Below are 57,671 nucleotides of genomic sequence, written 5' to 3'. Positions count from 1 at the left end.
AGGCGCCATCGATCATTTTGCGACTACAATGAGTAAACATACGTTTACCCAGACGGCGAAAGACCTCGGTAATACGAAACAATTGTGGCAGGTCGCGCTCGACGCCCGCATGAAAAAATCGCATTGCCAGTTCAGGGCAGAGTACACCTAAGCTGCAAAGCAGTGAGCACTCGCCACGCGTGCATCCTAAAGCAAAATTGGATTCCAGTAGAAAGTGCTGAAGATCGGGCGCGTGCTCAAGCAGATCGGCAGTTCGGGCGTAGTCGGACGTGCTGTTTTTGGTAGCCACGAGGTTCGGTACGACGTCAGCAATCCGGCGGTAGTCCTTGCCTGTCAAGATGCGCCTGGCGCGAAGTAGGTTGTAATGCAGAAACTGGCAGTCAGGGAATTCACCGCACACCGTCTGGAAAAAGAGCATGATTTCCTTATCGTCCAGCGCCCCCCAACTGGGCAAAGAGATTTGGAACATGTGGATGCCGCGGCCGTGACACCACGCGATGCGGTCAATCACCGTCTGCATCGAGAGGCTGATCACGCCGACCTGCGGAGCCAGGTCACGCCCCACGGTCTTGTCGGCGAACACCTCCACGACCTCCTGAAACTGGCGATCACCGAGCGCATATCCTTCACCAGCCGTCCCCATCACGTAAAGGCATTGATAACCTGAATCGATCACCGATGAGATGTGGCGATCAAAGTTGTGACTGTCGAGTTGAAAGTCGGTCGTCCACGGGATCATGCAGGCGGCGAGATTACTTTGCGGATAACGAGGCATCCTTGATTATAGTCCTTATCATCCGTTACAAAGTCGAAGACATATTTACAACGGCTCGTATGCTTGACGAGGAGCGTTGCGCAACTACAAATTGGCGTAATAGTGACAACCCCGCCCCTGCATCGCCGTATCTCATCGTGCCGACCTACCTCGGAACAACGAAATACGGCTCGTGCAGCAGACAGCGTGTTTCACTGCGGATAATCGGGTAGCACCACCTCGTAATTGTCACCACGAACAAGCTCTGACTGGTCTCCTCGTAACTGGATGGTCGTGGCGTGCCCATCGACGAAGACGCTGTTCAGTTCATGATCGCTGGCGTGATGCATCTGCGTATACTCGGTATGCGGAGCCATGGTAGGGGCGAGCTGACTATCAATGTAAGACACCGTGAAGTCACCTGCCATCACCAGTCGCGATGGGCGTAAGATATCGCTGAACCGTTTGCGCCAAAGCACCTCGGTCCCGCCGGGGCCGATCAGTTCAGAACTGGTTCCGTGGACCTGGTCCAAAAAACCTACATTGAAGAGATAGCTCGAGCCGTAAACATTATTTGAGTAAAACGGTCTGCCGATCCATCCCGGGGGAACTACTCCTGCTGCACCAGGGCCCCATCCCCTGTCCAACGGACACTGTGCCGCGATGTCGGTGGCGTAATCGTTCAGTAAACGCCTGCCTGGCTCACCACTGGGAGCTGGGGCGCCCCACATAAAGGCGCGGTTGTTCCAGTAGAGGGAGGTGGCCGGACGTGGGGTATCGGCGAGCCTCGCGTAATGCGGAATCATGTCTCTGCTGTCGACACCGTAATTAATCGATGCGATGCCCATCTGCCTTAGCGTCGAGGCACACTGGATTTTCTGCGCAACCAAGCGAGCCTGCGACAGAGCGGGAAGCAACATCGCAATCAAAATCGCAATGATGGAAATCACGACCAATAGCTCGATGAGCGTAAACGCGTATAAAGGACGTTTCATGGCTGTACTCCTTAGTCCATGCTGTCTTGCAGGTTGCTTGAAAAGCCGTCTGCACGCTGTCGCGCGCAGACGGCGTAATTTTATCAGGACGTAGCCCGTGCCGGTTAGGCAAGCCTCTTGCGACGCATGAGAAGCAGGCTGCCCAAGCCGAGCAGCGCGATGGATGCCGGCTCCGGGATAATTTCAAACTGCACCAGGTTGAAGTCGCCCGCCCCCGCCGCCCCGCTGGAGTTCAGCCCGAAGTGAAAACGGTTGAACCCCATAAGGGTAGTAGGCGCCAGGTCGGAAAGGGCCAAGTCGCCGTTGATGTAGAGATTGGCATCCTCCGTAACGGGGTTGTACTTCAACTCGTACAGCGCGAAAACAGCATCACTCAACCCGGTGTCGTAGTTGGTGCCGTTCACACTGACGATGACCTTGTTGTTGTCAGCCGTATTGTTTCCAAAACTGATCGCATACCGCTGTCCGGTTGTGGCGATGAAATCGACCGTCGGCGATCCGGTGAGGTTGTTGTTGTTCCCGTGTACGCGCACATTGGCGCGGATGATGAAGCCCTCGGCGAACGCCTCGGATCGTTGCTCCTCGGTCAAGGGTGCGTTGTATGTCCTGGTGCCGGCAGTCGTCGACGTTTTCCGGATCCGCCAAGCATCCACGCCGTCCACGGTCACTGCCACGGCTTCTCCCGCCGCCACGCCACCGGTGGACGACATCGTGAAACCTTCATTCACCGGATTCTCGTCACCGATGTGTTCGTGGATGACCGCACCAAACGCCGTCGCCTGCCCTGCGGTGAGAACCATCGCCATTGCCATTCCTGTTACTGTCTTGCAATTCATCAGACATCCTCCTGAAATGAGATTGAAAGTCGATACACCGATTTGCCGTTACACAGGTAACAGCTCAATTTTCGATTAGTCGTACACCGGCCCGAGCGTGCCGCCTTCATGAAAGCCGGCCAGTATTGTCGTTCGTGCGGTGCCATGCACCGCCGCTTCGCCAACCGTGATGCAGGAGCGGCGGGTGCTCATGACGATGGGCCGACAAGACGACCCGGGTCGCTTTCGGCGAAACAAGCCCGGATCATTGACCACTCGCGCCACCATGGCGTGCGAAACACCTGCTACCTTGGCAACCTCTCGCACTGCCATCGCTATAGTGTACACTCTATGGCGATTATGGCAAGCATTTCGCCTTCTGCCTGCCAAATAATTCTTGAAACCAGTATGAATCAGGCTAAAGTTTCCTAAATTGTAGATTTTCTCGCAAAAAGAGTGTACTCTATTGCCATGGCAGACTCCCTTCAAGATTCCACCGCCTCGCTCATCCGAAAGCTCGTGCTTGAGCGGCTGGATATGGAGCACCCCTCCCCGCTGCCCATTGCATCGGAGATTGCTGCACGCGCTGGTGTGAGCCTGATGACAGTTCGGCAAGCCATGGCTCGCATGGCCGCGGCCGGTTTAATTGAACGCCGCCAGGGCAGTGGGACATACGTTGCGCCTGCCGTGCTCCGGGGCCGCAAGTCGATCGCGCTGGTCTGGGGCATGTCGATGGCGTCGCATGACCAGGCTTGGTTCCCATTGCTATTCGCCTGGATCCAGCAGGCGGCCAAGGCACGCGGGTGGTCCATCCGGCGGTACAGCGTCCTCGGTTCGGACGACGAGCCCGACCACAACCTGGAGCGACTGCTCGCTGACGCGTGGTCCTTGAAGTATCGGGGCTTGATCTACCTACCCATTCCCAGCGTCTCTGCAGCCCTCGAAGCCAGTGGACTTCGTGCTGTGAGCGACATCAAGATGCTGGCGATCTGTGCCGACCTCGGCCGCGACTCGATCGTGATCGACCAGTTCGGCTTTGGCGAAGCCGCAGCAGAGCGACTCATCCAGCAAGGGGCCCGACGCCTCGCTTTCATCGGAGGCCGCGACGGCCAAGCCTCTCGCGCTGCAGACTACTCGGGCTTCCGTCACGCGCTGCACAATCATCCCGAGGCAAGGACGGAAGACGCGTGGGCTCGCACCGCATTATTGCGCGACCCCGTGCGGGTGGGCTATGAGGCGTTCACCAGTATCTGGGCCCAGCCTGACAAGCCCGACGGGCTTGTCGTTGCGGATGACGTGGTCATGTACGGCGTGATGCTGGCAATGCTCGAGCATGGGGTGAAGGTGCCCAAGGACTTACGTGTCGTCGCGCTCGGAACCCAGGGGGCACGATATGACGGCTACCCGATCGAACCTCCGCGAATCACCTTCAGCCCACGGACATTCGCGTTCCAGGCGGTAGACGCCCTGATTCGGATGATCCAGGACGATCTGGATCACACGCCAGTCATCAAGGTGTCGCCCGACCCGGTCGCGGCGGACGTTGACGCCTCGACGGGTCAGGAGTCGCAACACAAGCGAACGCAGTCTCGATCTAATGCCTTGCCGCAGGATATTCAGCCGCGACATCCCGTCATGTTTCAGGCTCTGGCTCAGCGTGTCCGAACGCCTGACCTTGGGCCTGTGCTCACTCACTAGCCCGCTCTTACTTGAAGGGGCATGGTATGAATCGCACGACTATTGCTGGCCTTGCGGCCATGTTCGGTTTCTGTCGCGATCCAATGCCTCCCGGGGCAGTGGCGTCGCGGTCTATGCACAGGAGACGCCCATTGATGCCTGCCTTTTTTCATCCGCTACTCGCTCTGGCCGTTGTAGCCGTGTCGCTTTCCGCCCTGACGCCGAAGGTCTGCGGGCAGCACGTGCTGTACGACCCGGCGATCGGAGCGAGACCGATCATCGTTGCCGACGATGCGTCGGAGGCAGAGTTGACCGCAGCGAACGAACTGGCCTCGCACTTGGGTGGGATGGTCGGCGTCGAATTCCCGGTCGTTCCCGAAGCAGCCCACCCTGCGGAGGAGCCGGGCATCCACGTTGGTTCGACCCGGCTGGCGACAGAAAAAGGCCTGCTGGAAGGACTCAACGAGGAAGCGTGGCGAATCAGGACCGTCGGGCCCGACCTCGTCCTCACTGGCGGCGGGCCGCGCGGCGTGCTGTACGCGGTGTATCACCTGCTCGAGGATGACTTGGGTGTACGGTGGTGGACGCCATGGGAAAAGCATCTGGTTGCCCGTGAGCGGATCGAAATCGAGGAAATCGACCGCCAAGGAGAGCCGGCTTTCAGCTATCGCGCGATCAACTCGGTGATGTCTGCGACCAGCCCGTTTGCCCTCACCGACGGCGGCGCGTTTGTGACGCGGAACCGACTCAACAGCATGGGCCCGGTTCCCATTGAGTCGCGCTATGGGGTTGATGGCGGATTGATTGCCTATCCCCGTCCCTGGGTGGCGCACACGCTTAACCACCTGCTGTTCAGCCGGGCGACGCCGCAGGATCGGCCAGAGTTCTTCTCGCAGCGAGCCGATGGCACGCCCGACCCAGGCGTCGCCGAACTGATGAACCCGGGGTTGCGCCAGTTCGTGGCGGACCAGCTACGCGATCTGATCGCCACGGATCGGCGGCGCGCCGAGGAGGCGGGAGCCCGGCCGCCGTTGCTGTATCACGTCTCAAAAGCCGACAAATACGTCACGCAGTCGACCTCGCCGGCGGCGGTGAAGCTACGACAGGAACAGGGCGCCGAGTCGGCGGTGCTGCTGGACTTCGTGAACACGATCGGCACGAAGATCGCCGCCGAATATCCCGACGTCCGGATCGAAACGTTGGCGTACATGGACACCGAAACGCCGCCGCGGTCGATGAACGCGGCGCCCAATGTTGTCGTCACATTAGCAGACACCCACACCCGCATTAGTCATTCAATCACGCATCCGATCAATCGTCTATCCTACGAAAAGCTGCGAGCCTGGTCACAACGGACCGATCATCTACGCCTGTGGTTGTATGGGTACACATTTGCGACTGGGTTTGAGCTGCCACTGCCTATCGAATTTACCTACGCGGAGAACTATCGCACTTTTCAAGAGGTGGGCGCTGAAGGGATCATGGTTCAGTTTGAAGCCCCCCAGGCGACACTTACGGGTGACATGGGGGATTTCAAATTCTGGTTGATGGCCAAACTGATGGAGGACCCGTCGCGTGATGCCCAAGCACTTATGGCGGTTTATACGGACGGTTACTACGGCCCTGCCGGCCAGTACATCCTCGAATACCGCCAATCGCTACATAACGCGAGTCAACGTCACACAATGGGATATACCTGGCTAACCAGATTCCATGGCCCGACGTATCATTACCTGAATTCCACATTCATCTTGGATGCGCAAAAGCGTTTCGACCAGGCCGAGGCCGCAGTCAGTGATTCTCCCGAGCTTTTAAAACGTGTACGCCATGCGAGATTATCGCTGGATTGGGCGACCCTGCTTCGTCATCCGTTCATCATCCGCGAATGGCAAGCGAAAGGTCATGAAGCATCCGCTTGGCCGATTGATCGCCATGTTGTGGCCGAGCGCATGAAGCAGACGGTTCGTGATATCTTCGCCGCCAGAGCGCCAGACACCGCACCTGTGCAAACGCAGATTACTCAAAGAGTGAATCAGATTGATCTTGTCGCCGCCTTGCGTACAGATTGGCCATGCCCGGATAGGTTCGACTTGGCCGGTGGTGAAGTTCGTGAGCTTGCCCCTACCTTGTTGCAAAGCTATGGCGGCGGTGCCACGTTGATTGAGGATGATCAAGCCGTCATGGGAGTGACGATGCGTTGGCCACTTCCTGCGAGCATTCAAGATGACACTTCATTGTTGACTGCAGGGCTCTGGGACGTTTCAAAAATGCCGCTCCAAAACGTTACTGAGAGAGGCGAACCTTTTCGTGCTCGCGACGTTGATTCGACAAATTCAGGTTTCTATCGAATCGCAAAAGACTTAACACTTTCAGATAGCTCCGTACTATTCCTCGCACTTCCCATCGATTGGTTCCTTCAGACTTCAGCAGATCTGCCTGGCATGCAGCGTCGCGATCATCAGAAAGTCGATGTGTGGGCAGAAATGCGATTTAAATTCGAGCCAACCGAAGCCACAGGTGGCTTTGGCTATTTGGATCGCATTCTGATTGTGCCTGGGAAAACAGTGGAATAATCCTCCAGCACGTACCCGGCCATAACACTGGTCTCACACGTGGGAGCCGGCCACCTGTTTGCAGCGGTAACGTCATGCCGGCCATCTAGACCTCCACGGGTCAAGGAGTCGTTCGGATATGGTTACAGACCATCAAGTCGATCTCGCGCCAACAGAATGTATCGTCGCCTATGAAGCTCCCGGTGAGTATGCGAGCTTCCCCCAACTGGTGCGGACGGATCAGTCTCTGGTAATCGTATTCCAGATGCAGTTGCTTGAAGGTCTCAAGGAAAAAGACCTGCATCCGCACCATCAGCCCGTATGCCAGCTCCGTTATCTCGAGTCGCGTGACGACGGCAGGACATGGTCCGCGCACAAGACCTGCCCGGCGTTGGGAAAAGTACTCGACATCAGCTATGGAAGCGCTCCACGGACTGACGGTGGTACGGTCTCACTGACGTTTTCCCAAGACCGACCGATGAAGGCGATCATCGAGCACGGTCGAATAGGGACGCGACCCTATCATGTGAAAAACGCCGATCCATCCCAGCAGCATCCGATTGACGATCTTGGGCCTTACGACCACGCTTTACCCTTCGGCATGACGAGGCTGCCGAGCGGTGACATCGTCGCGGCATGTTACATGCTTCGCGACAAGGCGAAACCGCCGGGACAGAGCGGCACCGTGATGTTCCTGACCAGCCAGGACCAGGGGGTGACCTGGCGATACCTGTCGGGTATTCAGAACAACAACCTCTTCACCTTCTCCGAAACCGCGATCCTGCCCGTGGCGAACGGTGAACTCCTGGCGGTGCTCCGGACGGATTGGGGTGATACGCCTGCCGAGCAACGGCCGGAAGATGCCAGCAGGGGCTACGGGTATTTTCTGTACCAGTCCAGATCGTCAGATGGCGGGAGGCAATGGTCAAAGCCGGAGCAACTGCCCATCTGGGGCCACCCTCCGCATTTGCTGCGTCTTCAGAGCGGCAACATTCTGATGGTGTACGGCCATCGTCGTGAACCGTACAGCATTCGGGCTGTATTGAGTCGTGACGATGGCAAGAGTTGGGATATGTCAACTCTGCGTACGCTGCGAACGTTTTGCCCCGGCCATTATGATTTGGGCTATCCCGTTGCAACGCAAGTCTCGGATGGCGCGATCATCTGTGCCTATTATGGCTACAGCAACGATGACATGAGCCTGTACTCACCGCACAGCATCTATGTAAACCGTTTCACCGAATCGTGGTTGCTGCCCTGAAGTGTCCTCCATAAAGGCCAGAAAGGTTATTGGTGTAGAGAAAACTCCAACTCATCCTCGCAAGATGAATCGTTGCCGATAGCGTGCCGGCGTCACACCGACCGCTTTGCCAAAGGCGCGATAGAAGTTGGCCAGATCGCTGTAGTGCAACTTGTGAGCGATCGTTTTGATCGGCCACGCCGTTTCGCGCAAGAGGCGCTGGGCCTCCTGCAGGCGCAAGCGTTGCACATGTCGGCCGGGCGAGACGCCGAACACCGCGCGGAAGCGGTGGCTGAAATGCCCGGGGCTCAGGTCCATCTGGCGGGCCATCGCTTCGACGGTGATCGGCTCGGTGACGTGCTGACGTAGCCAGGCATCCAGCGCGTCCCACGCCTGCGGCTGGGCGGGCAGCGCCTGCGATTCGACCGTTTTCAACTGGCTGAGGATCAGCGTCAACCACGCCACACGCATCTCATGCACCGCCTGCGTCTGTGGCTCAAAGGCGAGCGTCAGGGCACGATGGATGTCGCCTCGCACCTGGGCGTGCGGACGAAGCCGCACCGGCTCGTACCCGCTGCGCCGATGCACCAGTCGTTGCAGCACGCCCGGCAAATCCTCGGCCGAATCCTCGATCGCAAAATGCTGCACCGACACCCGGCATTGCGGGGTGATCGGCTCGCCTGCGAAGCGCGTAAAAGGATAGATCAATACCCCCGCGCCGACAGCAAGGCGAAGCGTGCCCTGGTCCTCGAAGCGCAACTGCAACTGCCCGCCATGGACGCACAGCAGATCGAAGCGATCCCACCGGCAGGAGGGAATCGGCCGACGGGGCGTGAACGTACCCCAACCGTGGTCAAAGAAGCCGATCATGCCCCTATCTGACAATAAACCGCAGGAAATGACAATAGCGATGGTTTTTAAAAGCGGGATAATGAACTTCGTAATTGCATCGCTCCACCACATTTGACAAGGACGCACCATGCCTCAGGATTGCCAGGAACTCGTCGAAACGTATCAAGCGGAAGGTGTCATCCGCGTGCGAAAGCTGTTTGACGCTGATCGCATGGCCGGGATTCGCCAGGCGCTGGATCGCTACAGCAAGCAGATCGCCCCCACGCTGCCAGCGTCGGATGTGACGTTTGAAGCCGACGGCCAGAGCGTGCGCAACCTCTGGCGGATGGAGCAGCACGATGCGTTTTTCAGCGACTTGGCTGATGATGCGCAACTGCTTGAACTCGTCCGCGAGCTGGTGCAGGGCGAGCCGGTGCTGATGGCGGTTGAGACATTCAACAAACCGGCGAAGACCGGTTCGGGCGTACCGGCGCACCAGGACAACGCCTACTTCTGCCGTACGCCGCCAGACGTGTTGACGGTGTGGGTGGCGGTGGACCCGGTGACGTTGGCCAATGGGCCGGTGTCGTACGTGCGTGGCTCGCACAAGCTGGGGATGCTGCCGCACAAACCCTCGGGGGTGGCGGGCAACTCGATGGGGCTCGATGCGCCATACGACGACAGCGATCCGTTTGTCGGGACGCTGGAGCCGGGCGATGCGCTGATGCACCATTGCCAGAGCATTCACTACAGCGCGCCCAACACCACTGACCAGTCGCGTTGCGGGCTGCTGATGGTCTTTCGTGCCGAGCATGCCAAGGTAGATTCACAGCTTAAAGGGCAGTACGCCCTGGGCGGCCCAGCAACGTGAGCGTCGTTTAGCGTGTAGCGGTTGTTATGGAGTGAGAGCGATGCGAAGCAGTCGGGTCATTTACAAGTGGGCGCAAGGGCTGCCGTGCCTGGGCGTAGCGGTGCACTCGACCGACGCCAGCATCTACGAACTGGTGTCGCTGATGGGCTTCGATGTGATCTGGATGGATCTGGAGCATCACGCCCACAGCGTGCAGACCGCCGAGGGCCTGATGCGGGCAGCCCGGCTCGGTGTCAGCGACATCATGGCCCGGCCGGCCAAGGGCGAGTTCATGCGTCTCGGCCGACTGCTGGAAGCCGGGGCCAACGGCATCATGTACCCGCGTTGTGACGATGAGGTGGAGGCGAGAGAGGTGGTGCGCTGGAGCAAGTTTGCCCCCTTGGGCGAGCGGGGCCTGGGCGGCGGCGGGCCGGATGTGCCCTACGGCTCGATGCCGATCGAGCTTTACATCCAGCAGGCCAACGCCCAGACATTCATCGCCATTCAACTTGAAAGCCCGGCGGCGGTGGATCGCGCGGAAGCAATCGCCGCCGTCGACGGCGTGGACCTGCTGTTTTTCGGCCCCGGCGACTATTCCGTTCTCACCGGCGTACCGGGGCAGGTGCGTCACGCGAAAGTCGACCAAGCGGTGGCCCGCGTCGCTGAGGCCGCCGCCGATACCGGTCGACGCTGGGGCACGGTGAGCTTCGGGGTGGAGCACAGCCAGATGCTGCTGGAGTTGGGGGCCGCGATGATCGTGCCCGCCAACGATATGGACATGCTCGGCCAGTGCATGCGCCAATTGCAAAGCACCTATGCGAGCTTGTCCTTTTCGTTTGAGAGTCGATTGTGCGAACACCTTGCCGATCAACCTGCTTCCAAACCACCAAGCCGCCCCGAGCACCAGGAATGCGTGAGTGGAGCGAAGTAGTGCCAACGGTGTTGGGGTCTACCAATTCGCGTCATCGTTTCCCCACTTGGTTCTGCGGCAGGACCACCGCTCGCCGAGGTCTTGAGGGCGGTATCGCTGATGCATCTATCGACCGAATTATGGTGCTGGATCAGCCGCCACGCCCAGGCTGGACTGCGGTGCAGCCAACGGCAGAATCGCCGCAACGTCTTGATCTGGCTCTCGACGGTCTGCAGGGCGATTTTCTGACCCTTGGCTCCGGGCCGGCGGCTTGCAGGCCGACGCGTCCAATACCGGACGATCTGCCGCAGCACGTCCATGTTCACTTGAGCCAGATCCAGATCGTCGACGGCGCATTGCAGCCGTCGGGTCCGAGCCGCTTCCCGTTGAGCATGCTCGGTGCCGACGTCCTGCTGCTCGACCACGTAGGCTTCCATGGCCACGTAGAGCTGCTGCCCCGAAGGCGAGGCCGCCAGTTCGACCTGCCCGATACTCTCGGCTGTGGCTGCCTGCTCGGCCAGAAGGGCCGCCCCGCTTCTATCGTAAAAAATCCGGGGGCTAAGCTGGCAGCGACCGGTGATGTGTTTATGTAAGTCAATAAAAAAAGCCGCACTTGAGTTCAAGTGCGGCCTGCGTGGAACGTGGAGCCGAACGGGGTCAGCTTTTTACGCGTTCGCCGTCGCTCGAGATGCCATGCAGACCTTTGTTTTTAATAGGTTTGAGGCTAAAATCGGTTTTGTTGAAGCAGTGGAAAATCTGCTGGCGTAAGACACTTTTCTAAGACACCAAGACGGATAAGACACCGACTCCGCGCCGGCACAGTACACAGCTACTGCTCCGTCCGATCCGCCTGACCGAAACCGTCAGCAACTGCTCTTCCCACCCGCGCTCTGCCTGCACTCAAAGCACTTGGGGCCACAGGCGTGCGTAACAACTTGCCACAGTTGGCGCAGTTCAATCGGGCCCCTTGTGCCATGAGCCGACGGGGGGTCGACCTCGATGTCGCCTCGGTGCAGGGTGACTTCGCCCGCTTTGAAGACCTGCGGCAACTGGACCGCTATGAGATCGAAGCGGTGGTTCACCTCGGCGCGGTGACCGGCGGTTGCAGTGAGCATGACGCGATGGCCGTCAATGTCGAGGGCACGCGCTGCCTGATGCGATACCTGATCGACTGGGGTTGCCGACGGTTCGTCTTTGCCAGTTCGATCGCGGTGGTCGGCTTGCAGTCGGCGGACTTTCGTCCGCGCAGCTTTCCTATTGCCGACGAGCATCCCTGCGATGACCGCGACGGCTATGGTTTCTCAAAGTATCTCATGGAAGAAGTCTCACGCTATCACCATCGACAGAACCCGCAGATTGACGTCACCAACCTTCGGCTGGCGGCGATCCGCCCAGACGACGTGCCGCCGCCGACCGAGCACGGCGGTCCGCCCGGGCCTTGGGCGCTGACGAAACTGGCGCGGATGAGTCTGCGTGACGCGGTGGACGCATTCAAGGCGGCGCTGACTGCTGCCGAGCAACCCGGCGTTCGCGTGATGAATGCGTCGGCTGAAACCGCATGGGCCGACCGACCCACGGCGGAGGTGCTTCGCGCCTGGTACGGGCCCGATGTTGACCTGTCTTATTACGAACAACCGGGCAATGAACGCCGAGGCGTGTTTGACGTGCGCCGCATCCGCGAAACACTCGGCTTCACGGCACGCGACATACCCCAAACGTCGGCAAGCAGCTAATCCCGCTTCCCGAACGCGTCACGGTCCAATGGCTGATGCTCGCGCTGCCATTCAAAGATCGACGGCGCTTCCGGTTGCGGCCGATCGGGCGTGGTGAAATCGGCGTAAACCGTGTTGCCCTCCGCGTCGACCTGACCGCTGCCGCCGATCAACGGCTCGGTCAGGCCGTAGAACGCGTTGTCTTTCACCTCCCACCCGACACAGTCCGGCGTCGCCAGCCAGATCGGCGCGCCCACCGGCGAGCGAATGGCGAAGACATTGCCCTGGATCACATGATCGAAGCTCCCGTCTTTCCCGCTCACGGCCTGCCCGTGCTCAATCACAAAACGGTTGTGAAGGATCATCCACGCTTCGTTCATACCGCCGAACCACACGCCGGTGCGAGGCGAGCTGACGTCGTTGTTATACACCACGTTCCGCGGGCCTTGCGGGCCGTGCTGCGTCGCCGTGGCCGAGGCGAACAGCCCGAAGCCGTAGCCGCCGGTACCGGTGCGCGACTCGATGATGTTCTGCTCGTACAGGTTTTCACTCGTCCAGCCGGCGTGCCATTGTGCATCGCTGCCGTGAAAGTGACTTTTGCGGATCACGTTGCCCGACGCGGCCCACTGTACGTTGGGGGCGTGGCGCATATCGTGTGTCGTGATATTTTCCATCAGTCCGTCATAGCTGCGCTCGAAGCCGACGTACGCCGCAGCGCCGCCGCCGGTGAACCACGTCCCGTCGAACATTGCGTCGCGTACTTCAATGTGCTTGCTGTCGATCACGTGTACGGGATGTCGCCCCGCCTTGTGAATCTCCAGATTCCGTGCCCACGATTCCCATGCGTAAGCGAAGCTGACGCCGTTGACGAACACTTCATAGGTCTGCTCGATTGAAAGGTCTTCAACGCCGACATTGCGCACCGGCTTGATCTGCTGAACATACGAACCGTCCACGGTAGGGAACGCGATTCGTAGCGGTTGGTTGAGATAAACCGTTCGGCCTTCCACACCGACCACGCGATACTGATTCTGACGATACACTCCGCCGCGTTGCGGAACGGTGTTGTGTACTTTCCTGTTCCACCGATCCGTCGCCGGCGCGGTGATTTGAAGGTAATCGCCTGCCTCGAACGTCGGCTCGACCTTGAGAGTCACCTGCGTCTGACCCCGTTTTGCATCTTCCGCTAGCTCAAGTTGGTCGCCTGTCATGCCTTGGCCGAGCACGACTACCGCCGCGGGCTGAGCGTTGTACGAGGCCATATAGACATGTCCCGCCGGCTCGTCCTCGCTTGTGCGAACGTGATGCGTCTGCTCGACCGTCGGCTGCCCGTCTTCATACCGGGCAACGACCCGCACCTCATATTCGCCGGCCCCGAAGCGCGAATTGATCGCCGCCACCGGCAACTGGACCCAGGAGTCGCCGCGTCTCCGCGCGTAATCACCCATGACGCGCATCTGTTGATCGTCAACAAACAACTCAAGCGATACGAGGCCCGGCTGCGAGACCAACGCTTTGATCAACGCGTTCGCGGGCAACTTGTGATCCGAATCGTGCGGCCGATAGCGCAGGCCCGGCTCGGAGGTGAACAGTCGGCTCTCGCCCGCTGGCGCGTGATAGCGGAACCGTATACGCGTCTGCTCAGGCCCCGCCCCGCGAAGGACAATGTTGTCCGCCCCGATGAACACGGGATGATCCAGCGTGTACTCGCCGGCTTCGAGCAGCAGCACGCCGCCGCCTTCGCCCGCGAGTTGATCGATCGCACGTTGCAGTGAAGCCGTCACGTTGCCCCCCGGTTCACCGCCGAAGTCGCTGAGCCGATGGGTGACGGGCTTGTCGGGAATACCGTCTTCAAGCCCCGCCCATCGCCAGTCCGGATAGACCAGGCCATCCGGGCCCACCACGTCGGCGTCCGTCAGGCGATCGTGCTCGTTCGGCCGAATGCGATACGTCCCCGGCCAGGGCGGACCGGCCTCCTCAGGCTCGGCCAGCGATCGCGGCGTCACGCCGGCATGGCTTAACGGCACCCATGAATCAGGCATCTCAGCAAGCGCGGTGAACTCACGAACCAACCGCCCCGCATCGTCATAAACACGAAGAAAGCTCAGACGCGGATGGTTGTGATCGGAAATCTCAAGCAGCTCGATACGCAGTTGGCCGTCATCGCCCACTTGAACATCGAAGTCCGCCACCGCCGGCCGAGCGAAGCCGAACTGCTCGTTCAGGTTCAGGCCCTCAATGACAAGCTCGCCATTGGCTCGAACGTCGAACGCCCGCACCATTTCTTCGCTGTGAAGCTCGGCGTTGCCGAGCTCGACCTTGTATTCACCGGGCGACAGTGCATTGAATCGAACCGTCATCTCGCCGTAAAGATGGGCCTGGAAAAGCGCCAGTTCATCATCAGGAATATGGATCGACTCGGTCGTGGCCTTGAAAAAACGAGGCTCACCCTGCAAAGCGCCGGCGGCTGTATCTTTCTGCCGAAGCGTTTCCAGTTGCTCGGCGGAAAGCGCGCCGCTGTTGCCGTCGCGATCGCCGAAGACGCGAATATTGTCCATCAAGCCGCGAAACGGCCGATCGCCCGCGTAGCTGTTGCCCACCGTGAACGGCTGCGTCACCACGCCGATGGGCCCTTCCAGCGGCTGACCGGCGACATCGACCGCCTCCACCGCACGATGTCGCGTGCCGTGATAGAACCGCACCGGATCGTCGCCGCGCGTCCCGTCATACGTTACCGCAAAGAAAACCCACTCGTCGGCCTCACGATAAAGCCCCGCCGAATCGAAAGTCACCTCATTCACACGCATCCGCAACGCGCCTTCGTCGCTGGCAATCAGCGAAAAGCCACGGTCGGTCTGTCGCCATTTCAGCAGGCGCGCGTAAGCATTCAACGGCTCGTCGGCCGACGTCCGGAACCACCCCTGCAAGGTGAATGAAAGCAGGTCACGCAACGCATCGGCCTGTTCCACAACACCGCGTCCGCCCTCCTCCGGCCGATTGCTCACGCCGCCCATCCCCGTCGCAGCCATGTTGTCGAACGCGCAATCGCCAGGCAAGCCCGTCACCCCCGCACCATCATCCGACAACAACTCAACCACCTGATCGTCCGCATCAAGAAACTTAAACGGCGCATCCGATTGCCCGCTGCTGCGCACTTCGTCCGCACGCTCGGCGTCAAAACGATACTCCAGCACAGGCTCGGGCAAAGGCGACGCAAAGCCCGCCTGCGCGAGGCCGGCAACGGTGAGTAGGAAAATAGGCCAACGGATTGACGGTTCGTTCATGGGACAACTCTCTACAGGATATCTGGTGACCGGAATCCCGCCTGCTCGTCGTTCATCGGGCGAGAAGCAGGCCGGCGAATCGTATCGCGATCTACTGGTTGGGTGGGCGAGGGATGTAATGGTCGATCAGGTCGCCATCTTCGTTGATGACTTTGTAGTCCTGGGATTGATCCTGAATCGTGACAAGTATCAGATGCCGGACGGATTCCGCGCGGGTGAGATACCAGGTGTCCTCGACGGAATGCACCTCGCGCAGCCCCACGCCCCACGCGCCGTCGCCGATGTAGACGATGCCGTCTTCATGCTCTTCGTTGTTTCGAATTGGAACCGTGCGTTTGTAAGTATGGTCATGGTTTTCGAACGCCACGCGGATGCCGTACTGTTCAAACAAGGGCACCCAGTGTTGTCGAACCCTTCCGCTGACGTACTCGCTGAAGTCGCGGGCCGAGGGATAGGCGGGGATGTGGTAGACGGGGAACAGGTGGGGGACGTCTTGGCGGTCGGTGAGTTCTTCTTCCAGCCACGACGCCTGCTTGCCATGTACCGGGCCCGCATGGTCCGTGTCGAGCAGGATGATGCTCATGTAGTCGCCGAAGTCCAGCGTGCCATAGCCGGGGTGGCCGGGAAAGGCGAAGAGGTTGAAGTAATAGGGCGCGATATCTTCACGAAAAGCATCCGTGTCTTCGTAACCTTCTTCCCCGCGACCTTCGCCGCGGTATCGGCCACCGCGTATTTCGTGGTTGCCGATGCCGACGATGATCGGCACGACCCGGCCGTCTTCGTCAATCAGCGTGTTGTAATTGACCTCGAACCACTCATACCAGCGGTAGAGGTTTTCCTCTCGCCCGTCGGCATACGCAAGGTCGCCGCCCCAGACAATGAAGTCGAGATCGTAGCGCACGGCCTGTCGGTTGGTCTGCTCCATCCACGCCTTCCGCGTTCGCGTATCACCACCGGCGGCGAAGCGAATCGGACGGTCAGCCTCGGCAGGCATCGTGCGGAACGCGTAAAACCGACTGCTCTGCCCCTGCTCGGAACGATAGATGCGAAAGCGGTAATTCGAGCCTGGCTCGAGGTCGATCAACTCCACCGTGTGAATGTGGCGGTCGGAGAAGACCATGGGGTGGCTGACGCCTTCGGTGCGGCTTAGGTCTTCACCACCCCTCGGGCCGTACTCGATCATCACTTCGTCGTCCGGGCCTTCAGTGTGCCACTGAATGGTCATCGTCGTGGTGGGATCGCGCTGCCAGGTCAGGTAAAGCGCCGCGGGTTTCTGAACGTCTTTCGTAATGCTCAGGCGAACGCCGAGGCAGATGTCCGAACTGCCGGCGGTATGGTTGGCAACCATCACGGCCAGCACGTTGCGTCCTTCGCGCAAGTGCGATACGTCAATCTCGAAAACGTCCTGCTCCACGCTCGGGTTGGTGAAGCGGTCGGCTTCCGTGCCGAATCCGATCTCGCCGTCCGGCATCAACTCGCTTCGGCCGATCTCTTCGCCGTTGAGGTAATAGATCGCCCCGTCGTCGATGATCTGATCCAGCCGCAGGCGAACGCCGTCGGTGCGCCCGGCATACTCGAATTCCTTGCGGAAGTAGTAGGTGATCAGGCTTTCCTGCAACCGCGTTTGCAGATGCGGGCTCGGCCATCGCGCGCCGCGGTTGCCGGGCGCATAGCCCAGCAGCGCCGGCCCTTCGGACCAGTCGCTGTCGTCGTAGTCGGGTTGTTTCCATGCCGTGCCGAGGTCTTCGTCGCCATCGTGGTACCGCCACTCGGCGTCAAAATCGATCAGCACGTCGCTCTCGGCCGGCAGGCCTGCGAGCACGGGCAGGCTGAGAAAAAGAACGGCCCCAGACAGTGCCGCGGTCGTCGTGAGATGCATGATGGCCCGGTGAATGTTCATGGAATGCGTTCCGTTCTTTCAACACAGGTGGCACGGCCGCGCACGAGGGAATCGCCGAGGCGGTGATCTCCCTCACAATTCGATTGCGATAAAGTCGACGCCAATGGCTGGCCACCATTCAAGGACAACGAACACCGTTACCGGATGTTCGGTTCCCACATTCGGCGGTCGTTCATTACCACCGTATCCCGCAGCGTAGCGGCGACGTGGCCGTCGAAGTAAAGGATGTTGGCGGCGCCAGCAGCCGGGGTGCCGCCGTGGCGATAGGCGGTCTCGAACCGCGTCGTAAACATCTCGCCCGCGTACTCATCCTTCGCACCATGACTGATCTGAAAGTGCAATGAGTCCGCCTGGTGAATCTTGCGAGACGCGGACATGATCCGATCCTGGTGATGTCCGAGATAGTCGGCGGCCCATCCGTCGTAGGCGCCATCCACATATTCCTCGTTCATGGTCCGGTTGTAGCCATAGGATCGATCGATTCGGGCAATGCCCGTCTCGTCCTCACCTGCAACAGCCTCCCCGCGAGCGTACGTCGCGTCAGGGCATGAATAAGTCTCCGGCCAGCGCCAGTTCCGCACGGTGTGGTCCACGCCGATGGCGCTGCGCAGATGCGGATTGGCATACCAATAGGAGCGGTTGGCCGCGGTGCGTTCGCCGTCGGTGGTGATGATCGGCGCGTACCAGCCGTCGTAGTCGCTGGCATAAATTTCCTGGGCGACGCCGAACTGGCGGAGCATGGACATGCACTGGGCGGCGCGGGCCGTCTGCCGCGCCGAGCTGAGGGCGGGTAGAAGGATGGCGATAAGCAGGGCGATGATCGAAATTACCACGAGAAGTTCGATCAGCGTGAAGGCTGCGGTTGTTTTGCGAAACTGATGGAGCGACATCCGACACCTCATTGGAATGAAAGGCGCGCCTTCGGCGGAGGGGGCGCGCCGGATGGATCACGAAGTCGGCTTGGGCGACGGAAACACCGCGCTTCCGGGTCGGATGTCTTAGTTATCGGCTGACCGACGTCGCCGCCCAAGTAGCAGCAAGCTGCCAAATCCTGCGAGCATGGCCGAGGCCGGCTCGGGGATGACGCCGTTGATTTCGAAGTTCGTGAACCGCATGTCGTAGCCGCCCGTGTTGATGCTCGGCGTCCACACGTAGAAACGGAACGTCACCGGCTCGGTCACCTCCGTCAGGTTCAGGTCGTAGCCGGTGGGCGTAAATTCTGCAGCGGTGCCGTCCGGCGTATCAACGGTCCCCACGTGTACCCAGTCCGTTTCAAAGTCGCCCGTCGGCTCGCCGACGCTGTAGTACAACGCAAAGCTGCGATCCTGGCTGGTGCCCCCTCGACGGTACTCAAAATCAAAGCGGGCAATTGACTGGAGCGCCGCCTCCGGCGTCAACGTGAACTGGCCGTACACGCCGGTGGCGATCGCCTCGGCCTCAGTGGTCGGGGCGCCAGCCACTTGCGAGGCATAACGCACGGAAACCGCATCCATCGACTGGAAGTTGTTCACTTGCGTATTTTCGCCGGCTCCGTCAGCGTTGAAAGAATTTCCGCTCACCCCCTCGGCCTCGAAGCTCGGGGCGAAGCTGTCGTCTTCGAACGTGTAGCCGAGAAGCAGGTCGGCGTCAGCGGTGGCGGCGATTCCAAAAGTGCTGCAAGTGGCGATAGTTAACGACGCTAGAAACGTTTGTGGACGCATCATGGTTCCTCCTCGATGTGATTTAAAAGATCAAAGACCGGTAGAGTATGTCACAAGCGTCCCGTCGGGAATATAGCATTTTGTGTATAATTTCTTTCGATTCGTCCCACTTGGCCGGGAGATGGCATGAAGAAAGTCGGCCTGCTTCTAACCATCTTTTCGACCCACACGCACGAGGCGATGCGCGGCATCGCCACCTACGCCGGCCGATACGGGGCGTGGCAGATTTACACCCGGCCGCAGACCACGTTCGGCTTCCTGCCGGACCTTGAGCATGCCGACCTGGATGGGTTGATCGCTTACCAGCAGCCGCACACCGACGTTGAGCCGCTGCTCCGCCGTGGCGTGCCGGTGGTGAACATGTCGACGCGCGTCGTTCCGCTGCCGCAGGTCAGCGTGGTTTCGGACAGTCAGGCGCTCGGCCGACTGGGGGCGGCGCATCTGCTGGAGCGAGGGTTTCGCAAGCTGGCGTTTTGTGGTTTTGAGAACGAGCCGTTTTCGCGGGATCGTCTGCTGGGGTTTCAAGCCGGCGTGCGGGAAGCGGGTCTGGAGCTGGCGGTCTGGCTTGACCCTGGTGGACCGAGCGCCGCGCCATGGCCGGCGGAGCGGTTGGCCGCGCTCGATCGATGGCTGCGATCGTTGCCCGCGCCCGTGGGGGTGATGGCCTGCAACGACACGTGGGGGCAGCAGGTGCTCGCGGCGTGCAGCCGGGCGGGTCTGACCGTGCCCGAGCAGGTGGCGGTGCTGGGCATCGACAACGACGATGTCATCTGCAACCTCACGAATCCGCCGTTATCGAGCATTGATCGCAACGTGTATCAGCTCGGTTATGAGGCGGCTGCGCTGCTGGACCGGTTGATGGCCGGCGAGGCGCCGCCAACGACGCCGATGCTGTTACCGCCGAGGCGCGTGGTTGCTCGGCGATCGACGGACGTGCTCGCCATTGAAGACGAGCAGGTGCGTGAAGCCGTGGCGTTCATTCGGGCGAACTATGCCAGCCCGATCGCGGTCAAACACGTTTGCGACGCCGTCACCTCCGCACGCAGTTCGCTGCTGCGCCGCTTCCAGCATCAACTCGGTACGAGTCCGGCGAGATTGATCAATCAACATCGGATCAATCAAGCGCGCGAGCTGCTCGTTGAAACCGATGCCGACATGCCGAGCATCGCCACCGCCTGCGGGTTCGCCAACGCCAACCACTTCAGCACGGTTTTCCGCCGCCTCGCGGGCATGCCCCCCACCCAGTACCGCAAAGAAAGTCGCGGCCAGAACGTGCAAAGCTGACGCGACAGATGAAGCGTCAATCACTTGCCGTTTGCAGCGAACGTGACGCGCGGATCGGCTCGAAAGAACGGCGGACCGCCGCTCGCGGGTCGTCGAAACAGGCAACGACCTGCACCGGCAAGGGCAGGTCCGCCAGCCGGGCAAGCCGGGCGATCACCAGGTGCAACTGCCAGAGGTGACTTTCATACGGCGTAAGCACCGCCTCCGGCCGACGACGCGGCGAAGCGGTCGGCTCGGCTTCGGCTTCGTCGGCCTTGTTCAGCATCTGACCAATGCACCGGCCGGGCACGACAAAACTGCCCGGCACCGGCTCGCGCAGCAACCGTTCGATCACCTGCTTCACTGCCTCGGTGTCCACGACGCGGCCCGACTGCACCAGGCGTTCAAAGGTGAGCCCGATGGCGGTGCGCACGTTGAGCATCAGGTCCGGTTGACCGGCCAAGTCGAGCAAGGCGGGCACGCAGGCCGACGTACCGCAGGCACGCAGCATCGAAACCGCAGTCAGCCAGTTGGGGACGAGCCGGTGGTGATGTTCAGGCCTGGCGCTTTGCTCAACGCCCGGCTTGAGGTTTGTGAGGTGACGGTCGGTAAAGTCGTCGTAGCCATACTCGCGGGTCGTGATCGCCCGAATCAGCCGCGGCTCGGCGGTGGCGTCGCCCCACATGGCGGCGATGCCCGCCGACAGCCAACTGACGTGCGGGTTGTCGCTTTGCAAATGCTCCAGCACGGCCGACCGAGCGCGCTCCGGCGAACGGTAGAGATACCACAGCGATGCGTGTGCAACCCCTCGCGCCAAATGGTCGAGCCCCTGCTCGATCTGCTCGTCGTCGATCGGCGAAGCCAACGCTTCCGCCTCAACGACAAGATCGTCGAACACGTTCGTGTTCGCGCGCTTGACATCAATCGCGCCCGTTTCGGCCAGCCTGCTTTGCAACTCGCTTATGGGCAGGTCGCGGGCGGGGAGGCGATGCGCCACCGCCAGTGCCGCGGCATGGCCGGCCGCTTCACCGACGCGCTGCATGTCCCGTTGCATGCGGCAGGTCGAGTGCGCGTCCATTGTGACGCCCAACGCTCGCGAGGCGATCCAGACATTATCCAGGTCGCGCGGTACGATCATGCCGTAAGGCATCTCACAAGCCAACCGTGTCCGCCACTGGCGGCAGAGCCAGACCCAGAACAAACCTTCATCGCTTTCAAACTCAAAGTCGATCGAATGGTTGTCGTAATGGGCGCCGGTGAAGCCGATCACATCCGCGAACTGCCGACGTTCGATCAGGTCCGCCATGGTGAGCATGTACCGCGTTTCGATCTGTCGGCCCTGCCGCAAGCCAATCGCCGGCGCGATGTAGGTCGGCCGAGTCCAGTTGCCATAGCTGTCGCGCAGGTATTGGCAGACGCCGACGACGCGCGCCCGACTGAGGTCATCCGGATCGGTCGGATCGACCCAGCCGGCGTCATAGTTGGTGTAGCGCAACAGAACGCGCTGTTGCTTTTGCTTGTCCTGCGCTTTCAGACAGCCGGCCGACTGGCTGTAAGCGTGCAGCAGGCCATCGCCCTCGCGCCCCAACTTGAAGTGAGCGCCGGCCAGCGCACACAGGTCGCCGTCGCCCGTGCCGTCAATCCATCCGTCGGCCTCGATTCGACAAGGCCCCTCCGGTCGACTGGCCAGGATCGCCTGCACCCGTTGCCCCGAGCGTTCGACGTCGAACGCCATCGTCTGCGGCAGGAAAGTGACGCCCGCTTCGCGCATCATTTGTTCCAGCGCGGTCTTTTTCGCGTCCGGGTGGAAGCCGTGTACCTGCTGCGTTCGGCCGAACACCGCCATGGTCTCGCGCACGCGCTGGTCCAGTTCCGCCTGCATGCCGCCGGGCACGCCGAAGTAGTAGAGGTGAATCGCGCCCCCCGCACCAATGCCGCCGGGGAATGGCAGTGCGTCGAGGCAGATGACACGTGCCCCCGCTCGACCGGCAGCGATCGCGGCCACCGCACCGCCCGTCCCGCCGCCGACGACCACTACATCCGCGGTGAGTTTGTGCATGGAACCGACAGGCAGCGCCCCCTCCACGGGCAAGTCAGAGGAGGCCGAGGCCGTTGACGGGTCGGCCAACGCGGATGCGGCACGCGCGCCAAGTCGAAAGCGTTCCGCCAGCGTGAACACAGGCTCGGCGGTCATGGCCGGCGAGGCCGGGGTGACATTGCCCGGCAAGGCCGGGTTAACAATGGCAGCGTCGGCGGAACGCTCGTACGTCGGCAACGCCACCGCACTGACGTGGCTGACCACCGCTTCTTTCATCACCGCAGCCGGCATCGCCTGATATAGCGCCTGCAACGCAGGGTGAATCGCCGTTCGCGGCGCGTTGGAATCGCCCGGCAGGTCAATGCAGAACAACCGTTCAGTTTCCCAGAACGAACGACGCCACGTAAGCTTCACCCCCGCCAACGCGTTGGACAACGCGAGAGGCGCTTCGATCGACGCGGGTAAGTCGGCTGGCCAGGAATGGTGTTGCAGGAAGACGTGCAGCAACTGTCGGCTCGGCCGACGAAATGCAGGCGGGTCGGGCAGCAGCGCCAGCAACTCACCGTGCTCCGTCGCGTCAATCCACTGCCGCGCGGCGATACGGCGTCGGCCGGCCTTGGTCGCCACCGTGATGCCGACCAGCAGATCGTCGGCCATCTGCACACCAACCACGCCGGCGTAATAGAGCACCGGCAGCGCGTCGTCTGCAAGCTGACTGCTGGCGACGATTTCGGCAATCGCACCATCGAGATAGTCGTCGTCGGCCGACCCACGCCGTCGAACCTCATCGACCAGCGCATGCCAGAGTGGATGCTCCTCACGACCGGCCTCGGACATCAATGCCCGCCCGCTCTCCCACAGCAGGTCACCGCCCCGGTCGATCAGCAGCACACGCCGACCGGCGGCGTGAAGCGCACGCGCCGCGGCAAAGCCAGCATAGCCGGCCCCGAGTATGGCCACATCGTGAACGTGATCAAAACAGGACTGCCATGTTTGTGTCGGCACGAAAGGACTCCATGGTGCGGGGGGAATGGGTTGCTTTCATTCAACTCACACTCTATCCCTTTTACACGTCGCGAAAAAGGCACGTCCGCAACGGCCCGCCGTGCGCCCTCCCGCCGTGCGCCCTGAAGATTGCGCGGGTTTATTGGAAGACCGAAGACATGCGCATAGATCACTAGTCGGATTAAAACCGCCACAGTTTTCACAACGTGGGGCGGTTATTCAGCCTCAAAGATACCACCGACGCGGGGTCGGGCTATGCCGAGGATAAGACGGACCTCAACGACCTGCCCAATTGGCAGCGATCGGGGGGCGAAGCCGCCCGCACGATCGCTGCACACGCGCCGTTTCAACACTTATCGCTCCGGAAGCATGGAACGATAAACCGGCTCTCCTTCACTGTAATGCACGTACTCGATGTGCCCGGCAGCTCCGTTGGCTTTTCGTGCCGTCTCAGAGATCAAACGGAGTTCGTCCCGCCATCCGTCGCCGTGCACGGTCAACCGTGTGGCGCCTTCGTCATTGTGCTTTTGAATCCGGATGGTGGACCCGGGCGGCTGCTCTGATCGGGGGACAACGACTGTGACATACTCGGTGGCCCGACGAGCTGAAGACGTTGTGGCCTGCAGTTTAAAGGAACTCCCCCACTCGCCTTCGTTCGGCCCGCCAGGGGAATAGGAATACCCCGTGTGCATGATGCCATCGCTGACCGTTGGCTCGTCAGTCTCAGTGCCTGCCAGCCAGAGGCGGAGCGACCCGCCGGGGCGGGTGAATCGCCATTGGCCGTCGCCGTACGGTTCGATTTCACCTTGATCGTCATAGTTTGCAAAATGCATCTGCCATTGAACAGATGCTTCCTGACGCAGCTTGATCTCATCCCAGATGAGGATGTAGGTTGCATCGCGCACGAACAGAACATGCCGGCTGACCAGTTCCGGATCGTCGAAGTAGGAGCCGGTCGCGTCGCTGACGAGATACATCAGCATCTCGTCTTCGTGTGTGCGGATGATCTCGGCCTGGCGCTCCCGGACCTGATTGCGTTCGTCGAGGGTGATCGTGTTCTGGCTGGTGGTCCGCCAATCCCATTCGCGTCGCAACGGGCTGCGATAGCTGGCCCGGCCGGGCACAGCGATCATGTACTCCCCATCGACGAATAGTGCGATGGCATTGCGATTGGGGACATCATGCGAATAGCCGGTGCGGGCGGCGCCGCCGCTTCGAATGCCAAGCACGACGTCGTTGGCCATGGTCCAGCCGCTACGGAGCACGGCGACCCCATTGTCGAACGTCTGAACGCGGGGCCAGTTCAGGTCGGCCGGTGCCGTCGGTTCGGGCAGCGCATCGTCATCGGCCATCAAGCGAAACAGGAACGTAAAAAAATCATTTGGTGCCGACCACTACGCGATTCAACTCATCATTGCCGGATCCTATCGCAAGGTGTTTTGGCACAATTACTTGCGTCGCCATAGCGTGTGATACGTCTATCGGCACCGTACTTCATCAGTTCATTTGACGCCAATTTCAGTCTGAATCACCCCCCTTTCCGCAGCCGCTCGACGAACTGCCTGACTTCCTCGTCGCTGAAGTTGCCGGGCATCTTCCCGGCTTCGCCCGGAATCCGCTAATGGTGGGCCAAGGCAAATAGGTGTGGCTGGACTGCAGCGGACATGGAGCCTGTAGCCGTCAGTCTCGCAGTCCAGATGGCACACTTGTCTGCCTTGGCAGCGCGGCAGGGTCGACGGCCAGAAAATCTGGCAGCGGATCCATGAATTCAATAAACACGTCACTGAACGTACCCTCACTGGCTGGCTCGATGCGCAAGGCCCATAGCTCGTCCTGCGACGATGGCTCTCGGCTGACCGAGAAACGATGTGGCTCATTGCCGTGAATGCCATCACGCACCTCGACCGTCCGCCCCTGCGCATCGATCAACGATGCTTTTGAAAACGTCGAGCTCTTACCGCTGACTTCAATTTCAAACGAAGCTAGTTCTGCCGGCACGCGAAAGTAAAGTTTGCCCCCGTACCGGAACAGGTTCAAACGGTTTCGCGTGCTGCGCGGCTCGTTGCTTGCGTCGCCAGCCAGGCTGCGTCCGATCAGTGCCAATGGACGATCCGCTTCAACGATGCTTGCATTGCCATTCCATCGCATGGCGGTGTGAATAGTGATCGTGCCGACCTCCTCGGCAACCACACGCACGTGATCAGTCTCATCGGACTTTACAAGACCGGTTGCGATGACCTCACCCGAAGCGTTGACCACCCCGTAAGGCAGTGCGTCCTGGTAGTTGCCAATCTGATAACAGGTGATCTTGAGATTGACCGCCTGCCCCGCTTCAAGATGCAGGGCATAATTGGCGTTTCCGCGGACAATTATCGCGTGGTCAGGTATACTGTCATGCGGTTCGAACCCGGCCGGCTCGAGGGATGGAATCGCCCTGCGTGTGGCCGCAACAAAATCTACGCTTTGTTCGATGCGCTGAAATCCCCGTTGCCCCTGCCAACTGGCGTTTTCAACGTCCGCCGCCCAATTCAGGTCCGCAATATTCATGCCTTCAACCTGCCGACGGAACGAAATCAACTTATTCAGCACGTCGTGCCGACGTGCGGACGATGTCGATTCATCTTCAAACACCGCCGCCACCGCAACGACTTTGCGAACGTGAGCCAACCCTTGACGCAGGAAATCCACGCGAGCAGCGTAGTCGTCGTTCGCGCTGTCACGCACCGCCGCCTCGGCAGCATCAAGTATCGTCGCCGCTTCGTTAAGTACACGGGCAGGATAAAGATCGGGCATGATCCGCGCGAAGTGGAATCGGCGGTTCAAGTCCATCGCCTCCACCAGATGCAAAAGGCGCACGCGCTGCCGGGTGGTGTGAGCCTCCCAATAGTCGAAATACTCGCGTACATGCGAAGCGGCGGGCCCGAACGCCTGGTAATACTCATCCAGTAGCGTGTCCGCGGGTAAGCTCGGATGGGAGTGCATGCGCATCAATAGGTAGAGGTTGGGCGCCTGGGTCGCCCACTGACCGGTCAACGTATCGAAATCGGTGGCGATCATGTTATTTTCAGAAACGAAGCTGAATATGTCCGCAAACTGCCTGGCGTAAATATACGGAGCGATGTATCCGTCGAGAAACCAGTTCGGCCGATAGAACAAGGTTGCTCCCGTGTCGGCCCAGCCTTTCCATTGCTCCTTGACCCAGGCCTGTGTCTCCGGTGCGCGGGGGAACCAGCCGTCGTGCAACCCCCACGGGCAAAACCCGACAATGATGTTTGAGTTCAACTGCACGTCAGATGAAGGCGCTGTGAAATAGTTCAAGTACGCATACGTCGTCATCACCACGTCGGGATCGACTTCGACAGCACGTTCATAAATCGCTTGTGCAAATCGTGCGTACCGCGTACTGGCGCTGAACGGCTCATACGCTCCGCGTACGCCCTTTGGAATTGATCTGATATTTGGTTGCGGACTGTCCCAGGCTTTGCAGTCACTACAGGTGCAGTAGGCGCGTAGGTCGTTTTCGCAGATATTCAGCGTGTGATCGTCGACTTGCGAAGCACGCTCTGCTTCCCAGCGGCGTATGATTTCTCGATGAAGCTCCGTGTTGGAGACACACATCGAGGTTCGTCCGCCTCGTCGGCCGTCGGGGCCGCGCGAGCCATCTTCCAGCAACATGAACCATTCGGGGTGCTCTTCGCCGTACTCATCCCACCAGTTGCTGAAGGCGTGGCCGTATGGACGACGTCCCTGGAAAAAGCCCTCGGCAGATCGGCCCATCCGGTGTCGACGCATGAACACGCCCAGATCGCGATAGTAGTTCCTCGCCCCATCATGGCTGAATCCGAGCCCGGGCTGCGCGGGGCGTTCGTTCCAACGCACACGACGCCGTTCGAGTTGCGGCCGACCTTTGACATTCATCTCCGGCACATGAACCGACGTTCGCTCAGGCACGAACGTGCCAAGATCGCCCGGCCAAAGCCAACGCACCTCCAGCACCTGCTCCAGTAACTCGTACACGCCCCAGAGCGTGCCACTGTGCGTGGTGCGCTCACTTAGGGGGTCGCCAGGTCCGTCGTGCCCAGCGATGATCAACTGCCCATCGCCACTTTGCAGCACGAATACTTCTGATTCCAGGGCTTCAAGCTCAAGGCCTGCCTCGTCGGCCTTGCGCGTCATGCCGATGTATACGCGCGACATCTGAGGATCAACGTCCGACGCGTCCGATTCGCGATGGACTGCCAGACGAACGCCCGTTGCCTGCTCGACATGATAAATCAGTTCATCAGCGGCATATTCAGGAATCGGCAGCGCATCGTCAGGCAACACCACGACAGCCTTCGCATGGCCCTCCACAACGATCGGCGTGTCTGCGTGTGCAGCGATCGGCCAAAGGGCCCACAGAAACAAGGTTGCTGAAAGCAGCAGCGCGCGATTCATGCGATCGATCTGGATCATTCAATTTTCACTTTCGATATCGTGTTGAATCTGGTTGAATTTTCATGTCCCGGGATGCCGGATATAGCTGCCTCAGGGCGATGCGATATGAAACATGCGCACGGGCCGCCAGATGCCGCCACGCCCGCCTGATGCATGAACCTGCACGACGATCGTGTTCGTTTCACCCGCTTTCAGATTCGATGCGGGGATGGTGAAAGGTTGATCCCAGATGGCCTCTGGCGTACGGCCGGTGGAGGCGCTGGTGTGTTCGCCGACAAGCTCACCGTTGATATACACCCATGCCTGCTCATCTACCCCGTCGAATTCGAGCATGGCAGACCGAACGTCAACATCCTCTGGCAGATCAATGCGCGCACGGTACCAGCCGTAGCCGTGATAGCCTTGCTCCCACCACTCGCCGATATCTTTGGACGACCATCCATCATCATCAATTTCCACAGCGAACCATTGTTCAGCCTCACCCTGAGCATCCGGATCTTTACGGAAGCGCCATGTCTTGGGAATGACATCGAGATACGTGTACATGTCCGCATACGCGTCCGCCGTGGGCCATTCCCAGCCAAGCAACGTCCAGTAGCGTGCATCGTGACGGGTTGTGTTCAGTACGTTCACTGCCAACGGATATGTCAGATAGATTCGACGCAACGTATCGAGACGGTGATTCAAGAGGTCGTTGATCGCCGGATCGCTCGCTGCCCGGAAGTTGCGGAAATGCTCATTGAGCACAATAAATGACTCGGCTTGAACTTCCGCGTAATCAAGCCCGGCTTCCAGAAAGTCGATGCGCTCGCGAATGGTTTCATCGCCTGATGTCGCATCCCTTGCCTGTTCCAGTAGCAAGCGTCCCTCCGGAATGAATCTGAGATATGCCTTCGGTCCGTCAGCGACAAACGCGTCACGCGTATTGCCATAATATCTGCTTATATTGGATGCGGCGAACTCATTCGTCAGCGCTTCGATCTTATCGAGGTACTGTTCAATATAATTTGCGGCAGGGCCAAATCCGGCCTCGCACCAATCGCGAATCACATCATCGACGTTCTGGTCCGGGTCCCACAGCATCTGACTGAGCACATAGTAGTTGATGCCGTGCGTGGCCCAATGAAACACGTTGGCGTCGAAATCGGTGGTCAACATGCCGTTGTCAGCAAACAAGCGGATATCTTCAGCCAACTTGCGAGCATAGTTCAGCGGAAAGCCGTGGCCCGAGTGCAAAAGGTTCGGCCGCCAGCCCAGTCTCGTCGCCCCCATTTCCCGCCATCCCACCCAGATGTCACGAAGTTCCTCGCGATATGCATCGCTGAGGTAGCCGCCTGCTGCCAATTCAATGTAAAGGTTCGGATGAACTTTGCGCTTAACCGGCGGGTGCGTGTACTCCTGATAGGCAAATGTTCCAAGCGTCGCATCAGGATGCTCAGCCGACACCCGTTCGGCAATGCGATTAAAGAAATGGAGATATCGATCGGTCAACGAGTGGTACTCGCCCCAGAAAGGGATTTCGAGTTGCTTGCCCGGCACGTCGAGCGCCTTGCAGTTCTCGCACATGCAATGCGGCTCGCCAACACCATCGTTGGGTGCAATATTGATCGAATCGCGCGTGGTATTACGCCACTCTTCAATCTTTACATGCGAGATTTTGTCAACCAGTTCATCATTACTCAGGCATAAATGAGCCTGGGCCGGCCGAACAGCTTCACGGCTGCCGTCCGGCCCCATGGCGAACCACTCAATGTGATCGTTCGCATACCGATCGTACCAGCGCGTGTAAGCATGGCTGGCGGTATAGTTGGTTCGCCGACCCATTCGCTGCGCTCGGTACCAGTTGCCGGGATTATGAACGCGATCACCCCGATATGCATATTCGCGTAATAGCTCTTCATACAGACCGAATGGCAAACCTAGTCGCGTCGCCTGGTGAGACAAATTGGCCATGTCACTCGGATGCAGCCCGGGATGTGTGCTTCGCACATGACGCTTTTCGATGCGCGGCTGAAAACGATAGTCGATGTCACCCATGTCGATTCGATCCAGGTTCGGAACAACCGTCCCCAACTCGCCAGGCCAAAGCCACCTTACACCGCAATACCGTTCGAGAAATTCGTAAGCCGCGAACACCGTACCTTCATATGCCTGTTTGCCCTGATCGCCCTCATCGCCGCCTTGAATCATAAGTCGATCCCCCACGGAGCGGATGAGGATTTCCTCCGGCTCCAGTTCGAGAGGCTCGCTCAATGATGTGCGCCCAACCAGTATTAGGGGCGCGTCGTCGTCGCCGGTAAACTCAGAATCCAGCCGTACTGGAATTGATACGTTCAGTATTTCAGACAAATACTTTTTTAATATCTCGGCGGCATCGCGAACGGGGGCTTCGGCTTGCTCTGAAACAACAATGCTCGCGCCTCCGCCCGACGTCAGGGTGTATGCTAGACCTGAATACACCGGCATCAGCACCGCAATGCACCACGTAAGCGCGCAGATATACGATCGCATCGATGGAATCCTTCCGCAGTATGAAATTGTCGTATCAGTCAAATAGGTAGGATGACTCGGCGGTTTATGCGTCTCGCAAGCCGAACGAGGTCAATTCGAATATGTTCCGCCAAACCAGAAGCGGCGAGATACCGGAAAGTCCAGCCAGGGCCTGTCGTTTAAATGCTCAATGGCGTAATCAAAGGTGGTGGATTCGGCATGACCATCAAGGTAAACCACATTCAGACTCTGGCTATGCAGGGGATCAGCGCGCCCGATTGTCTGGCTCACGATGGCTGCGTAACTGGTACGTGGGTTGATCCACCACTGATTGCCTAACTGGCTATAATCGCTGGACGGTGCTCCGTCTGTAAAAAATGCCAGGTCGCTCGGCGACTGTACGTCATCCATGCGCGACGGTCCTCGCGAATCATGGTATACATCACTAACGTCCGTGACATACTGATTCACCGAATAGTTCGCATGATAGAAACCAAATCGTGTCGGTAGAATCTGCTGCATCGTCTGGCAAGTGAATATCGTATCTGTGCTGTCATTGGTTGTCGGAGGTTCCGTGAGGCCCGCATACGGTGCGAGCCAATTGTTCCATACCGAGCGAAACCACTTACCATCGTTATCATCCAGGTACATGTAGCCGGCGAGATGAATCTGGCGCAACTGGCTGGCGCACTGGATGCGTCGAGCGCTTTCTCGGGCACTGGAAAGTGCGGGCAACAAAAGTGCGATCAAAACAGCAATAATCGATATCACAACGAGCAACTCAATTAATGTGAATGCGATATTATGACGATTCATGATTTGATAATTGCACATGACAGAATTCTCGGCAAAAGGGGCGAATGGTCACAGTTTCGACCGAAACAGCATACAATTACGTTGTATGATGCTCAGCAATGTAGCTTTCAATCGTGACTTTGATTTCGCGGATGGGCAACTTCTTTTCCATCATCTGCGCGAGCACACACGGCGCGAAGCTTGCCATTTTTTCAATGTCATATCCAACGGAGGTAATCCGGTTTCCTGAAGATACCACGCTGCTGACATTATCAAAGCCGACTACCGCCACATCGCCAGGAACACGCAGACCCGCCGGCTCGAGAATGGCGATCGTGTTGCGGGCGACGGCGTCGGTCACGCAGAAAACAGCGGTGGTTTTCGTTTTGCGCACTGCTTCAACAATCGATTGGCCGTCCACCTCATCTGTGCCGCCAGCGCCGCCGACGCCCGTTTCTTTGATGGTGAGTTCGAGCCCATATTCCGCACAAGCTTCGGCAAACCCTTCGGCTCGCTGTTGCAATGAGATGGAGACGCTGTCTTGGTCATCGACCATGGCGACCTGTTTATGACCGCGGCTGGCGAAAAACTCGGCAACCTGCCGGCCCGCGTCGTAATGATCCACCGAGATACTGCTGCATCCCTTGATTGCAGGCGAACTGCCGAGCACAACCTGCGGTATGTTGTTTTTCGCCGCGTATTCGGTATAGCCGTCGCTCGGGGTGGCCTTCAGAAAGATCAGCCCGGCAATGCTGTCATCATCAATCATTTGCCGAAAAAACGGATCCTGTTCGACGTGATCCATCGCTGCCAGAACGCTGACAGGCGACTTCTGCGCTTTCAATTGCTTTCGGATGCTGAAGAGATACTTGGCTTGGAGATCGCTGAGCGTTCCATCGCGTCGAAGGCTGCTGGCGGGATAGACCACGCCGATGGTTGCCGCGGGGATTGCGTCAGATGAACCGTTCTCACCGTCGAGTTGACGGAACCGATACCCCAGTTCGCTGGCAAGCTGTTTGATGCGTCGCCGGGTCTCCGGCTTCACGCCCTTGCGGTTGTTGATTGCAAGGGAGACGGTGCTTGGGGACACCTTGGCTTGCTGAGCAATGTCGGCCAGAGTCGCCATCTTGCACCTTTCACACGTGAAACGCCCACCATGAACCCAAGCACAGCTGACTATCAGACTCCAGAGTAGCGTGCCGAGAAAACATGTCAATGGTTTAATTCAAGAAATTCGATCAATTTTGAGTCCCATGCAATACCCCAATCGGGGCGAGACTATCCGCGATACCACCCAAATAGCATAAAATCCTTGTATTAAACACGGGATCGGGAAAAGTGAAAATTTCCTTGACGCCCTCCGCCCCCTTTGCCATAATGAGTGATAATTCAAGTTTTTCATTATATAATCGAATTACTTTAGATTTTATTCGATTTCAGGGCGGGACGACTATCGCGGGTGCCTGCACACCAATGGGGGGAGGAGCTTGGCACAGCATCCGGCTGAACCGGCTCGCTTAATGATCGGTCGGGATGCTTGAAACTTCCCTGCCTTTGTTTCCAAATCGTCGTGATATTGGCCTTGTGACGTTTACTTGCACTTGAACCATCATTTTGAAGGAGGAACAGTATGGCTACAACCAACCAGTTCGGAAAATGGGCTCTGTCAGCCGGCGTGTCATGTGCGCTGCTTGCAAGCGTTGTCGCTGACTCGGCCGATGCTTCCACGATCGGATACTGGCGTTTCGGCGACAACCCGAACGAGCCTGGTTCGTTGGTCGCGGACTCGGGGCCGAACGAGCTTGATCTGGCATTGGCCGGGGGTGCGCCGTTGCCCACACAGGTTACCTTGCCCGCCACCGGCCCGGGCAGCGCGTTCCCGCAAGCGGTGCCGTTGACGCAGGACAGCAACACGCAGGCGGCCAGCTTCGACGGCGGGGGGTATTTCAGCCTTTCTGACACGAGTGACTTCGAAATCACGAATCAGATGACCATTGAAGCCTATGTCAATCGCAGTTCAATGGTTGGAACTCGGTTTCTCGCCGCTCATAACACAACCTCAGGAAACAATCGAAGCTGGTTTTTCGGTGTAACCAACGCAGGCCAGTTGCGATTCGGCAGCAGTGCAGACGGTGTTGGGAGCACTAACCAGAACAGCACATTCGCGTCTGAAGATACGCTTGAAGCAGGAAAGGATTACTATGTGGCGGCGGTGTACAACGCCGGCACGGTCACGTTCTGGGTGCAGAACCTGACGGATGATGGCGAACTGGCCAGCAGTGTGGTGACCGGTTATGAAGCCTCCTTATATGATGCAGACAGCACTTTTCTAATCGGCAACTGGAACAACGGGTCAGCGACTTCGTGGGAGGGGCTGATCGACGAGGTGCGACTGTCGAACACAGCGTTGAATGAAAACCAGTTGTTGGCCGTACCCGAGCCGGCCAGTCTGGCACTACTCGGCGCGGGCGGCCTGCTTGTCCTGACGCGGCGTAAACGGCGTGGGCAGACGACCGCTTGAGGGCTGAATCACAACCGTGCACGCGGCAGACTCTTCAGGGAAGAGTTTGCCGCTTGCGTCATATGGAAACGCCTCCATCGAACCGCTAAAGCTATTTACAGAAGAATCAGATCGAAGCCGAGGTTGACAGGGCCTGATGGATGCTCTCGATGCGGGTCGCCCATGCCGGGGTGCAACTCATCACCTCAATCAATGCATCAGCTTACACGGCGACCGCCACCGCGCCTGATAAAGCGCCTAAAAATAAAAAAGAACCCTTTTCAACAGCCTTTAAACGACGATATGAAAAGTGGAGTGGATTTTCGAATCCCGCCCTCCCTGTGCGCAACCGGCCTGTGACGAACATGACGAACCAGAGAACTTTTTTGGCCGCTCAAAGTCGCGGAGGGCTGGCTTCGGCCATGGCTGATGCCGATGCCTCTCCTGTCGCCGTCACGCCCGGTTCCGGCGGTGTTCGGAAACTATGACACCCGCCACAGAGACGCAAGAGAGGCGATTATACCCGATGCCCAGGTTGTTCCATCCGCTCTTGAAGATGATCACCCATGCCACCCACCGCGAGCTGGCTGGCCAAGTGCAGTACCTCAAGGTCGAGAACGAGATCCTGCGCAGCAAGCTGCCCAAGCGGATCACGGTGACCCCGGCGGAAAAGGCCCGGCTGGTCAAGTTCGGCAGGAAGGTGGGCAGCGCCATCCGCGAGTTGATCACCATCGTGACGCCACGCACCTTCGCCCGGTGGGTGAGCGGTGGCGCCAGCAAGCCAGGGGCATCGAAGCGCAAACCCGGCCGGCCGCGCACGTCGGAGGAGATCCGGGACATCATTCTCCGAATCGCCGAGGAAACGGGCTGGGGCTATACGAGAATTTTGGGCGAACTCAAGAAGCTGGGCATCCACAGCGTCGGCCGTACCACCGTGCGCAAGATCCTGATCGAAGCGGGGCACGATCCCGGCCCTACCCGCGGCGAGGGCACATGGGATGAGTTCCTCAAGATTCATGCCAAGACCTTGTGGGCCACGGACTTCCTGAGCAAGAAGGTGTGGACGCTCGGCGGCCTGGTCGACTACTACATGGTGTTCTTCATCAACGTCGAGACGCGCCGCGTGATCATGAGCGCCGCCACGGCACATCCGACCAATGACTGGGTGACGCAGCAGGCGCGGAACTTCGTGATGGAGGCGGAGGAGCAGGGCTTCGAGATTAGGCACGTGATCCACGACTGTGACACGAAGTACACGCAGCGGTTCGATCGGGTGTTCGAGTCAGACGGTGTTGAAGTGCACCAGGTCGGGCCGGCCCAGCCGAACATGAATGCGTTCGCGGAACGGTTTGTGCAATCGATCCAGCAGGAAGCGTTGGACCACTTCGTCGTGCTGGGCGAGAAGCATTTGAATCACATTGCCAACGAATATCTTGTCCATTATCACGAAGAACGGCCACATCAAGCCTTGGGCAACGCGCCGCCGGTGGAACTGAAGGTGGCACAGGATGGCGAGGTGGTGTGTCGCGAGCGGCTGGGTGGGCTGCTGCGCCACTATCACCGGAAGGCGGCGTAAGGCGATCATGTTGTGCACGTATTGTTCAAAAATAAGGTGACCGCGAACGAGAGCGATCGGGATCACCCGGCTACGGCATCACCTGCCCACCGAGCCCCACCGTCGTGGGTGCGGGCAGTTGGTGCATCCCGTTGCGGACGCGAAACAGATCGGGATAGCGGTCGAGCCAGTCGGCGTTGGCGGCCGGGGTGAACTGGGGCGAGTTCAACTCGACGCCGTTCATCGTCGGCACGCGTGCCGCAAACAACGCGGCATGCAACGCGCTCAAGCCCGGATTGGTCAGGTCCTGCAACGACATCGCCATGCCGTGCTGCTGAGCCCACGCCGCGGCGACCAGCGCAAAACTGTGCCCTTTGCATGTCTTCATCGCAAAGCCCGACCAGCCCTGCTCGCGGGCCAACTTCATCGAGTCCAGCGTCATCAGCCCCTCGTCCACCATCACCGGCTTGCGGGCCGCGACGGGCGACCAATCAAACGCATGCTTTTGAATATCCCGCCCGGTCGGTTGCTCGATCATCTCCAATGCGCTGCAGGCGTCGCGGTCGATCGCGGTCAGGCGATCGAGAAATTCGAGCACGCTCGCCGCGTCGGGATTCGCTTCGTTCGAATCAATGGTCAGGCGCGGCTGATTGATGCCCCAGTCTCGGGCGGCGCGGTACACCTCGGCGACGCGATGGGCGTCCTCGTCCGCATCCCGGCCCATGATCTTGAGTTTGAACGCGAAGTAGCCATGCTTTTCGATATGCGGGCGAACATCCTGCTCCAGGTCGTCCGCCTTGCCCACGATCCACCAGGCCGGGCTGTGCGTGCGCGGCGGCGCGCGGAGCATCTTCCGGATGGCGGCGAAGGTGCGGCCGACACCGCCGAATGCCGTGTCGGCCTCCGGCAAAGGTTGATCGGCCGCGTAGAGATCGAACGCGCTGACGCCCAGCGCCTGCCCCACGGCATCGTGCACCGCCGCATCGAAGATGCTTGCGCATACACACCGCGCCAGTGCCGGGGGTGTGGCCGGCTCGATCGTCGGCGTCTGCTCGATCGCGTCGTGGTGCAGCCGAAGGCCGATGGCCAGCGGATGCGCCGGTTGATCGCTGATCCGTGGCAGACGCTCCGCAACGTGATGGCAATACGCCCGCATGGCCGCGTCACGGTCCGCGTGTACCACTGCCGGGTCCGGCCAGGCCCATAAGTCACTGAGATAGATACAGCCGCGTCCCTCGGCCTCAATCTCCCCCACGCGCACACGCACCACCGCGTCGGCCTGTGTGATTGACGCGATCGGCCCGGTGCTCAGCACCAGTGGCCGCACGAACGGCTGATGGGATAACGCTACACGGGCTTCGCGTACCTGAGCGAGGCCGGCCACTTGAAGTGCCTGATCGGGCATGTATCACCTTTCGGGGAATTCACTCGGCCCGACTATGCCGTCGGCGGACCAAGCGTTTCGACGAGCACCGGCTTGCCTTGACGGGCTGATTGGATCGCCGCGATCGCGACCTGCGTCGCACGCACCGCCTCGTCCACGCCGCACACCATCGGTCCCTGGCCAGTCACCTCCGCCACGAAACGGTGCAGGTGATGGGCATGCCCCTTGTCAGGCTCGGCGGTGAACTGCTGCAACGGATCGCCCGCCGCTGCAGCTTCTTCGCAGGCCGTCCGCTTCTTCGCCAGCCAGCCAGACAAGCCGCCTTCCGTGCCGACAGATGAATGGCGATCGTTGAGCATTGCATACGTCTTGTGCGGCGGCGCATCATCAATGCCCACCGTCCGCACCTCCAGCATGTGATCGACCGCCACCGCCGCCCCCTGGCCGAACACCTCGTACAGCTCCTTGGGATAGCCGAACGTGCCGTTGGCGAACATGCCGATCGTCGCTATCGCGCCGTTGCGGTAGCGGATCACCACGCCGCTGTTGAGCATGCCCGAGTCCAAGGCCGTCACCACCTCCGGCTCATCATCCATAAACCAGTTGCACATATCGGTAAAGTGCGTCATCTCAAAGAGCATCGGGCCGTGAGGCGCCTGCTCCTTGTCGAACACCCAGTTTTTCCACGAATGCCAGTCATCATTGACCCGTACGCTCATGCCCGGCACGCCCTCCTCGGCCAGCCCCATGCGCGGGGACTCGCGCTCCCATCGCCAGGGCACGGCGGTCGGGTTTTCCATGTGCTGGCGGAAGATCTGGTGTGCTTCGATCATGGCCGGGGCACTGCGACGGTTGTGTCCGATGCAGAAGGGAATGCCGGCGTCGCGGACGATCTGCTGAATCTGGTAGCTTTCCTCCAGCGAACGGGCCATCGGCTTTTCCACGTAGATCGGCTTGCCCGCCTCCGCCGCAGCGCGGATCACCGGCAGCCGCAACCGCTCCGTGGCGGCGAGCACGATCAACTCGACATCCGGGTCACGCACGACCGGCGCGAAGTCCGTGCTCGTATAGGCCGGGCTGAAACGCGCCTGACACGCCGTCAACGTCTCGTCCGAGACATCACAACACGCCTGCAATGAAAGCTGCGGCGCGGCCACGATATTCGGCAGATGCTGACTCTGCGCCAGCGCCCCGCAACCGATGACGGCGATGCGAATCGGACGGGTCTGAGGCACGATAGTGGGGGCTTGCATGGGAAGGTCCTTGCATTTCGTTCAGGAGGGGTTCAAGGCCAGCGGAAACTGCCGTCATCGATCGGGTCTTCCTGGTAGTGACCGTACGACGTGCTGTTCACCGCTTGATGAAAGGTCTCCCACAGGTCGGCGCCCTCCACGTCCTGGTCGAACAGGCGCTGCGCCGGGTCGCGATTGCTGATGTTCAACCGGTAAGGGCCCGGAATCGTGTAAGGCTTGATCTTCTGAATCTCGCCCAGCGCTGCGGCCACGGCTTCGCCGATGCGCTGCCGGGCTTCCACCGGCGCCAGGGAGCAGGCGTTCTGCGCGGCGATGCCGGTTTTCACTGCAGCGGTATGGATGCCGGGAATCTTTTCACGCACTTCGGCGCAGATCTTGTCGTCGCCGGTCACCAGCACCGTCGCACCCCTTTGGTGCCTGCCAACGCAGCGGCCATGGTGGTCTCGCTGAGCTTGAGCCCGTCGTTGACATGCCACATCGAGTGGGGACACACCGACGCCGGCGTCCCGGCCATGGCATGCTGGCCGACGCAGATCATCGCGTCGAAGGTTTCATCCAGTTGCGACAGCCAGGCATCGAAGTACCCCGGTCGGCCGTGAATGATCCGGCAACCGGCGGGCAGACGCTCGAAGTCGACGCTGTGGCAGGGCCCATGGGCGTCGTTGATGTAGATTTCGCTCGCGCCGGCATCCAGCGCCGCTTCGCAGGCGGCCACCACTTCGCCGGTGAATAGCGCATTCATCCGATGGGTGTGCTCGCGGTTGGCCGAACGGTCCATGTCCCGCTGGCCGTAGAACACCCAGCCGGCCACGCCCTCTACGTCGGTGTGCATGTAAAGCTTCATTGGGTAACCGCTTTCCCTGTTGACACCACGTTATCGTTGCAACGACTATACAACTCCTTGCTTTGACGCAATGGAGAATCGTTGTCGTGTACAAGTGGCCTCGTGTCTGACACGAGCTATCACAGAAGGAGCACTGGCGCATGTACTGCCAGAGTCGCTTCCGTATGGGAGACAACGCTCTGCCTGTATTGAATGGGACAACTGGTTGACAGCGAGCACTATGACCACATCAACCGCCCGAAACAAGCTCGAGTTCACGAGTCGTAGTTTTGCCAGTTGCGGCATCACGAACGATGATTATCCATGTTCCCGCCGGATCGTTGACCGCGAAGGGAATCGTTGACTCGCCCACACCATCCGCATCACAGTCGACGTTATGCGAATACATGCGATATGGCTCGTCACTGTTCGGCGGAATGGCTTGCACGTGAACGACATGCCGATCACCAGTGCCTTCCGAAACGCCAACATTGATCGTCAATCGAGCCGATTGACCTGCCTCGACCGACGCGGGGCCTTCCACATCAAGGGAAACGATGCGGTACGGCAAGAGTGCGAACAAGTGTGGATAGCCACGCTTCAGTGTGATTCGCCACGTATCGGTCGGCTCATCATCCACAAGCTCACCCGTTCGCATGTCATACACATACGTCGGCTCATCCAAGCGAACGGTCGCCTCCTCATCGGGAATCGTTCCCATGAAAGCGTCGCGGAAAATATCCTGCTCAATGCCAAGATAGCGCGACGCTCCATTCCTGAACAACGACATTTTGGTATTGCGAGCTGCTCCTCCATTCGCAACCAGTCTTGCGTGCGGACGGACGTTCGATTCACGCAGAAGACTCCCGAACAGTGCCAGAAGCGGATCGGCCTCATGCCTCAGCCGTAACTCACGGACTTGCTTGAACGAAAAGTTCAACATGACAGCCTGTCCGCGCTCATGCTGCCTTCTCAAGACCATCGGCGTATCGTCGGCGGTCAAGAGCGGCTTGGCGTCCGCCACTTTAAGGCTCGGCTCGATCGCGTCCAGCATGATCGACTGACCGCGGACGACAACCTGACGCTCACTTGAGCCTGCCGACAACGCTTCAAGGCCGGCGACTGCGTCTATACCAAACAGATCATTGAGCGGCCGAGCGTCTCTCAACCCCCCGTCCTCCCGCATGATGCCTGTTCGCCCATCAGCGATAACCGTGCCTCCTAGCTGAACAAATTCTCTGACATGCTCAGCCAACTCATCTGACAAGCAGGTCGCCAAAGGCAAAAACAGCACTTCGTATTGATTCAAGGTGTCCGGCTGTTCGATGAGACGGGAAGCGGCCACATGCCGGTAACTGTACCCAAGATCATCCAGCAGCCGAATCACGCCTTCATGATTACGAACCCAGGCCTTGTCGCCCGCGAAGATGGAGCCAGGCGCTACGGATTCCGCAAGCTTGGAGGCAAAAATGTCAATCGGGTTGTATAGAATCGCAATTTTCGAATGATCCCGCTCGGCCTGAACCAGCAGTCGCCCGAGGCCTTGGCGGATCTGCGCAAGCGACGCCGTGAATGTCTCACCGTGTGGCGCCAGCGTCAGGTCGGGGTAAAACGGTGAGGTGTTGTTCCCCCACATCGTCCACCACCATACCGAGTTGTGGCCTTTGAAAAGGTTATGCCATGGGATCGCAGCAAAACCTTCTTCCATGCCTGCAAGGTGATTCTGCCATTCACCGGTGAATGCGTTCTCGCCTGATAGTGAACTGACAATCTCCCCCTGCGGTGGGCGGTGCGAATACACCTGATTCAGATCCAGGTTCCGCGTGAGCCGATCAAAGTCATAGCCGGCCATCCAATGGTAACGCATAAAACCATCGAAACCGACACGCGCGTTTGGATCACGCTTTCGAACAATATCGGCAAAGGCTTCATGCCTGTGGGCGAATGCATGGTCCATGAACACTTTGTGGTCGAACCACGCCACCGCCCGCCCCGGCTCGCCGGCAGCTTCCTCCAGCCATACCGGCGACCCGATATCATCAAAGCGACGATATTCACGATCCCATGCTTCATTCAATGCATCGATCGTTTCATATCGTTCTTCGAGCCAATCGCGAAACGCATCCATCGTTTCGGGATCGTCCGCCACTTCCGAGGGCACGGAACGGAGAATATAGTTTTCATCGCCGAGGGTGTACGCCGCCGGCTGGTATGGTGCTGCCATCCGACTCACATGGTCGACAGCACGCTCGTGTTCGCTGATCCACTGCGCATCGTAAAGGCTCGGTTTTCGTTTGTGATCATCCGTGCCTTCACCGGCGATCCGGGTGATATAAGGAACGGTGCGCATGCCGGTCTCTGCCACTTGAGCAAAAAGCCTCGCTGGCGTATCACCGGTCACCCGGCCGGTCGGCGCACGCATGTGCGGCAGGAGCATGCCTTCGATTCCCAGTTCATTCGCTTTCTGAGCGGCGTGCCTAAGGCTAGGATAGCTTTCAGGCGCGGCCCCCCAGATGACAGCCGAAAATTCGTCATACGGGTATGGCACAGGCCGAGTGAATGCCTGCTGGTGCGTGTAGAGCGGCGTGTCGCCCCGATAAGCCGTCACCTTCAGATGATGCGGTACAGTGATCGGCCGAGAAAGCGTCAACTCCACCACACCTTCCTCGCCAGGATTTTTCTGCTCCTTTTGAGTGACAAGGCGACCAAATACGTCCCCCACTGTCCATACCATCCGATCCGCCGGGCTTTCCTGCCCCGGGTCGAACTTGTACTCGACCTGTAATACGCCTTCGCCAGGAAGGTCGACCAGGGGAACCGCCCCATCGAAACGTTCATCTTTGGGGGCAAAAGATAAACTCCCGAGTTTCGTGTCGCCTTCAACGCGAAGCGCCGTGCTTGCGTAGCCGAGCGACCGCCCCTCGGCGTCTTCAAGGGCAATGTCAACAAAGTAAGCCATCTGGGACGCCGGCAGCGCGGGCACACGTACCCTCGCCTGATCGAGATCAATGCTGCGATGTTCGAGTTTGTATGTCGTTCCGAATTCATCCTGAACACGAACACGAGCGGAAAGCTCATCATGCTCGTTGAGCTTCGAATCCACATCAAGCGACAGGTCCAGCGCCTGGCCTGCGGCAATGCGAGCGTCATGGCTCGCGAAGCGCACATGATGAATCCACTCGCGCCCGGCCGCAGCGGACATCACAACTCCGTGCAGCGCAAGCACCCGGTCCATCGTCACATCCAGCCCGGTTTCATTGATACTTTGCGGCACGAGCGCACTTTGGCGTGCCCCCAACCCCGGCTGGAACACGATCACCTGGCCTTGGCCATATCGGTAAGCGCGAAAGGGTTCGTCCCCATCGGCGTCGGGGTCCTGCCGACGAAGGCCGGGAATGTCACTCCAGGGCATAACGTCCAGAACAGAGGCAAGAATTGAGTCGTCGCGTGTTTCGGTCATCTCATCAGGCCACGCCGCCATGCGGTCCCACCGCGAACGCTGGCCGGTGATCAACAACGTTTTGCCGCTGTAGACCTGCTTGAGAATGGCTTCTCGCACGCGCTCCGGAACGGCGGAACCATCAAGGCCTGCGACGAGAAACAGATCATGATCCGGGTTCGTTGCAACCCGCATCGCTTCACGCTCCGCCACCGGCGTGCCAAGCGTGTCGAGCGTCGGGTGATAAAGCCACCAACTTGTATCTGCCAACGCACTTGGTGTGTCGAAGTAGATGTTCTGCACATCAACATCTAATCGTGCACCGAGTTGCATCGTGTCGTACGCCGTGTATCGAGGGGTCAACAAGCCAATGCTGATCGGGCCGTTCGGCAGTTTCGATGCCCACGGAAATTGCGGATCGGGATCAGCAGCTTCCCATCGCTCGTACTCCCGATTCAAAAGATCGCCACGAACGTCGCGTAGCTGAGCAACGCGTCTTTCGTCGATCGGCAATGTGACCGGCTCTTCGTCGACTTGGCCGAAGTCATATCTCGCCAACGCGCTGGCCATGGCATTTCCATGACGGCGAAAATACAAGCGGGTCTCATCGATTTCCGGCAGATCGGGAGACTCATGAAAAGCAACCGCGAACTGACGCTTGTCCTGGTTGAGTCGCAAATCCACACTCTGGTTGTATCCGCCGATGCTGCGGACAGTGGCGCTATCAAAGCCTTCGTGCGATCCCAGCAACAGGCCCGCCGGCCCCGCGCCCGAGCGCCCTGGGAAAGTGTCTTCAAGAAGCACCCATCGCTCCTTCTGCAAATCAAGCCGATGTGTGCCTTCGGACCGCGTACCCGTCGCGGTGGTCGCTTCACGCTGATGGGGTGCGGAGAATGTCACCGGATAAGCGTTCAACAACATTCGGACCGGGCCGTCTATCTCCTGCTTCAACTCGTAATGGCCGAACATCATGAGCATATCGCTGTCTTTAGCCAGGACGAACCGCGCCACCGCACGAGCCACGGGGGTGTCCCAGACAAATTCAACGGCTGCATCGTCACCGCCTTCACGAATCACCCGAAACTCGGGAACGACTTCCTGAATGTTGTAATCACCGAACGTCCATCGAATGAACCCATGCCGAAACCAGTTCTCCGCCGAGGGCTGGGTGATTCCGAGAGGCAAATAGCCTTGAGCTCTCGGTGCGTGACGCCAAGCGTTTGGATCCGCCTGATCCGGGTTGTCCGGATCACGAACGATATGGTATTGCAGTGTGTAATACGTCACCGCGTTGGACAGCGTGACGTCCAGGTACGTGCCACCTCTGGATGGTGCGGACTCACTGGTGAATACTGCCGCTGCACTTTCGTCCAAAGTAGACTCTGCATGAGCCAACGCGCCAGACAACACAACGCTTACAGCCATAGCCCATGATGCGTATCGATACCTCATCAGTCATCGCCTTTCCTGTAGGATGTGCGCGCAACGATCTATGTTATAGACAGCATGCGACATGTAATATTGAATCATCCGCAGAACGATCACACAACTCGTTTATTGTGTGAACTGGTTTTCCCAGAAGGGTCCTTTTTCATGATCATTGCCAAAAGTAATATCACGCATTTCGTCTGTCGACATGGTTTGAACATGGCCATCGGCATAAGTCGCCGCCACACGATTGCCATAATAGGCATTGGCTGGCGGATGCATTGGATTAAACCGAAACCACCGATACCAGCCGTAATCGCGTTCCGGATAAGCAGCATTCCACACATGTCGTAAGATCAAAAAATTACTCAAAGAAGTGACCGAACTCGCATCATCCAGGCTCGCCCCCCGCCGGGTGTTCGTGGGATTATACTGCGGCATTGCCCCCTGACTGTTGACGCCGTAGCTGGGATACGCCCATGGCGAATACACCTGCTCTGAGGGGTCGCGGTTATAGGAAAAGCCGTAGTCCGTAGCGGGGCTAAAGAAAACTTCATCGGATGAGACATAGCCGAAATAGGTGATCACGCGCGTCCAGGCGGCAAAGGTGCCGGGAAGCGCATTCAGATCCTCATCCTGGTAGCCGTACGGAAGCCGGCCGTAATCCTGGGTATACATTGTCAAAGCGAGCATGATTTGCCGTTGATTGCTCGAGCTTTTCATAAGCTGAGCTGTGCTTCGGGCACTGTTTAATGCAGGCAGCAGAAGTGAAATCATCAATGCTATAATTGTAATTACAACGAGCAATTCGATTAACGTAAACCCACGCCGACATTGGTTCTTGTTTCGTAAATTTATCATTGCACCGACTCTCCTGAGATAGGAAATACAAGATTCTTACCTGCCGGAACTACGCGTGCTGACGGCCGCACCTGCCTGGTCGCCGGACGATTCGCGCCGCTCCAGTTGCTGCAAATTAGGCTCGACAGGTGGATTCCGCTTGTGCCCCACAGTATCGCGCCAGGCCACGCCCTCGCATACCGCAACCTGGATGGCTTTGGCACGCCCTTCAATCATTTCGTGCAGGTGGGTCGCTGCCATATGCCCAACTTCATGATTGCCTCGCTGCGCGTCGCAAGCAGTCAGCGGCACGGGATGGATGGCCGGCGTACTGTCATATAATGCAGCAAGCGCAAGCTGGTCGGGAACTCGACAATCCACCTGATATGCCCGGCGGAACACTTTGCTGGCAACGCACTCGTCGGGAACGATCAGCGCCTCAGGCCTATGGTTCGGCTCAAGTAGATCGTCCAACGGCGTATAGTCGACGCGGCCGGTACTATTGGGCAACGCGACGACCAATTGATCAAAATTTAACCCCAGCCACGCCGCATACCGCTGCAAAACTAGCGAGGCATCGCCCACCCACGGCGAGGACGTGAACTGCACAACGCGAATGTTGCGATACCCCCGCTCGATAAAGCCGGCCAGGAGTGACTCGAGCAGAAACGCTGTATGCAGATAAAAAGCCGAGACGCCTAAGCTCAACAAGTGCGGGTCACGAGACAGCAGCACGGTCGGCGGGCCTGTTCGAAGCAGGCGACGAATCTGCTGCTCAGGAATCAAACGGTGCCCCAAAAGCAACAGGCCGTCAAACCCCCCCTCGGCCAAATGATCGCCCACATCCTCCGCAAAATGATCATGACGGTAGTACATCGTCCGCACCGCATAATCACACCAGTGCAGCGCCTTGCCAATCCCCCCCAGCAAAGCTTCCGCAGAGGGCCTTGGCGAGTCGGCCTCTCGCAGATACGTCGGCAGCGCCAGTACCACTTGCCTCGCAGCGGTGGAGGATGCGCGGCTGCGCACGAAATTCCCCACCCGAGGCTGCTTCACAATCACCTGATCTTCAACCAGTTGGGCAAGGCCTCGCCGAACCGTCTGAACGCTGACCCCCAGCGTGTCCGCCAATGCCTGCTCGGACGGCAACTGCTCACCCGCGGCAAACTCGCCCGAGCGAATCTGCCGAAGAATGACGTGCCGAACCTGGTCAGATTTGATTCCCATAGCCAATCCCCGTGTTCCCGCCTGCTACAGCCATCCACACCGTGCCACGACTACTACCATATCAGATCGTATCAGAGTGTCAATCTTTTTTTGCCGATATCTGGCCCTGTCGGCAATTTTTCACTTCCAGGCCTCGCCTGACGCACTGCGCCGAGCGACTCAACAGGCTTGCCAGCCAATTTTTCACTGAATAACAAGGGCTACTACGCCACATCCACCTGAATCTGGTAAAAATCCTTTGACAGGACACGATGCTGTGGTACGCTATCACAAAGTATCAAATGGGCCTGCAATAACTCAGCACGATCTGGTTACTGCTGCAGGTCGACGAATCGTGCTTTGTGTTCACTGACACTTTTCATTTCCTAGACGAAGGAGGTCGTAATGAGAACTTTGAAGATGACATTGGCGATGGCGGGCATACTGGTGACTGGCCCGGCCGTGGCAAGCACCGTGCAGCCAGATGAGATCAGCGGCCTGCAGATGTGGCTTCACGCCGGGCAAGGCGTCCAACTCGATGGGCAGCAGCGCGTGCAGACATGGGAAGATCAAAGCGGCGCAACCGTGTTCAGTGCCAGCGAGGCGGACGAGGCATCGCGCCCGACTTTGAATCCGACTGGCGGACCTGCGGGGAACCCGACTATCGAGTTTGATGACCATCGTCTTGTCGCGGAAGGTGTTCAGGATACGGCCCCGAATGAAATGACGATCTTCGGCGTGGTCTCGACCAATGATCTTGGCAAACGGCAAATGATTTTCGACACCAAGGCGCATGTCACAAACAACTCGGGGTTCTATGTGGCCTTCCGCGAGTGGGCGGGAGAGCATGTGGAATTTCGTGTGATTAACGAACATAATGATAGCATGACTCTCCGAGTCAGTTCGGATGATTTTTCGGCCGAGGATGACATCTCCGTGGGCGATCACATGATGATCATGGCCCGAATCGACAGCACAGGCGCCATAACGCTCCGAGTCAATGATGCAGTGCTGAACGGTCAGATGGATAATCCAGGCGCCCTCGCCCACAACCGGCACCTGGGCATCGGCGGGGTATACAACAGCGCTGCCGACAGGTTCGACGGCACCGTCTCCGCCGCACTGTTCTACAACCGCGCTCTGAACGACACCGAGGCTGACGATGTATTCCAACACCTGTACAACACGCACATCATCCCCGAGCCGGGCATGGGCATGAGCATGCTCGGCCTCAGCTCGCTGCTGCTGTTGCGGCGAAAATCGAAGTGGCAGACGCACGCATAATATTGAAATGCGTTTGCAAGTAATCCAGTAAAAACACCTATTCGATTCTGCCCGACCTATGGCTTGGGCAGAATTTTTTATTTGAGACTATAGAAGTTGTATTGCACCGCACTGGCGTTACGGTCGCGGTGACTAAAATCAGGCGCGTCTGCGAGGCGTTGCCGTCCGAAGCATTGGAGCATTTCTATCATGATGTGCGAGGTGCATGATGTCTTCCGTTGAGCCTGACTCCCCTGCCGCGTTTGCTCTCGATCCGAGCCAGCGTCGATCGCCTTGGGACGAACACAAAGCACTTGTTGCGCAGGCGACGCCGGCCATGGCGTACCGTGGCGGTGACTTTGCCGACTGGAAAACGCAGGCGCGTCAACGGCTTGTTGATCGGCTTGGCCTCGATCCACAGGAGGAGAACCGCGCGTTCGAGGTCGCCGTTTTGTGGGATCGACCCCATCGGCTGGGCCGTATTCAAAAGCTCCTCCTTCGCGCCCCCGGCTTTGCGGACATGCCGATGTACTGGTGCGTGCCTGCCGAAGCGCAAGCCCCCCTGCCGGTGATGATCTGCCTTCAGGGTCATACCACGGGCATGCACTGTTCGATCGGCGTCAGCTTTGAGGATGAAAGCATTCCCGAGCCGGCCGGGAACGATCGGGAGTTCGCGTTGCAATGTCTTGAGCGTGGCGTCGCCGCGTTGTGCATCGAACAGCGAGGCTTTGGTGAACGGCGGGACAATGTCGAACGCAAATCCGACTGCCAGCACATGGCCATGCGGGCACTCATGCTCGGCCGAACGCTGGCGGGCGAGCGCGTGGCCGACGTGAATCTCGCCTGCCGCTGGCTTGCGGATCAGCCGACGGTCGATGCGTCGCGCATCGGCATCATGGGCAACTCCGGCGGCGGCACGACCAGCATCTACGCCGCCGCGCTGCTTAAGGCGATCCACCTCGCCGTGCCGAGTTGTTCGTTCGGCCGCTTGTATGACACATGGTTTACCGGATCGCGTTGCGTGTGCGGCTACGTGCCGGACATGTTGCATCACCTCGACCTCCCGGACGTACTTGCGTTGCACGCCCCTTCGCCCGTGCTCGTGGTCGGTGGCGAGCAGGACTACCACTGCCCGGGGCCACCACTTCGCATGGCGTTTGATGATCTGCGTGCTCGTTATGCAGCCGCCGGCGCTGCCGACGCCTGCCATCTGGCCGTGGGCGCTGAAGGGCACCGCTTCTATGCCGATCTGGCTTGGCCGAAGGTTTGCGAACTGTTGTAAAGCTACGACAGCGTTCCGGCTGTCCGAGATTCGGGGATCACCTCTTCCCTGTGCGCAACCCAATAGCCTCATGATCCCGGACCGACCACTTCACACCCTCTCCACTTCCCCACCGGACAGTACTCACCCGCCAGCCGCGTCTTGTGCTTGAGCCAGCAGCCGCAGCGGTCGCACTTGCAGTATCGCTTTGGATTCGCCTGACACGGCACCGCATGTTCACACGCCCGGCAAATGGCTCGGCGCTGCTCGATGGTTGCCTCGTCGGCGAGGCCCATGCCGACGGCGCTCTGCGCGATTTTGGCCGCACCTTGCACCACGTATTTAAGGCTCTCGCACGCGCAGCCCATCAGATGCCCTCCGTCTCGGAGGAGCAGGCGGGCCATCAGCAGCTCTCCACGTCGGCGATCTTGCTGTCCTGCTCGGCGCCCACATCCGGGAGCACGCGCACCTCGCGCTTGGTCTGCGTCAGTTCGCCGCCGCTGAGGGACACGTCGGTGACCACCTCCACCGCCACCGGCTGCGCCGGGCTCCACTGGCCGTTGGCATAGACCAGCACATCACCTTCCGACGGCGAGCCGCCGACGTCGGCCAGATCACCGAGTTCCTGTGGGACGTGCAAGCTGTCGGCCTCCTCGGGCACTGGGACCATGGCGGTGACATGGCCGAACGCATCGCGACGAATCCGGCCCGGGGTCCACGACAGCGAAGCGCCGCCGGCGTTTTCGTTTCCACCGGAGACATGGATGCTGTCAATGTCGGCGTCTTCATCCTGCCACGTGCCCGGCCCGCCATGCTGGATCGTGCGCGTGTCGCCGCTACCGCTGACGCTGATCCAGGGATTGTGACCATTGAGGATCAAGCTGGAGAGCTACGTGCAGGATGGCGTGGTGGACGACTACGCCGACCTCGCCCGCCTGGGGCACGTCAGCCGGGCCCGCATCACGCAGATCCTCGATCTGACCCTGCTGGCGCCGGACATCCAGGAGGCAATCCTGAACCTGCCGCGGACGGTGAAGGGTCGCGATCCGGTGCGGGAGCGGCATGTGCGGGGGGTGTTGGCGGAGATGGAGTGGGGGCGGCAGCAGAAGAGGTGGCACCAGCTACGCAGCGCGGCAGGCATCGACGGTACAATGGAGCGGAAGCAAGACGCCGCTTGAGGAGCCATCGATGATCCGCCGCGATTTTGAAATCCCCAAAGAGAAGGTCGCTGATTTCTGTCAGCGTCACCGCATCCGCAAGCTGGCGCTGTTCGGCTCAGCGCTGCGCGAGGATTTCGGCCCGGACAGCGACATCGATGTGCTGATCGAATTCGAGCCCGGCGCCGAGGTGGGCCTGATCAAGCTCGCGGGGATGGAATTGGAACTCGCCGAACTGCTGGGCACAACCCATCGCGTGGATCTGCGCACGCCCGAGGATTTGAGCCGACACTTCCGCGACGACGTGATGCGGTCAGCCGAGATCCAGTATGCCGCCTGAAGATCGCATCCGACTGGAACACATGCTCGAAGCCGCGACGAAGGCCCGATCGCTCGCCGAGGGCCGGCAGCGCGACGATCTGGACCATGACGAGCCGTTCCTGATGGCGCTGATCAAGTATCTGGAGATCATCGGTGAAGCCGCGGCGAAAACCACCGATGAAACGCAGCGTGCCCATCCCGCCATCCCCTGGCGACAGATCGTCGGCATGCGGAACCGGCTGATTCACGTCTACTTCGACGTGAACACCCATCTCGTGTGGCGAACCGTCGATGAAGACCTGCCACCGCTTATCGCTGAGATTAAGCGGATTCTCGCAATGTATGGTTGATGTGGAGGGAAACATGTGATGGACGAAACCGAAGCAAAACAAGTCCTTCGCCAACTCAAGGATTATCAGCGACGAGTAACGGCGTCACCGGCAGCAGCTCTACAGGCACTGCAGAAGGCCGGTCTCGTCACGAAGTCCGGCAATCCCACCCCGCCTTACACAGCAAACTGCAGGCTCCGACTGCGATTCACCTCGCGGATGAAGTAGGGATTGCCCATCGCTCCGGCACACACCAGGTCCACCGGGCGGTCGAGCAGGGCTTGCAGGTCCGACAGCAGGCCGCGGAACCAACCTTTCTTGATTCACCTTACACCTGATCCGCAGTCACGCACACGGCATAATCGATACCCAGTGCCTCAAAATGCTTGCGTGCACAACGGATCTTGTATCGCTCGCTTTCGCGCAAGATTTCCTCGGCAAGCGTGTCTTTATTCTCCCGCACAAGATAAAGGATCGGCTCGTCTTGCTCATCTTTCTTGATGATCACCCAGTCGGGATTGTAGTCGCCCACAGGCGTGGGAACCTTGAAGCCATTGGGCAGCTTGGCGAAGCAAAGAACGTCGCTGCGATTCTGCATGTCCATAGCAAAGCTGTATTCCACACTGGAGTCAACGGCGACGGGTTGCGTCAGGCTTCGCAAGGGTTCGCCGTCGTCTTCCGGCAGGGTCACGATACGATCGAGGCTGTGTGAAACTTCCTGGCCATCAAGCTCGTTCAGCTTTCGTTGCTCGTAGCAGGAACCGTCGACAGGCTCATAGGTCACACCTTCGACAAGCTCCGCGGAGAGCGTGTGACGGATCAAACGGGTGCAGTCTTCGAGATAGCGTGCCGGGTGTTTGCTGAAGTTCGCAAACGTGCCGGAATCCTTCAAAATCCTCGACAGGCTTTTTCGGCTCAGGTCAATGCGAGCCGACAGGTAACTCAACGGGTCGGGTAGTCGCTCCGCAAAATCAACCTGCTCGGCCCGGTTCTCACGCACCCGCCCTGCCGAGATGCCCTTGGCGGACACCTTGAGGTCGCTGGTGGTGATCTCGACCTTACGGCTGATGTTGTGGACAGCGAAGTGGTCTTTGACAGACTTTGCCGCATTTTTCACCAGCTTCTCCGAGTTGAGGTCAAGCCGATAGCGGGTCCGCCGCGAGACCTTTTCCCACATGGTTTGGAAGGCGGGGTCGTCGAGCAGTGACTTGTTGAGCTTGATTTTCGTGCGCGGCTTGTCGGGCCGGACGTGGTGTTCGATCTTGTGCTCAAGCAGGATTTTCTCAATCTCGGTACTGAATGGTCGGAAGTTAGCGGACAACTGATCTGGCATGGACTTGAAGTCCGGATCTTCGATCACCCGCGGGACCGCACTGTCCCCAAATGGTCCCCAAAGGGCCTAAGTTTGGGGGGCGCGGGGGATGCGGTCCCCGCCTTGCCCATCTCCACCTTCCAGTCGTCACGGTAATTTCGTGTACCGGTGGCCGTTCTACGCATCCCCGTCGAAAAACGGGGTATGAACAAGCAGCACACCCCACCGTCGTCAACCGCATCCCCGCCCTCCGGTCCGCTCACCATCGAGGAGGTGGCGGCGGCCCTCGCTCCACTCGCCGATCAGTTTCCACCCATCCTGTCGCTGGAGCAGGCTGCGAAGCTCAGCCATTACACGCCCGGATCGCTGAAGAAGCTGGTCAGTCAGGACCGCTTCCCCGACAGCGCGATTCGTGCTCGACCGCTGCGGTTCTGGCGCGATCGGTTCGTGCTGGAGATCGCCAACCACGCCCCCTCGCCTCGCCGCTCGGCCAAGCCCTTCGAGGAACCGGCCAAGGACGCATCCGCCGACTCTGCCCGCAAGGAGACACGCCAGCGATGAAGCTCGCCGACCGCCATGTCTGTGAGGGAACGGTGCCCCGCATCACCATCGGCCGGCGGGTCTACCGCCGCGCCGACGGCAGCCGGTATGCGAGCAACACGTGGACTGCCCAGTGGTCGTACGAGGGCAAGCATCATTACGAGGCGCTCAAGACCCGCCGCAAGGATGCGGCCGTGCGGAAAGCGTTTGCGATCTGCGAGCGGATTCGGGCTGGCGAGGTGAAACCGAAGAAGTACGCGCTCACCATCGCAGAGATGCGAGAGAAGTATCTCGACCTCAAGCGAGGGGAAGGCCGAGCGCCGAAGACGGTTCAGAAGTATGAAGCCGGGCTGCTGTCGCTGGTGACGTGGTCGACCACGGTCGGCCGGCGATCGGCCACGAGCTTCACCGCCGACGATTTCTGGCGCTACAACCGGTGGCTGGCGGACAACGGCGCCAGCGAAAAAACACGATACGACCGGCTCATCCTGATCAAGCAAGCGTTCAAGTGGGCGCACAAGCAAAAGCTGCTGGCTGAGAACCCGCTGGTCGGCGTCAGCCTCAGCGAACCGGCCCCGACCGAGCAGCCCTGCTTCACGCCGGATCAAGTGTCCATCTTGCTGCGGGAATGTGACCGTAACGGGTGGCCGGTGGGTTGCGCTGAGGGAGGAGTAATCAGAATTTCACAACGGGATAATACGTGATCCCGCTTGGGCGCACCTGGCGCAGCGATGAATCACGGCAGTCGGAGCACTGCCATGGCTTCACAACAGATCGAGAATCTTCGGCCAAGCCAAGTCCGCGTAGAAGCGATGCCCCTCGGGACCCACGGTCAGATGGCAGGCGTCGGCTGCTCCGGCCGCCCTATACCGAGTACGCAGATCATCAAACGCCTGCCGAAGCGGTGCCCCCGGGCAATGGTAGTCCTGCTCGCCGCCGACGACGACCACCGGCCGGGGCGCATGCAACGCAAGCACGTCCGGAAGGTCCAGGTGGTGAAGCATGCCCGGCACGTAGCCACACACGCAGCGCGAACCCGTAAACCACGTGTCGTACCACCGGCCGAACGAACAACTTGGTACCGCGAGATGGATCGCCTTCAGCAAGGCGGCGGCGTAGATGCTGGTCGTGCCGCCGCCGGAGTTACCCATGATGCCGATGCGCGACGTATCGACCGCTGGTTGATCCGCAAGCCAGCGGCAGGCGAGGTTCACGTCAGCCACGCGTTCGCCCACCAGTGTTCGGCCGAGCATGAGCGCCCGCATGGCCATGTGCTGGCAGTCGCATTGGCGTTCGACGCTGTCCCGTCGTTCACCAAAGCCACGCTGCTCGATGCACAGCGCGGCCACGCCACGTTCAAGACATTGCAACGCGAAATCCCGATCGTTCCCGGCCGGCTCGGAAACACTTTCATCCTCGAAGCGCACGCCGATCGAACAGTGCATGCCCGTGGTGTGACCCTGAAGGCAGATCATCACCGGTAGCGGGGCTTGCGTTTCGGCAGGCAAGCACCAGTACATCGGCATGTCCGCAAGGCCGGGGGCGCGAAGGAGGAGCTTTTGGATACGGCCCAGCCGATGGGGCCGGTCCCACACGACGGCGACCTCAAACGCGCGGTTCTCTTCCTGCGGATCAAGGCCAAGCCGATCCACGAGCCGTTGACGTGCCTGCATTGTCCAGCTGGCAAAGTCGCCGCCACGGTACGCCATGGCCGGCGTCGCCTGCGCAACGAGCGCTTCGTGTTCGTCCCAGGGCAATCGACGCTGGCTCGGATCGAACGCAGACGCGGCCGGGGAGTCAGGCTCAAATGACGACATCAGGCACCTCGCACATCATGGTAGCAATGCTCCAATACGTCAGGCGGCCACGCCTCGCACACGCGCCTGATTTCATTCACCGCGCCTGTGATGACAGCGCGGCAAAATCCCAATTCTGGGCGCATAAGCGAAAGAGCACTCGCCGCTCAGGTTGATCGTGTGCGGAGATGTGACAAGGCTCATCAGAATTCCCAGGTTCCATTGCAGCGGGAAACCAGCGCAGTGACGTCAACCGTGTACATCGCCCGCCGGCCTTCGTGGATCGAGTCGATGCACACCTGCCGACCGTCGGGGCTCCATCGTGGATGCAGGTCGCAGCGAATCTCCGCCTGGTCGGGCATGGGACTAAAAAACCGGCCAATCTCAAACACTTCACCATCGGCTGCACGAACGAGCATCAACGTGCGACATTGATCCGCCGGATCAGGGTATGTGTCATTGAGAATCCACTGCCGATCCGGCGAATAGCTGCAATGCCCGTCTTCTGACAGCCTCTGCGGCGCAAGCGAAACCGCCTCGGCAGTACGATCGCGGAAACGGAAAAACCCATCCAGCGCCTTGGCCTCGCCTTCCATGCCAGCCACGCGGGCAAAGGCCAACAGATGCGTCTCGTCCCGCCAGTCATAGTGCGAACACATGCCCGCATCGACCAGCGGATACGGCTCGCCGCCGTCAGCATTGAGCGTCAACATACGCGTGTGCCAGGGGCCTGGCTCCGCACTGGACCTCCAACGATGCAGCACGGCCAGCCGTCGACCGCCCGGGGCGAACTGGGCATGATTCAACCAGTGCGGTCCGCTTCCTTGCACCTGCTTCGGCAGGATACGGCGTGCCTGCTCGATCGAGAAGACCCGTTCGGCCTCGCCATCACGCAGATCCATCATCCACAGCCCATCGTCTTCGGGCGCAGCGTCCCCAGCAGTCGGGTCAGGCAGACCGGCGTATCCGTACCCGGGCCGTAGCCGATGGAGCCTTGCAAAGTTCAACGAAGTGGCGATGCCACGCGTAGGGCAAAGCGTGTAAACAGGGCGCGGCAATTCTCTTTGCTCGCCGGTTCGTACATTCACGATGACGGCGACGAACCGATCACTCCGTCGATCGTTAAAGACGATGTGCTTTTCATCCAGCCACTGAAGCATGCACCCCTGCTGCCAGTTCCAGGCGAGGGTTTCGGCGAGGGGGATAAAAGCACAACTGCGTTCCAGGTCGATCAGGCCGACAGTGAGACGGTCATCCGACTTCGGCGCACGGTCCTGAAACGTCGCCCGCCCCGCCAGCATCCACCGGCCTGACAAGTGCCACGGCGACTTATCGTAATAGCCAAAGAAAAAGTGGCCTGCCTCGGGTGTTGCGCAGCTGATCATCGCGGCTTCGGTGGTTGGCAGGTTAGTGGCCATGCGGTGACAAGCTAAGGCATTTAATGCTCCAACACAAGACCGACACAGAATAAATTGCGCCTCTCAGGCTTTCCGCATTTTAGCGCGAAACATGAAAAGCATACTTAAACAAGGAAATGAAGCTCACTCTGCGCATGACACAGCCGGAAGCATGCTGGATTTCAGCAGGTCTTCCCAAAATGATTTGACTCTGCGCCGGTTCTGTGATATTTATAGTCGATCTGGTTTGGTTTTGTGTTGTTGCATTTTCCGGAACGTCTCTCCGGCGATAGGGGTTGTGATGGCAATGGCTCGCCCTGAAATTGCGAATCGGACTGACGCACTCGCTCAAGTGCGGATGTTTCTTGAGCAGGAGTTGAGAGGACGGTCGGTCGGTGAGGCGCTGCCGCCCGTCAGGGTGTTACAGCAGCATGCTGGCGTGGGGCGGATCCGGCTCGAACGCGTGCTGAGCGAGTTCGAGAAGCAGGGCCGAATCGAACGCCGGTCCCGCTCGGGCATTTACAAAACCAGCGATGAGCAGGCGAACCCCACCTTATCGATGATCGAATTGGTCGTCTGCGACTATGGCAGCGATGCCCTTCATGGCTCGTGGTTTGCCGCGGCAGTTGTTAACACGCTCTCAAAAGAAGCGGGCGAGCGGGGTTTGGGGCTGCGCTTTCGGCAGTTTCCGCTGGGGGCTCCGGTCTCCAGTTACGAGGAACTTGCGGCCGAGACGTCATTAAAAGCAGCGATCCTGCTCTACCCACATGCGCCCGATCTCGCCGCCATGTTTGAGAACCATGGCGTTGCGACGGTAGCGCTTTGCCCGCGCATTCTTCAGCGCAACGCCGCCAACGTCCTGTGGCGCCCCAGGAAATGCGTCGCCCTTCAACTTGAACATCTGTGGGAACTCGGCCATGAGCGAATCGGCTACCTTGACCACCTCAAGCCTGAGCCTGATGTCATCAACACCACGATGCTGTTTCGCCGGGAGGCGTTTTACCGTCTGATGGCGGAACGTGGACTGCGCATTGCTTCGAATTGGGTCCAGCCGGCCGACGGCGATCCGACCAATATCAATAAGGCCTTGTCCGCGATGTTCGACGGATCACGTCCGCCCACCGCCGTGATTGCCAGCGACAGTCAGTTGCATGCAGTCTACCGCTTCGTCGGCTCCCGCGGCTGGCAGGTGGGGCGTGAGGTGTCGGTCGTCGGCACGGATGATCTGCCCGAGTCTGTGCAGGTGCATCCCAAGGCCACCACCGTGCGAAATTCGCGAGAAGAACTTGCCGCCAAGGCTTTCGAAGTGCTTCAGGATCGCGTCGCGGGCGGAGGGACGCCTGCAAACCTGTTGGTCGAACCCCGCCTGGTCGTGCGGGAATCCACTGCACCGGCAAGCAATCCAAATCGATTATGAATGTTTTCGTTGCCAGTCGTTTTGGTAATGAAAGTAGCCAGTCTGGATCATGTAATAAAGAGGATTCTGGAATGAGCAACTCACTTCGTACCCCAGCCACGGCTTCTAACGCAAGCCACCCCCTCATGGAGAACAACAGCATGTTTCGAAAAGTACGATCAACACTGTACATTTGCTCGGCGACCGTTGGCCTGATGCTCGCAAGTGGCGCCGCGCCTTCCACGGCGTTCGCAGCGGTGACCTTCGATCCGGTCACCGACGAGCTTGCTGCGCCGACTGTGATTGATGATTTCACCGAGGATCTGTCCAAATGGACGACCAGTGGATCCGTATCCATCCAGTCAAGCAGCGACTCATTGCAAGTGGGCGATCCATCCGCGGGCTCGGCCATTCTTCGAGAGGATTACCGGATTCCGTTGCCGGAGATCGGTGAAATCCTTATCGTCGAAGCGTCTATTCGAGGTCGGGCGCATCTCGGCGGCCAGTCGGTGATCCTGTCGAATGGCGACGGCGTTTCTGGGGCCATGATTCGGGCCAGCACCGGTGATGAGTATGATGCACGGCCTGCGGCAGACTCGACTGCGGACAACCTTCGCACCACAACCGAGGATTATGTCTTTGGTGATCCTGACACGCTTCGCTTTGTCTTCGACAATGTCAACGGCGACCGTGTCGTTTCGCTGTACGTGAAGAAATACGGCGACACCACCTATACGCAGCTTGAGTGGGATGCGAACCTTGGCACAAGCAGCGGACCCGTAACGCAGGCAAATGCCTGGTCCTCCACCGACCCACTGTGGGTTGAGTATCTGACAACCGGTGGCACTCGTATGCTGCGTAGCGAGTACGTCCAATACGAAATCATTCCCGAACCTGCCTCGCTTGCACTGATGGGGGCCGGCGGGCTTCTGCTGCTTTCCAGTCGCCGGTTCCGGAAGCGCGTCGCCTGACCATAAACCTTATACGCCGTGTGTCTCTGAAAAGTGATTCGCGGCGATTCAATGCGAACATGGACCGATCGCACCGGAGTGAGTGCGCGTTGCGGGACCACCTATAAGGAGTTTGTCATGTCTGGCATCTGCACGTTACGCCGTTTACAGGGGCCGGCGTTTACATTAATCGAGCTTCTCGTCGTCATATCAATCATTGCGATTCTTATCGCCATTCTACTGCCAGCGTTGCAGGCGGCCCGCGGTGCGGCA

The 57,671-nt window shown here is 59.5% G+C and carries 46 protein-coding genes (2 of these 46 running past the window's edge); 21 read left to right on the top strand and 25 right to left on the bottom strand.

Going from position 1 to position 57,671, the window contains the following annotated elements:
* The 3 genes from ACERK3_11225 to ACERK3_11215 all read right to left on the bottom strand — a co-directional run.
* Positions 1-775: the 5' portion of a dihydrodipicolinate synthase family protein gene (locus ACERK3_11225; GenBank protein MFA9478865.1), read on the bottom strand. It extends 149 nt beyond the left edge of the window; only the first 775 of its 924 coding nucleotides appear in the window; its start codon is at positions 773-775; the stop codon falls past the left edge of the window.
* Positions 776-966: 191 nt separating this feature from the next.
* Positions 967-1,749: a type II secretion system protein gene (locus tag ACERK3_11220; protein MFA9478864.1), complete on the bottom strand. Its 783-nt coding sequence runs from the start codon at positions 1,747-1,749 to the stop codon at positions 967-969.
* 104 nt (positions 1,750-1,853) lie between these two features.
* Complete coding sequence (locus ACERK3_11215; protein MFA9478863.1) at positions 1,854-2,585, bottom strand: PEP-CTERM sorting domain-containing protein; 732 nt, start codon at positions 2,583-2,585, stop codon at positions 1,854-1,856.
* Positions 2,586-3,035: 450 nt separating this feature from the next.
* On the opposite strand from ACERK3_11215, the gene ACERK3_11210 reads away from it, so the two are divergent.
* The 3 genes from ACERK3_11210 to ACERK3_11200 all read left to right on the top strand — a co-directional run bounded on the left by ACERK3_11210 (position 3,036) and on the right by ACERK3_11200 (position 8,054).
* Positions 3,036-4,262: a substrate-binding domain-containing protein gene (locus ACERK3_11210; protein ID MFA9478862.1), complete on the top strand. Its 1,227-nt coding sequence runs from the start codon at positions 3,036-3,038 to the stop codon at positions 4,260-4,262.
* Positions 4,263-4,396: 134 nt separating this feature from the next.
* The gene (locus tag ACERK3_11205) at positions 4,397-6,814 is read left to right on the top strand and encodes a DUF4838 domain-containing protein (GenBank protein MFA9478861.1); all 2,418 of its coding nucleotides are present in this window, start codon (positions 4,397-4,399) and stop codon (positions 6,812-6,814) included.
* Between the two features lie 118 nt (positions 6,815-6,932).
* A complete protein-coding gene (locus ACERK3_11200) occupies positions 6,933-8,054 on the top strand; it encodes a sialidase family protein (GenBank protein MFA9478860.1) in 1,122 nt (373 codons plus the stop codon).
* A 51-nt stretch (positions 8,055-8,105) separates the two neighbouring features.
* Here ACERK3_11200 and ACERK3_11195 read toward each other — a convergent pair whose 3' ends face one another.
* Positions 8,106-8,903: a helix-turn-helix domain-containing protein gene (locus ACERK3_11195; GenBank protein ID MFA9478859.1), complete on the bottom strand. Its 798-nt coding sequence runs from the start codon at positions 8,901-8,903 to the stop codon at positions 8,106-8,108.
* Between the two features lie 109 nt (positions 8,904-9,012).
* On the opposite strand from ACERK3_11195, the gene ACERK3_11190 reads away from it, so the two are divergent.
* The 4 genes from ACERK3_11190 to ACERK3_11175 all read left to right on the top strand — a co-directional run bounded on the left by ACERK3_11190 (position 9,013) and on the right by ACERK3_11175 (position 12,357).
* Positions 9,013-9,735 carry a phytanoyl-CoA dioxygenase family protein gene (locus ACERK3_11190; protein ID MFA9478858.1) on the top strand — a complete coding sequence of 241 codons (723 nt, stop codon included), beginning with the start codon at positions 9,013-9,015 and terminating at the stop codon, positions 9,733-9,735.
* Positions 9,736-9,775: 40 nt separating this feature from the next.
* On the top strand, positions 9,776-10,645 hold the full coding sequence (locus tag ACERK3_11185) for an HpcH/HpaI aldolase/citrate lyase family protein (GenBank protein MFA9478857.1): 870 nt from the start codon (positions 9,776-9,778) through the stop codon (positions 10,643-10,645).
* 119 nt (positions 10,646-10,764) lie between these two features.
* Positions 10,765-11,217, top strand: a complete 453-nt coding sequence (locus ACERK3_11180) for a hypothetical protein (protein MFA9478856.1) — start codon at positions 10,765-10,767, stop codon at positions 11,215-11,217.
* 381 nt (positions 11,218-11,598) lie between these two features.
* A complete protein-coding gene (locus ACERK3_11175; GenBank protein ID MFA9478855.1) occupies positions 11,599-12,357 on the top strand; it encodes an NAD-dependent epimerase/dehydratase family protein in 759 nt (252 codons plus the stop codon).
* Here the strand turns inward: ACERK3_11175 and ACERK3_11170 are convergent.
* The 4 genes from ACERK3_11170 to ACERK3_11155 form a co-directional block, all read right to left on the bottom strand.
* On the bottom strand, positions 12,354-15,620 hold the full coding sequence (locus tag ACERK3_11170; GenBank protein ID MFA9478854.1) for a LamG-like jellyroll fold domain-containing protein: 3,267 nt from the start codon (positions 15,618-15,620) through the stop codon (positions 12,354-12,356). The genes ACERK3_11175 and ACERK3_11170 overlap by 4 nt on opposite strands.
* A 91-nt stretch (positions 15,621-15,711) precedes the next feature.
* Positions 15,712-17,520, bottom strand: coding sequence for a fibronectin type III domain-containing protein (locus ACERK3_11165; protein ID MFA9478853.1), 1,809 nt, complete (start codon positions 17,518-17,520; stop codon positions 15,712-15,714).
* A 137-nt stretch (positions 17,521-17,657) separates the two neighbouring features.
* Positions 17,658-18,410 (bottom strand): prepilin-type N-terminal cleavage/methylation domain-containing protein, encoded by a 753-nt coding sequence (locus ACERK3_11160; protein MFA9478852.1) that lies wholly within the window; start codon positions 18,408-18,410, stop codon positions 17,658-17,660.
* Between the two features lie 108 nt (positions 18,411-18,518).
* Positions 18,519-19,223, bottom strand: a complete 705-nt coding sequence (locus ACERK3_11155) for a hypothetical protein (protein ID MFA9478851.1) — start codon at positions 19,221-19,223, stop codon at positions 18,519-18,521.
* A 123-nt stretch (positions 19,224-19,346) separates the two neighbouring features.
* Here ACERK3_11155 and ACERK3_11150 point away from each other — a divergent pair, with 123 nt between their 5' ends.
* Positions 19,347-20,504, top strand: a complete 1,158-nt coding sequence (locus ACERK3_11150) for a substrate-binding domain-containing protein (protein MFA9478850.1) — start codon at positions 19,347-19,349, stop codon at positions 20,502-20,504.
* A 16-nt stretch (positions 20,505-20,520) separates the two neighbouring features.
* Here ACERK3_11150 and ACERK3_11145 read toward each other — a convergent pair whose 3' ends face one another.
* The 6 genes from ACERK3_11145 to ACERK3_11120 form a co-directional block, all read right to left on the bottom strand.
* Positions 20,521-23,526 carry an FAD-dependent oxidoreductase gene (locus tag ACERK3_11145; protein ID MFA9478849.1) on the bottom strand — a complete coding sequence of 1,002 codons (3,006 nt, stop codon included), beginning with the start codon at positions 23,524-23,526 and terminating at the stop codon, positions 20,521-20,523.
* Between the two features lie 353 nt (positions 23,527-23,879).
* Positions 23,880-24,878, bottom strand: coding sequence for a heparinase II/III family protein (locus ACERK3_11140; GenBank protein MFA9478848.1), 999 nt, complete (start codon positions 24,876-24,878; stop codon positions 23,880-23,882).
* Positions 24,879-25,206: 328 nt separating this feature from the next.
* A complete protein-coding gene (locus ACERK3_11135) occupies positions 25,207-27,981 on the bottom strand; it encodes a DUF4838 domain-containing protein (protein ID MFA9478847.1) in 2,775 nt (924 codons plus the stop codon).
* Positions 27,982-28,053: 72 nt separating this feature from the next.
* The gene (locus ACERK3_11130; GenBank protein ID MFA9478846.1) at positions 28,054-30,474 is read right to left on the bottom strand and encodes a DUF4838 domain-containing protein; all 2,421 of its coding nucleotides are present in this window, start codon (positions 30,472-30,474) and stop codon (positions 28,054-28,056) included.
* Between the two features lie 90 nt (positions 30,475-30,564).
* Entirely contained in the window at positions 30,565-31,287 is a 723-nt protein-coding gene (locus tag ACERK3_11125) for a prepilin-type N-terminal cleavage/methylation domain-containing protein (GenBank protein ID MFA9478845.1), read from the bottom strand.
* A 58-nt stretch (positions 31,288-31,345) separates the two neighbouring features.
* Entirely contained in the window at positions 31,346-32,374 is a 1,029-nt protein-coding gene (locus ACERK3_11120; protein MFA9478844.1) for a LacI family DNA-binding transcriptional regulator, read from the bottom strand.
* A gap of 504 nt (positions 32,375-32,878) precedes the next feature.
* Between ACERK3_11120 and ACERK3_11115 the strand changes: the two genes are divergently transcribed.
* The 3 genes from ACERK3_11115 to ACERK3_11105 all read left to right on the top strand — a co-directional run bounded on the left by ACERK3_11115 (position 32,879) and on the right by ACERK3_11105 (position 35,324).
* Positions 32,879-33,769, top strand: a complete 891-nt coding sequence (locus tag ACERK3_11115; protein MFA9478843.1) for a LamG domain-containing protein — start codon at positions 32,879-32,881, stop codon at positions 33,767-33,769.
* Positions 33,770-33,918: 149 nt separating this feature from the next.
* On the top strand, positions 33,919-34,236 hold the full coding sequence (locus ACERK3_11110; GenBank protein MFA9478842.1) for a hypothetical protein: 318 nt from the start codon (positions 33,919-33,921) through the stop codon (positions 34,234-34,236).
* 38 nt (positions 34,237-34,274) lie between these two features.
* Complete coding sequence (locus ACERK3_11105; GenBank protein MFA9478841.1) at positions 34,275-35,324, top strand: integrase core domain-containing protein; 1,050 nt, start codon at positions 34,275-34,277, stop codon at positions 35,322-35,324.
* A gap of 70 nt (positions 35,325-35,394) precedes the next feature.
* On the opposite strand, the gene ACERK3_11100 is transcribed toward ACERK3_11105, so the two are convergent.
* From ACERK3_11100 to ACERK3_11070, 7 genes are all read right to left on the bottom strand, one after another.
* The gene (locus ACERK3_11100) at positions 35,395-36,708 is read right to left on the bottom strand and encodes an enolase C-terminal domain-like protein (GenBank protein MFA9478840.1); all 1,314 of its coding nucleotides are present in this window, start codon (positions 36,706-36,708) and stop codon (positions 35,395-35,397) included.
* Between the two features lie 32 nt (positions 36,709-36,740).
* Positions 36,741-37,940 carry a Gfo/Idh/MocA family protein gene (locus ACERK3_11095; protein ID MFA9478839.1) on the bottom strand — a complete coding sequence of 400 codons (1,200 nt, stop codon included), beginning with the start codon at positions 37,938-37,940 and terminating at the stop codon, positions 36,741-36,743.
* A 32-nt stretch (positions 37,941-37,972) separates the two neighbouring features.
* Positions 37,973-38,338, bottom strand: coding sequence for a M55 family metallopeptidase (locus ACERK3_11090; GenBank protein MFA9478838.1), 366 nt, complete (start codon positions 38,336-38,338; stop codon positions 37,973-37,975).
* Complete coding sequence (locus tag ACERK3_11085) at positions 38,329-38,772, bottom strand: M55 family metallopeptidase (protein MFA9478837.1); 444 nt, start codon at positions 38,770-38,772, stop codon at positions 38,329-38,331. The genes ACERK3_11090 and ACERK3_11085 overlap by 10 nt, the downstream gene beginning before the upstream one ends.
* Positions 38,773-39,013: 241 nt before the next feature.
* Entirely contained in the window at positions 39,014-43,576 is a 4,563-nt protein-coding gene (locus ACERK3_11080; GenBank protein MFA9478836.1) for a beta-galactosidase trimerization domain-containing protein, read from the bottom strand.
* A 180-nt stretch (positions 43,577-43,756) separates the two neighbouring features.
* Positions 43,757-44,491, bottom strand: coding sequence for a prepilin-type N-terminal cleavage/methylation domain-containing protein (locus tag ACERK3_11075; GenBank protein MFA9478835.1), 735 nt, complete (start codon positions 44,489-44,491; stop codon positions 43,757-43,759).
* 36 nt (positions 44,492-44,527) lie between these two features.
* Positions 44,528-45,697 (bottom strand): GntR family transcriptional regulator, encoded by a 1,170-nt coding sequence (locus ACERK3_11070; GenBank protein MFA9478834.1) that lies wholly within the window; start codon positions 45,695-45,697, stop codon positions 44,528-44,530.
* Between the two features lie 384 nt (positions 45,698-46,081).
* On the opposite strand from ACERK3_11070, the gene ACERK3_11065 reads away from it, so the two are divergent.
* Positions 46,082-46,960, top strand: a complete 879-nt coding sequence (locus tag ACERK3_11065; GenBank protein ID MFA9478833.1) for a hypothetical protein — start codon at positions 46,082-46,084, stop codon at positions 46,958-46,960.
* Positions 46,961-47,165: 205 nt separating this feature from the next.
* Positions 47,166-48,221 (top strand): alpha/beta hydrolase family protein, encoded by a 1,056-nt coding sequence (locus tag ACERK3_11060; protein ID MFA9478832.1) that lies wholly within the window; start codon positions 47,166-47,168, stop codon positions 48,219-48,221.
* A 382-nt stretch (positions 48,222-48,603) separates the two neighbouring features.
* On the opposite strand, the gene ACERK3_11055 is transcribed toward ACERK3_11060, so the two are convergent.
* A complete protein-coding gene (locus tag ACERK3_11055) occupies positions 48,604-49,080 on the bottom strand; it encodes a hypothetical protein (protein MFA9478831.1) in 477 nt (158 codons plus the stop codon).
* Here ACERK3_11055 and ACERK3_11050 point away from each other — a divergent pair.
* Genes ACERK3_11050 through ACERK3_11040 form a run of 3 tightly spaced genes read left to right on the top strand, consistent with a single transcriptional unit; the run spans position 49,070 to position 50,028 of the window.
* Positions 49,070-49,378: a hypothetical protein gene (locus ACERK3_11050; protein MFA9478830.1), complete on the top strand. Its 309-nt coding sequence runs from the start codon at positions 49,070-49,072 to the stop codon at positions 49,376-49,378. The genes ACERK3_11055 and ACERK3_11050 overlap by 11 nt on opposite strands.
* A 10-nt stretch (positions 49,379-49,388) precedes the next feature.
* A complete protein-coding gene (locus ACERK3_11045; protein MFA9478829.1) occupies positions 49,389-49,697 on the top strand; it encodes a nucleotidyltransferase family protein in 309 nt (102 codons plus the stop codon).
* Positions 49,687-50,028 (top strand): DUF86 domain-containing protein, encoded by a 342-nt coding sequence (locus ACERK3_11040; GenBank protein MFA9478828.1) that lies wholly within the window; start codon positions 49,687-49,689, stop codon positions 50,026-50,028. Before ACERK3_11045 ends, ACERK3_11040 begins: the two co-directional genes overlap by 11 nt.
* Before the next feature lie 307 nt (positions 50,029-50,335).
* Here the strand turns inward: ACERK3_11040 and ACERK3_11035 are convergent, their stop codons facing one another.
* Positions 50,336-51,340: a hypothetical protein gene (locus ACERK3_11035; protein ID MFA9478827.1), complete on the bottom strand. Its 1,005-nt coding sequence runs from the start codon at positions 51,338-51,340 to the stop codon at positions 50,336-50,338.
* 183 nt (positions 51,341-51,523) lie between these two features.
* On the opposite strand from ACERK3_11035, the gene ACERK3_11030 reads away from it, so the two are divergent.
* Positions 51,524-51,880 carry a hypothetical protein gene (locus ACERK3_11030; GenBank protein ID MFA9478826.1) on the top strand — a complete coding sequence of 119 codons (357 nt, stop codon included), beginning with the start codon at positions 51,524-51,526 and terminating at the stop codon, positions 51,878-51,880.
* Positions 51,877-52,563 (top strand): tyrosine-type recombinase/integrase, encoded by a 687-nt coding sequence (locus tag ACERK3_11025; protein ID MFA9478825.1) that lies wholly within the window; start codon positions 51,877-51,879, stop codon positions 52,561-52,563. Before ACERK3_11030 ends, ACERK3_11025 begins: the two co-directional genes overlap by 4 nt.
* A gap of 60 nt (positions 52,564-52,623) precedes the next feature.
* On the opposite strand, the gene ACERK3_11020 is transcribed toward ACERK3_11025, so the two are convergent.
* The gene (locus ACERK3_11020) at positions 52,624-53,676 is read right to left on the bottom strand and encodes an alpha/beta hydrolase family protein (GenBank protein MFA9478824.1); all 1,053 of its coding nucleotides are present in this window, start codon (positions 53,674-53,676) and stop codon (positions 52,624-52,626) included.
* 182 nt (positions 53,677-53,858) lie between these two features.
* On the bottom strand, positions 53,859-55,073 hold the full coding sequence (locus ACERK3_11015) for a hypothetical protein (protein MFA9478823.1): 1,215 nt from the start codon (positions 55,071-55,073) through the stop codon (positions 53,859-53,861).
* 151 nt (positions 55,074-55,224) lie between these two features.
* Here ACERK3_11015 and ACERK3_11010 point away from each other — a divergent pair, with 151 nt between their 5' ends.
* From ACERK3_11010 to ACERK3_11000, 3 genes are all read left to right on the top strand, one after another.
* Positions 55,225-56,469, top strand: a complete 1,245-nt coding sequence (locus ACERK3_11010; GenBank protein ID MFA9478822.1) for a substrate-binding domain-containing protein — start codon at positions 55,225-55,227, stop codon at positions 56,467-56,469.
* Positions 56,470-56,609: 140 nt separating this feature from the next.
* Positions 56,610-57,419, top strand: a complete 810-nt coding sequence (locus tag ACERK3_11005) for a PEP-CTERM sorting domain-containing protein (GenBank protein ID MFA9478821.1) — start codon at positions 56,610-56,612, stop codon at positions 57,417-57,419.
* A 117-nt stretch (positions 57,420-57,536) separates the two neighbouring features.
* Positions 57,537-57,671 carry the 5' portion of a type II secretion system protein gene (locus tag ACERK3_11000; GenBank protein ID MFA9478820.1) on the top strand. Its footprint extends 627 nt past the window's final position, so the window shows 135 of its 762 coding nt (coding positions 1-135); the start codon lies at positions 57,537-57,539; the stop codon falls past the right edge of the window.

The sequence above is a fragment of the Phycisphaerales bacterium AB-hyl4 genome, from assembly GCA_041821185.1.
GTDB lineage: Bacteria > Planctomycetota > Phycisphaerae > Phycisphaerales > Phycisphaeraceae > Natronomicrosphaera > Natronomicrosphaera hydrolytica.
The sequence above is the reverse complement of the archived record's forward strand: the minus strand, read 5'-3'. Positions and strand labels throughout refer to the sequence as shown.

Coding starts and splice junctions, on each gene's coding strand:
- ACERK3_11015 (MFA9478823.1), bottom strand. CDS start 55,073: ATGGCCACTAACCTGCCAACCACCGAAGCCGCGATGATCAGCTGCGCA.
- ACERK3_11185 (MFA9478857.1), top strand. CDS start 9,776: ATGCGAAGCAGTCGGGTCATTTACAAGTGGGCGCAAGGGCTGCCGTGC.
- ACERK3_11065 (MFA9478833.1), top strand. CDS start 46,082: ATGAGAACTTTGAAGATGACATTGGCGATGGCGGGCATACTGGTGACT.
- ACERK3_11115 (MFA9478843.1), top strand. CDS start 32,879: ATGGCTACAACCAACCAGTTCGGAAAATGGGCTCTGTCAGCCGGCGTG.
- ACERK3_11175 (MFA9478855.1), top strand. CDS start 11,599: ATGAGCCGACGGGGGGTCGACCTCGATGTCGCCTCGGTGCAGGGTGAC.
- ACERK3_11215 (MFA9478863.1), bottom strand. CDS start 2,585: ATGAATTGCAAGACAGTAACAGGAATGGCAATGGCGATGGTTCTCACC.
- ACERK3_11180 (MFA9478856.1), top strand. CDS start 10,765: ATGGTGCTGGATCAGCCGCCACGCCCAGGCTGGACTGCGGTGCAGCCA.
- ACERK3_11095 (MFA9478839.1), bottom strand. CDS start 37,940: ATGCAAGCCCCCACTATCGTGCCTCAGACCCGTCCGATTCGCATCGCC.
- ACERK3_11220 (MFA9478864.1), bottom strand. CDS start 1,749: ATGAAACGTCCTTTATACGCGTTTACGCTCATCGAGCTATTGGTCGTG.
- ACERK3_11010 (MFA9478822.1), top strand. CDS start 55,225: ATGCTGGATTTCAGCAGGTCTTCCCAAAATGATTTGACTCTGCGCCGG.
- ACERK3_11110 (MFA9478842.1), top strand. CDS start 33,919: ATGCGGGTCGCCCATGCCGGGGTGCAACTCATCACCTCAATCAATGCA.
- ACERK3_11135 (MFA9478847.1), bottom strand. CDS start 27,981: ATGATCCAGATCGATCGCATGAATCGCGCGCTGCTGCTTTCAGCAACC.
- ACERK3_11020 (MFA9478824.1), bottom strand. CDS start 53,676: ATGTCGTCATTTGAGCCTGACTCCCCGGCCGCGTCTGCGTTCGATCCG.
- ACERK3_11210 (MFA9478862.1), top strand. CDS start 3,036: ATGGCAGACTCCCTTCAAGATTCCACCGCCTCGCTCATCCGAAAGCTC.
- ACERK3_11035 (MFA9478827.1), bottom strand. CDS start 51,340: ATGCCAGATCAGTTGTCCGCTAACTTCCGACCATTCAGTACCGAGATT.
- ACERK3_11075 (MFA9478835.1), bottom strand. CDS start 44,491: ATGATAAATTTACGAAACAAGAACCAATGTCGGCGTGGGTTTACGTTA.
- ACERK3_11200 (MFA9478860.1), top strand. CDS start 6,933: ATGGTTACAGACCATCAAGTCGATCTCGCGCCAACAGAATGTATCGTC.
- ACERK3_11025 (MFA9478825.1), top strand. CDS start 51,877: ATGAAGCTCGCCGACCGCCATGTCTGTGAGGGAACGGTGCCCCGCATC.
- ACERK3_11205 (MFA9478861.1), top strand. CDS start 4,397: ATGCCTGCCTTTTTTCATCCGCTACTCGCTCTGGCCGTTGTAGCCGTG.
- ACERK3_11040 (MFA9478828.1), top strand. CDS start 49,687: ATGCCGCCTGAAGATCGCATCCGACTGGAACACATGCTCGAAGCCGCG.
- ACERK3_11150 (MFA9478850.1), top strand. CDS start 19,347: ATGAAGAAAGTCGGCCTGCTTCTAACCATCTTTTCGACCCACACGCAC.
- ACERK3_11105 (MFA9478841.1), top strand. CDS start 34,275: ATGCCCAGGTTGTTCCATCCGCTCTTGAAGATGATCACCCATGCCACC.
- ACERK3_11005 (MFA9478821.1), top strand. CDS start 56,610: ATGTTTCGAAAAGTACGATCAACACTGTACATTTGCTCGGCGACCGTT.
- ACERK3_11030 (MFA9478826.1), top strand. CDS start 51,524: ATGAACAAGCAGCACACCCCACCGTCGTCAACCGCATCCCCGCCCTCC.
- ACERK3_11195 (MFA9478859.1), bottom strand. CDS start 8,903: ATGATCGGCTTCTTTGACCACGGTTGGGGTACGTTCACGCCCCGTCGG.
- ACERK3_11155 (MFA9478851.1), bottom strand. CDS start 19,223: ATGATGCGTCCACAAACGTTTCTAGCGTCGTTAACTATCGCCACTTGC.
- ACERK3_11160 (MFA9478852.1), bottom strand. CDS start 18,410: ATGTCGCTCCATCAGTTTCGCAAAACAACCGCAGCCTTCACGCTGATC.
- ACERK3_11100 (MFA9478840.1), bottom strand. CDS start 36,708: ATGCCCGATCAGGCACTTCAAGTGGCCGGCCTCGCTCAGGTACGCGAA.
- ACERK3_11045 (MFA9478829.1), top strand. CDS start 49,389: ATGATCCGCCGCGATTTTGAAATCCCCAAAGAGAAGGTCGCTGATTTC.
- ACERK3_11165 (MFA9478853.1), bottom strand. CDS start 17,520: ATGAACATTCACCGGGCCATCATGCATCTCACGACGACCGCGGCACTG.
- ACERK3_11125 (MFA9478845.1), bottom strand. CDS start 31,287: ATGTGCAATTATCAAATCATGAATCGTCATAATATCGCATTCACATTA.
- ACERK3_11085 (MFA9478837.1), bottom strand. CDS start 38,772: ATGCACACCGACGTAGAGGGCGTGGCCGGCTGGGTGTTCTACGGCCAG.
- ACERK3_11060 (MFA9478832.1), top strand. CDS start 47,166: ATGATGTCTTCCGTTGAGCCTGACTCCCCTGCCGCGTTTGCTCTCGAT.
- ACERK3_11130 (MFA9478846.1), bottom strand. CDS start 30,474: ATGCGATCGTATATCTGCGCGCTTACGTGGTGCATTGCGGTGCTGATG.
- ACERK3_11140 (MFA9478848.1), bottom strand. CDS start 24,878: ATGGCCGATGACGATGCGCTGCCCGAACCGACGGCACCGGCCGACCTG.
- ACERK3_11190 (MFA9478858.1), top strand. CDS start 9,013: ATGCCTCAGGATTGCCAGGAACTCGTCGAAACGTATCAAGCGGAAGGT.
- ACERK3_11170 (MFA9478854.1), bottom strand. CDS start 15,620: ATGAACGAACCGTCAATCCGTTGGCCTATTTTCCTACTCACCGTTGCC.
- ACERK3_11070 (MFA9478834.1), bottom strand. CDS start 45,697: ATGGGAATCAAATCTGACCAGGTTCGGCACGTCATTCTTCGGCAGATT.
- ACERK3_11120 (MFA9478844.1), bottom strand. CDS start 32,374: ATGGCGACTCTGGCCGACATTGCTCAGCAAGCCAAGGTGTCCCCAAGC.